Raw genomic sequence first — 57,671 nt, forward strand, 5'->3', positions numbered from 1 at the left:
GTCTGAGATGTTTGCCGGTTTGGAACTAATAAAGTATGATAACTACTTGTCAAAGCCTGAACTTTATTATTGGCAACGAATAGAACGCGGTGCACAGGCAGAAGTAGATTATGTTATCAGCCGTAAGGGTAAGATATATCCGGTAGAAGTAAAAGCCAACAACTCAGGCTCCATGCAAAGTATGTATAAGTTTTTGGAGTTGAAGGGGAGTGAATATGGGATAAGAACGAGTCTGGAACCATTTTCTTCTTACGAAAAGATAAAGGTGGTACCCTTGTATGCACTTTCTAATAAGGTGATTCAAGAGTAGTGTTATGTGTTTTAAAGGATGGTTACGGATGCCATTCTCTCTTTTTTAGTATTACAATCAAAAGTTTCTACATCGTTTTGGGAGAATGCGATTTAAGTAGATTTATTGGATATTTTAAATAAGCTTCTTCATTATTCGGCGATTTCTATTGGAATCCCCTGGTCATAAGACTTTCCAGTTAGAATATGACCGGGAAGTTTTATGACTAAAAATGAGATATGGAAAACTGTGTGGGAAAATACAAAAGGTGACAGCGTAGGTCATTGGAAACATTGTGGCTTTTCCAATGATATGTATTTGTAAACTGAATTATTAAATTATACCCTGCACGCTAAATTCACAGGCAAGGGCAGGAATGCGTACAAGGTAACTATGGTCTAATGCTTTTAAGCTTCTAACGCCATGGGAATTAGTAGTGACAGGTTTTCTGTTTTATCATCTTCTCCAACGGGTTTGATTATAGCTGCTGTTGAACAATCGCCTATTTCGAATGTGACTTCTTTGTTTGTGAAGTTTTCCAGTATCTGTTTAAGTAACTCACCTTTGAAGCCAATTTTCAATTCCTCCCCTGAGTAGGCGCAAAGCAAAGTCTCTTTAGCCGAAGTGGAATAATCGATGTCTTTTCCGGACATTTCAATGCCCTTATCGGAGAAAATCATTTCTATAATGCTATTTGCAACGCTTGAAAACAGTCCTACCCGTCTAATGGATGATAATAAGTAGTTTCTCTCTATAGTTGCCGTATTGTGGTTTCCGTGTGGAATGATAGCGTTATAGTTCGGGCATTTTCCTCTAATAGTCGGTAACGTAAAGTATCATTTTCGAAGATAAACATAGCTTCTCTTCCGTTATGATTGATGGTGACTGGCGTTGTAACCTTGTCTGTCAGGCTTTTTATCAGTTTTGCGGCTTTGGTTGGCAGCACAAAGTTCAGGTTTTTAATCGGAGTTTCCAATTTGTAAGTATTGCGAACTAATTTGTGTCCGTCCGAGGCTGTGCATTGGAATGTTTTCTCTTTTGTAGTAATGTATATTCCGCTCGTGATCGGACGCAACTCGTCATTTCCTACGGCAAACATGGATTGAGCGATGGCGGTATTCAATGTGATTGCTTCGATTAGTACCTCTTCTATGTTGTCTAATGACGATGGAATGGTATATTCATCCGTTGATATCAAATTCAATGTGCTGTTCGGCGAGGCTTTTGAGAGCGTCCAGCAGTCTTTCGACAGGTAAACAGATTTTTCCGTTTCCCTCGGTGTTTGCTATTGTGCTGCATTGGCTACATTCTCCGTCCAAAGCGGTGACCCGTAGGGTTTCCCCGTCCATTTCGAAAAGATAATTGGAAGGATAGGCAGTACGGTTTTCATGTTCATTACTTTTGTTAATGCAGACAATTTATTTGCCAATCTGTTTGCTGATACCTGAAATTTCATAATGTCTAATTTTTTATTTCCCTATCGTCGAGAGCATTTTGCTCTCTATTGTCGGATTGTTATTTTCTGTGCATCCCTTTAAATATTTTGTATATGAAACATTAAAAAATAGGACAACCAAAGGAAGTAATTTTTACAAAGCAATTTCTTGTCAATTTGGCAAAGGAGTACGACTTAAATATTGTAATGTCTGAACGGCTTGGAAACGGGCGTAACATAGAAATTATAGTCAATGATGAGTTGTTAAAGATGTTAATAGAGCTCCAGAATCAGCTTACCAAACTGAAGGAAATGGATAATGATGGATACAAGGGGGGTAGAATTACCTCGCCCTTCTCCGGAAGAATAGTGAGATTGCGAAGTTATTGATTGCAGAAGATGAATGTGAAAATATAACTAATTATATAATATTATATATGAACTATATTATGATGATATATCATTAGTTATATATGATTATTTATAATATTAAAAGCCAAGCTTTTTAAAACTATTTCAGACTCAGAAGCGTGATATTTTTTAGCGACACTTCTCCATAGTTTCACCGCATTGACTACTTCATTCTTTATTTCCTCGGCACGTTTCTCTGAAATGAGGTAATATTTGGCCGTTAGCATTACGAGGTCCATGTCTAATGAATTATCGTCTTCATTGATATTCAATTTTAATCCAATTCCATCTTCATTGGGGTTGATATCAAAGGCAGGAGAGAGCATCCACCCGTTTTCTGTATAGAGAAAACCGTGATTACGTAAATGGTCGTCAGTATTAGAAACGCAAACGGAGAACATTACCCTGCGGAAAAGCTCTTCAAGATCTTCTATCGGCCTAAAGCTGATGCTCTTTATTAGTTCAACAATATCCAGATAACTGCTACCTTCGGAGGCATCGTCTCCGTCAGACCGGTTTAGTAAAGTCATAGCCGAAGAATAGTGAATTCTTTTTCCTGTTTCGGTCCTGTCAAACCGTTTGGATAGATACGTGTGATATTTACTTCTGAACTGTTTGATTTGTGCTTGTGGGACAGTGATACCGGCTTTGATCGCTAAGTCATGCACTATGATTTCCCATAGTCCAATATCGGTTGTATCATTTTTACTGGGGAACTTGGCAATCCACGGATATTGATTTGCGTCGGTTACATCGGCTTTAGGTCTGGCACCACCAAGTGAAGAACCGGGGGCAAACAATTGATTGATCCATTTAAGTGTTTCTTCGTCCAGTTTATCTGCATTCTTTTCATACTGCTCGACTGCATGTTCCAGTTGGCGTAAAGATGCCCATGGTGGAGCAGCGAGAGATTTGTCTTCGCATACAAACTCCCCATCTTTATCGGTTTTATACCGCAGACCACCCATCCGATGCCGGTCATATATTCCCAAAAGGAAATCGATAGCTACTATTCTTTTCAAGGACCTTTTTTCGGCTTTAGCCAGTAAAGCTTCACGTCGTTTGATAAGTTTCATTCCCCACCTGTCAGGTGCAGAATCTTGAAAAACACCAAAGTTATTTGAAGAAGCGGAATAAAGCCTTCCGGAGAATAAAGGTAACTCGGGGTCAATCTCAATTCCCTCTTTCAACCACGTGGCATCGTACTCGAAAGAATAAGTATCTTTTCCTCTTACAGAACTATAGTAGAGGATGCCGATCAGGCGAGGGGAATCATACATTTCCCAGTCTGCATATACGAAGACTTCTGTTTCTGTATTTGAATTTGCCATAATCGTTCTAATTAATTTCCGGTTTAGGAGACGTGCCATCATCGATCACATGCTCTATCGGTGATTTCACTTTCTTCTTTTTAGGGGCTCTTTTGGGTGCAAGCAGCATATTGTCCTGAAGCCTTCTTCCCAAAGGATCTTTATCTGCGATCAACAGAATGTCCTCCGCCAGTTGAAGTACGGATAACACTTGTAAATATGTTCCTATACCTACACCCGGTTCTCCCTTTTCCACATTGCTCATTGTGGAGACTGCGATACCTGCACGTTCTGCTACGGATTTTGAAGATAGTTTTCTACGTAGGCGGGCTAGACGAATATTTTCGCCCAACTGCTCAAGTATCTTTTTCTGCTTTTGAGTATATACAGCTCCTTTTGATTTCATAACTAATGATATTATACTGCAAATATATAAATAATATGTGATATATCATTTGTTATGATACATTATTTATCTAATTAAAATATTGTTTTTCTTATCATCCTTTATGATATTGGCGCTAACCACAGAAGGAATTATCATCAGGTAGTTTTGCTAAAGTACTGATTTTTCCACATATATCAACATGGTTGGAGAATAATGGTTTGGATGTTATTAATGAGTTACATAACAGAGTGGAAATTGAATTGACCCCATTAAAAGGCATTTATGTAAACTATGATATCCTGTCCGATCGCCTGTACCAGCGGGAGAATTGCCTTTCCCCGATACATACAAGAAATATAAAATATTAATAATCAATAAGTTATTGTTTAAACGGTAGAAAATGCAACATGTATATAACTTGCTTGTAATCAGTTGATTATGGTGCAGTAGCAACCGTGAATACTTGATGATTAGGCTAATGTTTGCAATACGTACTAACATTTAACGATTTTATTCATTATTAATATTACAAAGGTAGAAAAAATCTGCATATCTTATGTTATTTTGCCTTTTGTTTCTTTCTCTATTGATCGATACGTGTGTGTGAATACTACGTCAAACTTGCGAGCCTGATGAAATATTGCATCGGATTTTGGGTAATCTATACTGCCGTATAATGTTTTTCTTGACTATTAATGCGTTATTGAACCATTTCCTTTTACATCGTAAGATATATTTTGTGCATCGGGTTTTACATATTCATATCTTATAATATAGAATGATTGCTTTTTTATGCCACAATATCCCATTCAAAGAGTGTGGTAAAATGTATTATTCCTGAAATTCAATGATTTACGTAGAGTGTTTCCATGAAATTTTGTAGAATAAGTACTATATGTATTTTAAAGAGAAAGTATATGAAGTTTATTATGTTACTGAATGTGAGAATTTATATTTAGACTCTTTAAAATGTTTAGTTTGTAGTATTTGCTCTAGATATACTTATCCTAATTGAGAAATAGTAGAAGTGGATAAGTACTTCCTTTGGCGAAAGTGGCAAAGTTGGCGAAATGATCAGAGGAAAAAAATGCGTCGTGAAATTCGGAAACTTTTGCCGAGCAAAAAGCCGACTCGGGCTGGTGGAAAAGAGTCAGGGGAGGCTGCCCGCAGAGGAAAGGACAATCCGGTACATCAGAAATTACAAATCGTTTGGAAGCCAATTCTATGGCTGTTGACAATTTCTCCGGTACATCCGACAAGTACCGTTCATTTTTCATAAACTTATACTCTTAATATTTCAGTCCTTCACTGTTCGCAATGTATAAAACCCCTCGCATAATTCATCATAATAGTAAATATATTATTTATTATTAGTTTTATTTTGATTTAACAGTTAATATATTTACCTTTGTGGCATGGCAACAAATTATATTACCCAGGCAATGGCCAATCCGGAAATCATCACGGAATTGGGCAGAAGATTTAAGGAGTACAGGTTAACCTACAAGCTCACTCAAAAAGAGGCTGCCGATAGAGCCGGCGTAAGCCTTGTCACTTTGCGACAGTTCGAGAACGGGAAAGCCTATAATATCAACATGGGCAACTTTCTTGCGCTGTTGCGAGTAGTGGACTGTCTGGAACAAATGGACAACCTGCTGCCGGAAATACCTGTTTCTGCCTATACAATGGAACAAATAATGAGCCAAAAGCCCAAAAGGATAAGACATGGAAAGTAATATCATAAGTGTTATGCTGTGGGGAGAAGAAGTTGGAAAACTTTATTGGGACGAAAGGAGTAAAAAAGCAGTTTTCAACTATCACCCGAACTTCATCAAGAAAGGACTGGAAATCGCTCCATTGACCGCTTCTGTCAAGGGACCGGCGGCAAAGGGTATGCCCATACTCGGAAACAAAGAGAAGATTTATCAAGGACTCCCGCCGTTTCTGGCAGATTCTTTACCTGACCGATGGGGAAACATGGTCTTTGACCAATGGGCTGCCCAGAACCATATTTCCAAACGCGGGCTTACACCGGTAGATAAACTCTCTTTTATCGGGAAACGAGGTATGGGAGCCTTTGAATTCATTCCGACCACTCCCGGATTAGAATCTTCTTCCACCCTCCAGATAGACAGCTTATACCAACTGGCACGCCGTATCTTCGAGGAACGAGAGGGAATATCCGTACAAGATGATGAAACACTGCATCTGCAAAGTATCTATGAGGTAGGAACGTCAGCCGGAGGACAGCACCCGAAAGCCATCATCGCTATCAATGAAACGAGACATGACATACGTTCCGGCCAAGTTTCATTACCGGAAGGTTATACCTATTACATCCTGAAATTTGCTGAAGGGAATGACTTTCCATTCACACAAATGGAAATGGTATATTATGAGATGGCAAAAGAAGCCGGAATTACGATGATGCCTTCCCGACTTATTCAAATTGAGGGAAAATATCACTTCCTGACGGAACGTTACGATAGGGTAAATGGAGAGAAGATACATACACAGACACTCGCAGCCATGAACCCCGACGCAACAAGCTATGAGGATTTGTTTGAAGTCTGCCGAAAGCTGAACATACCTGCCAATGAACAGTCTGAACTCTACCGACGGACAGTCTTTAATATCATGAGTGGTAATGTAGATGACCATATCAAGAACTTTTCCTTCCTGATGGAGAAAAACGGTACATGGCACATCACTCCTGCCTACGACATGACATTCACCACCAATTTAGACGGTGCAGCCTACGAAAATATACATTCTATGAGCATTTCTGGAAAGAATGACGGAATCACGGAAGTTGATCTGCTGCTATTTGCTAAACTGAACGGTATCAAAAATGCAAAAAAGATAATCGAAGAAGTTAGCCTTGCCGTCAGCCATTTCTATAATTATGCTACCAATTATCAGATAGACGATTATTGGCAAGACCGTATCGAGCAACATCTTTCCGGTCTTGTGCTTCCAAACATAGGGGAAACCATGAAACACTATCTGCCCACCATTGTCGAACCATACGAAGCGGAAGATGGCTTTTTGGTAACAGAAATTGACGTTACTGAAAATATCCGGCATGACTTTCGAATCGAAGCTGTCATTAACGGGAAACGACAGAAATATATTGCCGGACATAAAAGTGATTTAGCTGCTGAAATTATCACCAAAGGGAGAAACAAAATGGCTGCTGAAGATAAAAAAGAGCTTGTACAACGATTATTACTACCTTTGGCCAAGAGAAAATTTACTCCAAGGGGCTCTTAAACTATTGATATATAACATATCAGGAGTGCAGTATGGATAAACCTGTGAGTGTTGCATCGTTGTATTATATTTGAAAAAAAAGAATTACTGGTGAAGAACGATGACATACTCTAATTACCAAAGTTCATCATTCGGAAGCTATAATAGTTTAGTTTGGAACTTGAAGAGATATACAAAGGGACATTTACTGAATATCCCTAATTAGTGGGAATAATATTAATTCAATGGCTGTAGGGTTGAATTACTATTTGAAGTACTACTGTCTGATTACCGTATCGTGGTATGTAGATCAACCTGTAGAAATGTCGGAGGTTTTGCCTCAAATACCTTTTCCGGTGGAAGTGAAAGCAAGAGTAGGGAGACATTTCTGTATCAGTAAATAGTTAAACAATTTACTATCAGATAGTTATATATAAAAGTAACGTAAAATACTGACTAAAAACGACTTAAATATAACAAAATAATGGTTTTAGGAGAGCCATTTTCTCTTGTTATACCTATTTTTCAGCATTTTTGTCCCCAGTTTGTCCCTCAAGCTACATATGGGAGACAAATTTATGTCCCTCAATGAATTTGAAGACTTTTCTCTATAATATCTACCCAATCATAGACAATTATCGTTTTGTATAGCCATTCTTAGTCTATTAACCACGAATATATTCAAGCGCTATAATATTGATATACAAATATATACATATAAATTTGTGCTGAGTAGGAATTACAACAGATGATATTCTGATATAAAAACAAATAACATTCTATAGAATATTAATCTTAGCTTTTCTATAGGTTGGCATCTACCGCTCCAGGTTTAAAGAAGTTAACATTTGATGCAATAACAAAATATTGCGGTATTACTTTATGACTTATTATTTCGTGGTTGAAGGCTATATTTATTCAAGTAAAAACATAGACAATTTTTCTTACAGTTATTCGATATATAGATATGCAAGCATATTATTATTGACATATAAATAAAATTATAATAAATACGATACTGCATAGTTCTTGTGGTGTCTTCTTGCGGTGTTTTCTTGTATGGTTTATGCTAAAGGGAATAGGCAGTCCCAACCTGTTTCCTATGCAACGAAAGATATCTGTCGATGATACTTTTATCCGAGCAAAATAGAACTCCTACTTTTAGAATATCCTACCTTCTTATTTATAAATGCAAAAGATGTTTGATTAAATCCACATGTCTAAATTCATTTTGTCAAATATCGGAATTATACAAATTATCGGCACTATATCAAATTTGTGCCAATAATTTGTATATTACTACTTAGCTTGTAGATTTTCAAATACACTCGCTTAATGAAGTCTTATTCTTTCCTCTGGCTGCCATTCTGTAAGTGAAACAATCGCATGGTATTGCTCCGGAGTCAGAACCGAATTGCCATCACCCAAGCATTCATATTCCCAAGGCAGTTCATAGACAGTACCCTCTTCCTGATAACCCATGTAGTTGTGAAATAAGTCGGGAATCAGCCGCACATAATCCTTTTCGAGCATGATTCTTAGGAGCTTCTCTGCATCGTATATCAGCAACGGTATCCCGACCTTATACAGGGCTGTCGCTACATCAATAGCCAATCCGGCATTGGCCGAATAACTGTTGGAAACAACAATTTTCCACCCCAGCTGCCGGTCGTTTGAGGCAAAGATATTCAGACGCGAAAGCCCCAGTTCACCGTAATGGTCAGTCGCGAACCGCATGAAATCCTCCGGACTGTCAATGTCGTACATTTCCGCTACATCCACGAACTTCTTCCGCTTGTAATAGACTACATCACATAGTTCTTCAGGAACATCCTGCGGATCTGTATAGATACGCCCGCTAAAACCATGTTTCCTGTGGTGAGCTTCATACACCTCGTTGGCAATGCGGTAATAGGTGCAATACCTTCGGATGGTCATGGTTTTTAAAAGAGGGACAGAACACTCGTGTACGGAATCCTCTAATGCCTTGATGGCCGTTTCCCGGTCTTCCACCTCGATTTTGAAATTCGGTACTATGCGATTAAGTTCTCTTTGTGCAATACGTCCCGTACGCTGCTGGTACGGCAGGTTGTGCGCCACGTAATCGTTGAACCCGTCAGGATTCGCAACAATGACATCAATCATCCGTTACAAATAGTCGAAAAGGCAGGTTAGGTTTTCTCTGCGCCACGCATTATTTGGCTCTACATCTGCACACTTGGAGCGATTCGTAATGATAAAACGGAGCCGCTTCCGGTCCGTAACACGAATTGACCGGTAATCCCCGTATCGGCTCGAAGCGACATGGAACCACCTGGTCTCCATCGGGTTGAATGCAAGCCAATCCACTAAAAACACCTTCTGACTGTCATATTCCCCTGAAGCAATCAATTCCTCGGCATCGCCCCACTCTTCCGGCTCGGGTCGCGGTATCTCAATATAGAATCCCCGATACTCATCGTCGCCTATCACCGCCAGCCGCTCGAACCGATGTTGAATCTCAACCAGCCATTCCAGCATATCGCCACCAACGACAATTTCCCATTGACGGCATTCGCCCAACGCCTCCAAATGCAAGGCATTCAGGCCAACCTCCTTCGCCAAATTGGCAAGGAACTTTCTATCTATGATTTTTCTTTCGTTCATTTCTGTATGTTCATTAAATTTCAATAAACTTGCCCGGATCAAATCCGTTCATCAGGTGTTCATCCTCAAATACATATCCTATCTGGTTGCAGATTATGAGGGTACTGCCAATCTCAGCATCAATATTGGTATGCGAATGCCCGTAAATCCAGGTATCGATCCGGCTGCCGACAATCAGGTCTCCGTATTTGCCGGGAATTTAGCATCTCTGATCTCATATAATCAAAAAACACACTGTCCCCTTAGTTTCTCTAACATGTGCAGACACATAAACACATACATCAATATTCAATCTCCTTCAATATAACGTCTACCGATATATAACTAAATGAGAAGGTATTTGTATCTTTTATTAAGCAATCATATCGCGTAACATATAAGCTTGAACAGAACTTCTCTCAACCATAAACGTCAAAATGCAGACTATCTTCTTTCTTAATTCTCTATTCTGCCTAATTACTTGCCTTTTACTACGTACATAACTATTCATAAAACGCTCCAAATAGAAAACGATATTATTTGCATGCCTTCCAAGGTCAATATCTGAATGTGTTGACATAATTTCAAACAACCAATCTATACCTTTTTCAGGATATTTAGCAGCGATATAATTGAGACTCTTTGAGATTGAGAATACAACAGAGGGGTTGTTCCCATAGTTTACTACAGCCTTGTCATAAAGCCAAAAATTGGAATCATTAAAGCTATGCCATTCTTTTGTTTCTGGCATAGATAGTTGATCGGCCAGCAGGTAGGTTATTGTCATTTCATCACAATATTTGTCATTACTCATGACATTGTCAAATAATAGTTCCCATACCTTCCAAAATATATTTGGTCTATTCATTATATTTTCCTCATGTACAAATGCTCTAACGAAATATACTGCATTACTTCCACCATCCAAATATTTAAAACACGGAGAAATAAATTGTTCAACATGATGTATTTCCTGACAGAGGACATAATGAGCAATAGCCTTATAAAGATTCCAATGTCTGTCATACCTAGGATGGTATGCATTATGGTAATCTTCCTGCATTGTAGTTTGGGCAAAATAAGGCATTAATCGTAAAACTATCTTTTGAAATAGTTTGTCCTCTGGTTTATTCTGAATTAACTCAAGCATCACCTCTGCGGACTCAATATCCAACTTTTCTAGTTCTGTAAGCATAGACTCCGAAAGAGGAGAAGCTTTATCAATTAAATAATCCTGCTTTATAGCTGTTCTAAGATAATAGCCAATAACCAAGTTTAATAAATCATTATCTCCTTTCTGTGTTATGGCTTCGATAACATAATCACACACTCTCTTATATGCCCCCAAATCTTGTTGAACACACAAGACTTTCGAAAGTCGTTCTATATACTCGACCTTCTCATCAGGGTACATTCTAATAAGATTCGGAACAGCATGAATGGAAGCCTCTAAACCATCTGACATCTGAGCATAGTAATTTCCACTTATTGCAACACTTATTATATTGTCAATAATCTCTTTACAGAATAAAGCATCTTCCTGATTCAGCATATCATCATAAAAGGAAATCAATACACCTGCAGCATTGTTTGGCGCATATAAATCCATCGGCATAAGTTGCCGACCTGATGCAATCTCCTTTAATATCTCTTTTGAATCAGTAATAGCATTAAGCGGATTATCTTCATATCTTTTATAAACACTTGATTCCGATTTGCCTTCCAATTTCATTTGGCACCATGTAATCAAATAACTATATTTCATAGAGTTATTTATCGTCTGAATAGAATCCTCACTATATTGCTTAAGTTCTTCTGGAAGTTGTGGATTCAATTCAATCATTAATTGATTACCACCAATTTGAGTTACTTTAGGAGAGTGTTTTCGACGATCTATTCGGTGTAGGAGAATTTCAACTATTTTCTTATCTTCACCATACAATAATTTTGCTTTTTCGTAATGATTGTCAAGAACAGAACTTATAGTCTTGACTACCAATTTGAAATCTTCATCAGAATGACCTTTAAGTAGAGAATACTGCATTTCTGTGCATAGCGACTCAAGGCACTTGTGCCTAAACTTTTGTTTTAATGTGGCAAATCGCTCCTTAGCGGCCTCCTTGCTAAGCATTCCGGCCATGCCATAAAACCATGATAACTGATTTTCGTCACTGAGCCTGATAGAATCCCAGTGGAAAAATTCAACAGAACGGAAAAGATCGACTGCATACCTCCAATACTTTTCAGGATGAGAAAAGACAATACTGGATACTATTGCTGTTAGGGATACAGATTTTGAATTCTTCAACAAATAGTTTAAAGTGGAAGAGACAATCTTATCATATTTCTCATCATCTGAAAATTCCAATAGCACTTTCTCTAGTGCCATATGCATAGATTCCAATACATCAGGAAAGGTGATATGAACTGCACCTCTATACAATCCCCATAATGCGTAATTTCCATACTGTATTGTCTGTTCATCTCCCATATATACAGCTACTTCCGTTAATTGTTCATGAGACTCACCATTTTTCAATATATAGTCAATGATTCGATTAGTAAAAGAGACAATATATTCTACAGTTCGCCAATAGTGAAAAAACAACAATGGATAAATTGGAGTCTGAAAAGCATACGCTGGGCCATACCTATATTCAAGTTCTTCGTGGTTTAAACCATAATGATTATTTTTTGAATGCGAATAACTCCTCCATTCGAATTCATCATTAGGATCAACTTTTATATAAGTCCAGAACAAGTCAATAATTGATATTATATCATCTGGTATAACTGCGATTAAATTAAACGAAAACTGTGGCTTAGAAAGAACATAATGGAAAAGTTCATAGTATGGATCTCTATGCGAATTCCATTTGTTGACTATTATTTTTTCGACAATAGCATGAAGTTCCTCTTTAATTTCTTTAGCCGAATTGATAGTGATATTGCATAGAATCTCAATGATTGAATGATCATAATAGTCAAATTCTCCCGTTTCCCCTTTTTGCCACATAACTAAAGCCATCAATCCAGCCTCTCGTGTTGTATTTCCAGTTGGATTGCACTCAGCCCACTCTTTAAGGATCTGATATTTATGTCTTACAGGAACTGCCTCCACTTCATTTTCAAACAATAGGTGGATAATTGCGCTCCAACCAGATCCATAAGGAGTATATATTGGATAATCATATCCTTCACTAGTAAACGTAGTTTTTAATTTTTTACATGCAATTCGAAGAAGAAAGATAATACGATTCAATAATTTTGCGTCATTCGTAAACAACTCTGATTTTACTTTAGATAAAAAATTGCCGGCAAAAGAAGACTGCATTATTCCAACAACAATTTCATCTCGCCATATCTGGCTTATGGAATCGTCTAAAGCATGATTAAGAATATCATGTATGACAGATTCATCACTATCAATTATTGCGGTCAACCACAAACGAAAAGATTTGCGTACGAGGAATGAGGTACCCAAATTCTCAAAAAATGCTAGAATAGATTTTCTCTCTGCCCATCTACGATCAATTATTTTATTTAACCCCCATTCCTCATATATATCGTGCGTTATGAATATTCCATTATCATTTCGTCCCAAAACCTCATCATCCAGTAGGTTTTGAATAGCTTCTGGATCAAAGAATCTATCACTTAAATAAAAACTATCTCTTTCTATTCGTTTTTCAATAAAAGACTCAAACGTATTTGATCTCTTTATTGAAATACCACATTTTATACTTTTTCCACCTATTTTATTTTGCCAAATCAAGTTAGCAAAATTGGAGTAGGAGCCTTTCCGGTCAATCGAATCATATGATTGTAAATATAGGTTTAAGTAAAAAAGAGTGTTGAGACGTTCACAAAACGCGTCATTATCCGGAAGCTCAAAGCCATATTGTTTGGACAAATCAGATAATGACTCTTGAGTAAGAGAATCTATACTGATTAATGATGTCTTTAAAAAATATGTAAACCTTAAATCATCTTGTAGGGTTTGCATGTAACTACTTCGGACAGTAAACACTATTGTCCATTTATGCTTAACAAGTTGAGAAAGTAAGGACTCAAAAACAGAGATGTCCTCTAGTCCTTGAATTCTTTCAGCAGAATCAATTATGAATACTTTATTGTCACAATTATCATATGATTTGAAGAAATTATCTACTCCAGCAACAAACAAGTTATCCAAGTTTGAAGCCTTGATATCTTGAGCTTTTCTAATGCAAACTGGAATTTCATCCTTTATTTCCTGCCAAACAGATTTCATCAATGCAGTCTTACCGCAGCCACCCTCACCATAAATAACCAAATGTGTGTTATTGTTAATAGCATCCTTAATTTTATCTACTTGTATAGAATAGTCTATCCTAATGGTATACTTATCAGATAATATTTCTGTTCTTATTGGAGAAAAAACAGAATCCGCATTTGAATTCTCTCTCTTAATAGTCAACTCCAACTCAGAATCATAGGCAAAGAAATAATCATAAATCCAATCAACTTGCATCACAGAATCTAGAATCATGTTGTCCGTTACCCACTCAATCTTCATACCTAAAGATTTGGCTTTATCTACAACAAGTTGTTGTTTTCTGGTCATTGTTGTTCTACTGGAATTTGTTGAATTTCCAAAAGTTTTATTGCAATAGATTATTTGAACAGTTTGACTAGGATATCTTTCATGAGCAACTTGTAACGAATGATTTATTTGATCCGGATCTATGGCATTTTTGAAATATTTTGCACTAAATCCAATTAGCTCTCCTCCAACAGCAATGGGATCAGTCTCATTACCAGCATGGTTAATACATTGAAATATTCCGTATTTGATTCCATACCTTTCGCAAAAAAGAGCTCTAGATAGATCTTCGAAACGTTCACGCTGTAGTGCTTCTCCCTGATACTTTGCACAAAAAGAATCCCAGGTCGGTTTCATTTTTTTCATATGTATATAATTTCTCTTCATTCAAATTCCAATCTACATTCTTCTTACATTCTAATATTTTCTCTTCATAGTCACCTTTACACAACTTTCCACCTCACAAATCCAGAGTGTTAGTTAGTAGTTGATATTTACTATTCATGTATTAGCATGACAATGAGTTATCTCATGAATCTTTTATAGCATACAACAAGGATTTTGTTATCATCTACATTATAATGTGCTTTACTATGTTTTATTTCCGTCACCATGTTCTCAAAACGCAAGAAGAAGGTTCAAAAAAACTCTTTATATAAAGATCTCCATGTTTTTAACTTTTGACTTGGCATTGAGACAAAGTCTTACCCCAAACTTTCCAAATCTTTCTCTGAATCATGCAAACAACATAATATAATCATATTTCAAAACGTGGATTGCTAACTATGCATTGGCCTTAAGTATTATTTGAATTGCTTTTATATTTCTCCCAATTATACATAAAATTGTAATAGTGGCTCACATAATACTTCATTTACAACTCTATCTCGCATCAATTTTATATCTAAATCTTATCCTACTATAGACACGCTTTTGAAGCATAAGCTGTTTGACATTTTACAAATGTATTGAGAAATATTCAATCCCTGGCATCTATAAGCGACAAAATAGTGATATAGCATAAAAAATTGGCTTATCTCCATACTAGCCCGCATAGAGATAAGCCAAGTCACATAACTACAGACCGGTCAAGCGATGACCATTACCAGTTGTAATATGCAATATCCCTCTCCCCTGCTTTTTCGCAAAGTTGATTCCCTTGTGCGTGTCTGTCTTGCCGGGACACAGAAAATAGCGCATTGTACCATTCAGACAGAACATGGCTGCATAATTTATGTATCAATCCAAATGTCAGTTTAGGATTCTTTTCATAGCCTAAATGGGCATCCATTTCACCTTCTAACATCTTCTCTAATACCTGGGCATGCAACTGCTTCAGAAACTTGCTCACATCGGCTTCTGTCTTGAACTGGCTAAGGAATTCCTTGCTTAACACCTCATCGGGCACTACTTGATTCTTTTCTTTCATAATCTTCTTCATTTTGCAAATGTATAAAATAAACACATAGCGGAATTGCAAATTTGAGCAAAGCGTAGCGAATTAGCTGATAGAGCGTTCGTTACGCTTTGTTTTTCTATTGGGCAGAGCCAACGGAATGCCACCCCGAAGCCAAACGGTGCAGAAGTTCAGTTACCACCTCATTACCCCCGTAACGGGTGCAGATTTATTGCTAAAAGGTTCTTTTACTGCGATTTGCGTAATTCTGCGTAGCTGTCGGTAACTCACTATAAACTAATTTTGTAACCCAAAAAAGGAGTGGGTTATGCGAAGTACATTCAAGGTCTTATTTTACGTGAAGAAAGGCAGCGAGAAGCCGAACGGCAACCTGCCTTTGATGTGCCGCCTTACGGTGGACGGAGAGATTAAACAGTTCAGTTGCAAGATGGACGTTTCCCTGCGGTTGTGGGACGTGAAGAACAACCGTGCTTCGGGCAAGAGCGTCGAAGCGCAGAGAATCAACCTTGCGGTGGATAAAATCCGTGTGGAGGTAAACCGCCGCTATCAAGAACTGATGCAGACGGACGGGTATGTTACCGCCGCCAAGCTCAAAGACGCCTATCTCGGTATCGGCATCAAGCAGGAAACCTTGCTGAAGCTGTTCGAGCAGCACAACGCCGAGTTCGCCAAAAAGGTCGGGCACAGCAGGGCGCAGGGGACATTCCGACGCTATCAGACGGTCTGCAACCACATTCGGGAGTTTCTGCCCCATACCTACAAGCGTGAGGACATTCCGCTAAAGGAACTCAACCTCACATTCATCAACGACTTCGAGTATTTCCTGCGCACGGAGAAGAAATGCCGCACCAATACCGTGTGGGGTTACATGATCGTGCTGAAACACATCGTTTCCATAGCGAGGAACGACGGGCGTCTGCCGTTCAACCCCTTTGCAGGGTACATCAACTCGCCCGAAAGCGTCGATAGGGGCTACCTTACCCAAAAGGAGATACAGACGCTCATGGACGCACCGATGAAGAACACCTGCCATGAACTTGTACGGGACTTGTTCGTCTTTTCCGTGTTCACGGGTTTGGTGTATTCGGATGTGAAGAACCTCACCGCCGACCGCCTGCAAACATTCTTCGACGGCAACCTATGGATAATCACCCGACGGAAGAAAACCAATACCGAATCGAATATCCGTCTGTTGGACGTTCCCAAGCGTATCATCGAGAAATACAAGGGGCTTGCAAGGGACGGTCATGTGTTCCCCGTTCCGAGCAACGGCAGTTGCAACAAGATACTCAAAGAGATAGGCAAACAATGCGGCTTCAAGGTGCGTTTGACCTACCATGTAGCCCGCCACACGAACGCCACGACCGTGCTTCTGTCGCACGGCGTACCCATCGAAACCGTGAGCCGCCTATTGGGGCACACGAACATCAAGACCACGCAGATATACGCCAAAATCACCGCCCAGAAGATAAGCCAAGACATGGAAACCTTGTCGCACAAGCTGGAGGAGATGGAGAAGAACATCTGCCGAGCCATTTAGTCACCTTAAAACAGCATACCGATGAAAGAAGAAAGGAACATCATCACGATAGATGAATACGGCAATATCTCCCTGCCGACCGACATAGGCGCAACCGCCATGACCGAGTGGGAAATCTGCGAACTGTTCGGGGTTATCGCCCCGACGGTTCGGGCAGGGATAAGGGCACTCTGCAAGAGCGGGGTATTGAAAAAGTACGGCATCGAACGCCTTGTCCGTCTATCGGACAGAAGCAGCATAGAGGTTTACGACCTCGAAACGATAGCCGCCCTCGCTTTCCGTATCGAATCGTTCGGGGCGGCGAAAGTCCGCAAAGTGTTGTTGGAGCGGATAACGCACCGGCGAAAAGAGAAAACAACGGTTATCGTGTCTGTCGTTGCCGACACCGAGCCGAGCCGCCGATGGATGGCGTAACGGTCTGTCGGTCGGGGTATCAGTCCGTAATACAGTCATACGGTCATACATTCATACGGTCACACCGTCAAACGGTCACACGGACGGAAAGAGGCTGTTTCCCGACCGCAGGAAAGCGGAGCAGTCATTCCCGTTTACAAAGGCGAAGCAAGCACGGGGCTTTCCGTCGGCTGCAAGGTCGGGCGGCTACGCCGTTAGGGGAACAATCTCCACCCTCATGCTTCGGGTAGTATTCTTCCCCTAAACCTTGCATCCTACCGCCCCGTGCAAAGAAGCCTTTGAAAACGGGAACGACCGCCCCGCCGCCCACCACCGACCGAAAGGGAAAAATAATAAGGTGAGGTTATACGGGTAAGCAGGCGGCAGGGAGAGCCACCACAGAAAGACCGCCGACACGCCGCAGGGTATTTACGAAGAAAATACCGTAGCTTATTAGGGAATTTTCCAAGTCGCATTGCAAGCAACGCTGAAAATTCCCCAATAAGGCAAGGGGCAAGCCCCTCTGCACACCCCGTTGAGGACGGCATTTCGCCGCCCTCAAAGATAGTCAAGTTTATTGTTTCACAAGCTAAAAAAGAAAGGAATATATATGGGTTTCGTAGTATTGCACATGGAAAAGGCGCACGGTTCCGACAGCGGAACGACCGCCCACATAGAGCGTTTCATCATCCCGAAGAACGCAGACCCCACACGGACGCATCTGAACCGAAAACTCGTTGTCTACCCCGACGGGATAAAAGACCGTTCGGCAGCTATTCAAAGAAGATTGGAAGAAGCGGGGCTGACACGCAAAATCGGAAACAACCAAGTACGGGCAATCCGAATCAACGTGTCGGGAACGCACGAGGACATGGAACGCATCGAAAGGGAGGGGCGTTTGGACGAGTGGTGCGCCGACAATATGAAATACTTCGCCGACACGTTCGGAAAGGAGAACATCGTGGCGGCACACCTGCATCGGGACGAGGAAACACCCCACATACACGTCACGCTCGTTCCCATCGTCAAGGGAGGGCGCAAACGCAGGAAAAGGGAAGAGCAGACGAAGAAGCGATACCGCAAGAAGCCGACCGACACCGTAAGGCTGTGCGCCGACGATATTATGACACGGCTAAGGCTGAAATCCTACCAAGACACCTACGCCGTGGCGATGGCGAAATACGGGCTGCAAAGGGGTATAGACGGTTCAAAGGCACGACACAAGTCCACGCAGCAGTATTATCGGGATATACAGAAACTCGCCGACAATCTCAAAGCGGAAGTCGTGGATTTGCAACAGCAAAAAGAAACGGCGCAGGAGGAACTCAAACGGGCGAAAAAAGAGATACAGACCGAGAAGCTGAAAGGGGCGGCGACCACCGCAGCCGCCAACATCGCCGAGAGTGTCGGTTCTCTTTTCGGCAGCAACAAGGTCAAGACGCTGGAGAGGGAGAACGCCGCCCTGTATAGGGAGGTAGCCACCCACGGGGAAGCCATCGAAGCCCTGCAAGATAGAATACAGACCATGCAGGCAGACCACAGCCGACAAATGGCGGAGGTAGAGCAGAAGCACCGCAGGGAGATAGCGGACAAGGAAGCGAAGCACAAGCAGGAAATATCGTTTCTGAAAACGGTAATCGCACGGGCGGCGGCATGGTTTCCCTATTTCCGTGAAATGCTCCGTATCGAAAACCTCTGCCGCCTTGTCGGGTTCAGCGACGGGCAGACGGCAACGCTCGTCAAGGGAAAGCCGTTGGAATATGAAGGGGAACTCTATTCGGAGGAACACAAGCGGAAGTTCAAAACCGAAAAGGCTGGAGTTCAAGTGATGAAAGACCCCACGGACGGGACGAAATTAGTTCTTGCCATCGACCGAAAGCCCATTGCCGAGTGGTTCAAAGAACAATTCGACAAGCTAAGGCAGAGCATACACCGACCCATACAGCCGCAAAAGAAAGGCAGGGGAATGAAGATATAACCGTTTTATCTCGCTGGAAAATAATAAAAAAAGTGCTGTTCATAATTTCCCTTATGAATGGCACTTTTTGTACTTTTGTATATTAAATTAAAGCTACCATAACTCTATTCCTTCTGTATTAGAACATTCCAACTCCAATAATCCTTTTTTGGCATCGAGGCCGCCTCCGTATCCCGTGAGTTTATGATTGCTGCCGATTACCCGGTGGCAGGGTACGAAGATAGAGATAGGATTGGTGGCATTGGCCGATGCAACTGCACGCACAGCCTTCGGGTTATGAATGCGGCGGGCAAGTTCGCCATAAGATATGGTCGTTCCATAGGGTATTTTCATCAGTTCTTCCCATACAGTACATTGAAATTCCGAGCCGGTAAAGACAACGGGGATGTCGAATATCTTACGGTGTCCGGTAAAATATTCTTCGAGTTCCCCAATGGCCCGTTCGATGACGTCGGAAGTTCCTTCTTCGTACTTCGCACTCAGATGTCGCTGTATGCGGCGGTCTATCGTACTTCGCCGTTTCTCCACCGCCCAATCGCAAATACACAGCTTGTCGCCGTAAGAACCGACAAGCATATCACCCACGGGCGATTGATGCCGTGTAATCTTTATAGTTTCCATATTGTTCCTTTTATTGTTGTGAAATTCTTTCATAAATATTTTACATGGTCTGTATCCGGCTTGTAATGCTTCCTCAAGCGTATCATAAAACATGATGTTCTTTTCCAGAGGCTTCGCCGGACAATCCGGTGTACAAACAATTTTCGTTGTCCTGACGGCAACGAAAAATTTACCACGATAGCTTGCGTCTCTATTTCTTACCGCTTTTATCTTTTCTTCTGTTTTCATCATACTTGTTGTTGGTCGGTGCATAATCTTTCATTCCCTCTATTGCGCCTCCGGCCACAGCCCAAAAGTAAAGACTTGCGACGGAAGCATAAGGAGAGAACCGTTTCTTATATCGGTCGAACAGTTGCCTGTTTATTACTTTATGGTGATAGACCATACGCATACCCCGCACAAGAGCGAGGTCGCCGAAACTCAATATGTTGCGACGCTGCATGGAAAACAGCATAAGCATTTCGGCTGTCCAGATTCCTATACCGTCGAGTTCTACGAGTTTGGCACAGACCTCTTCGTCCGACATTGCCCTAAGGGATTCGATGTCGAGTTCTCCCGATAAAACCTTTTGTGCTGCCGATTTGATGTAAGCCGCTTTTTTGAATGTAATGCCGAATTGCTGTAACTCTTCGTCGCTTAAACTGTCGATGACCTGCGGTGTTATCTCGCCGAGGACGGTTACCATCTTTTTCCAAATTGTCTTGTGAGCCTTTGTCGAAATCTGTTGCCCTATAATCGAATTGACCAAAGCGGCAAACAAGTCGGGAATAACTTCCCGCTCTATCGGCCCAACCTTTTCCAGTACCTCGGCAAGTTTTTTATCTCGCTTTTTCAAATAGGACACCTCTGTCTCGCCATAGATAAAAATATTACGGTCGGTCATCAGCTTGCTTGTTGTGGAAATATTCATTAGAGTCCGCCGGAGCCTCATTCCGATTGGAATCGCCATATTTCCTTATGACGGAAGCGACGGTGATTCGGTAATTTTCAAAAAGCCTTTCACGTCCTTCCGATTGGCTCGTACGGTGGTGAAGTTCATTACGCCACTTTTCAACGGCTCCTTCGTTCTCCCATACATTCAGCGACAACAGTTTTCCTTCTTCATTCAGACTACTGAACCGTTCGGAACGAATAAAACCTTTTGCATCCGAAAGCAATAGTTTTAATTGGGCGGCAAGTTCGAGATAGCGCACTTTACCCTCTGCCGTTGGCGTTACTTCAAAAAGAACGACCACTTTTCCGTTGCTGTTTTCTGTATTCTTTATCATTTGATTGTCATATTTCTAGTTATTTTTCGTCCTATGGCTCTTCTACAATCCGTGTTGCCATCTTCCGGGCGTTCTTCAAATCGCCTGCAATGATGTATCTTAACAACTTCTCGTGAGAAGATTGTGAATTTATGAAGCAATCCGTACCATCGTAAATACGATTGAACTCCGAAAGCAAATGCAGGGAAGCGGAACGGTAAATGTCTGCCAATATTCGATTGTGGGTCGCATCGGCAATTGCAATATGGAAATTCATGTCGGCTTCGATACATTCTTTCAACAAACCGTCTTTCGCATTTGCCTTTCTTGCTTCAAGGGAGGACTGCATTCGCTCTATATCTTTTTCTGTTCTTCTTGCCACGGCTTTCTCCACGATTGCAATATCCAATATTTTCCTCACCTCATCGAGTTCCGTCCGGTCGGCGATACTCATATTTATACTGCCTCCGTTCGCATCGGATGCTTCGGCGACAAATGTTCCCGCCCCTTGCCGGACTTGGACAACACCCATATTTACCAATAATTTTACCGCTTCACGGATACTCGACCTTCCGACTTTGAAAGTTTTCATCAACTCCGGTTCGGTCGGAAGTTTATCCCCGATTGTATAAACTCCTTCCGCAATCTGTTGTCTTAACTGCTCGGCTACCATATCTGCCAAAGATTTCTTCTGTATAATCATACTATTTATTTCTACTTTCATTCATCATATCATCAGATGATTTACAAAAGTATGTATTTTTGTCTGACAGATAAAATATTTGGTGATAATATTTTGAGATATTGATGTTTTATACCGCAAGAGAGTAGAGACGGATGAAAATCTGTTTTCTTTTCGTCTCTACATAAGCGCAACATTTATTCTCCCAATAAGCCACAAAGGAAGAGCTGAGGAATGATACTATAAATCTGAATAATGGAGTGAAAGACTGTTTTGTTCTTTAAACAATCTTTCACATCCTATTTTGGTAATAATCCACTAAAGAAATAATATCATCATTTATTATTCAATGGAATAACAAGAGCCAGCCGGAACCCGATACTTTCATCGGTCACTTCCTCATAGTAGGCGTAGCGATAAGTGCAGGTGTAACGAAAAGCATCGTCGTACCAAAATGAGCCGCCACGTTTGATAACCTGCCGTGACGAATTGATATTGGTGAGGTTGCACGGATCGGTCTGCGGCTCGGTGGTATAAGGTGCGAAATAGTCCGCTACCCATTCATACACATTGCCCGACATATCGTAGATACCCAACTCGTTCGGTCGTTTCTGCTTTACGGGATGGCTTTCCCTGCCGTCGTTCAAGTTCCAGCCGACCTCGCTCAACGTATTGCTTCCGGCGTATGTATAACCTTTGCTTTTGTTACCGCCTTTTGCGGCAAACTCCCATTGTGCTTCGGTGGGCATCCTGAACTCCCATGCTTGTGGCATTCCTGCCTTGTGCATTAGGACTGTAAGCCGTTCTACAAATTCATGGCAGATTTTCCAAGTCACGTTCTCCACGGGATAGCTGTCGCCACGATTGCTTCGGCTCGGATTGTTGCCCATTACAGCTTGCCATAGCGGTTGCGTTACTTCGGTTTCGCCTATCCAAAAGGTGGATAATGTTACTTGGTGTTCCAGTTTCTCGTTCGGCTGGCGGTTGTTATGTCCCATCGTAAACGAGCCACCTTCAACCGTTACCATTTTGAACTCCACACCGTTCAACGTGAAACGGATACCATCGGTTTCCTCGATATAGCCGCCTGATGTATTATCCGAGTTTTGGTCTTGATGTTGATTTTTATTTTCTTCCATTTGCTCCAAATCGTTATTATGATTATCACTACAAGAGGTACAAGCCATAGCAGTGAACGGCGTAAGTACTGAAAGGTACAAGTACAAAGCCCATTTTGTTATTCTGTTCATATATGCTGACTTTATATTTATTCGTTGAAAAAATCTCTCGGCGCACAGTTCCCCTCTTTGTCCATCTTACCCCCATATACGGGAAAGAGGCTTGCATCACCGTAATTTTTGATACGTTCCGCATTTTTCAGTGTTTCCATATCTTGTGCGGAAATCTCGAAATTCACATCCGCATTTGATTCCATGTGTTTGGGATTCGCAGTTTTAGGCAAAGGAAGCATATTCAGTTGCAGGCAGTACCGGATGCAAAGTTGGGTGACACTTACACCATATTGTTTTGCCATATCCTGCACAAGTGTATTCTTCATCATCTCACCGTGTCCCATAGGCGAATAGGCTTCTACGAGAATATCGTGCTTGTGACAGTAGTCGATAAGGGGAAAGGGTGTATTGCTGACGTGTGCCAAAATCTGGTTCACCATAGGTTTCACATCACCGTTTTGCATCAGGTTCTCTATATCGACCTGCTGGAAATTGCTTACACCGATAGCCCGCAACCGACCTGCCTTGTATGCTTTTTCCATTGCGCACCATGCGGCGAGATTGCCTTCAAAATAGTGGTCGTCCTCACGGAAATTCGTCCACGGCTGCGGTGCATGGATAATCATCAGGTCGATGTAGTCGAGCCCCAACCGTTCGAGCGAGCCTTCGATAGCGGCTTGTGTACCGTCGTAATCTTTGATAAACGCATCGAGTTTGGTCGTAACGAAAATCTCTTCCCGTTTCAGTCCGCAGGTACGGATGCCCTCGCCCACGCCACGCTCATTGCCGTAGCCTTGCGCCGTGTCAAGGTGGCGGTAACCGATTTCTACAGCTTTCCTTACGGCTTCTGCCGCCTTGTTATCGTCAATCATCCATGTCCCAAGTCCGAGTTTGGGTATTTTCACCCCGTTGGAGAGCATAAAGTTCTCCGATAAAATTTTGTTGTCCATATTCTATATCATTTTTTCATTGTACTCATGTCTATTACATAGCGGAATTTCACCTTTCCGTCAAGCACATTCCTATATGCCTCGTCTATGGCGGTAGCATCGGCGGGAATAATTTCTACTTCGGGGTAGATATCATGTGCTACGGAGTAATCGAGCATTTCCTGCGTCTCTTTTATGCCGCCGATAAGCGAACCGTAAACCTTACGTTGGGCAGCACCCGATAGAATCAAATCAACCGTTTTGACGGTGGTGTTGGTGGGCAACCCGACAATAGCCATCTCACCCTTTCCGTATTTCAACATGCGGATATACTCTATCGGCTGATAATCCACCGGAACGGTGCTTATGATAAAATCGAAAGTATTGGACAGACCTTTCATTTCGTCCGGTTTGTTCACGTTTACATACCGCTTTGCTCCCATACGCAATGCGTCGGTACGCTTGTCATCGGTTATGTCGAACACGGTCACGTCTGCGCCAAGGTCGTTGAGATACTGCACCGCCATGTGTCCGAGTCCGCCGAAACCCACAACCGCCGTATGGTCGCCGCGCTGCACATTGCTTAATTTTATGGGTGACCATGTCGTAACCCCTGCGCAAAGCAACGGAGCGACACGCTTCATGTCGGCGTTCTTGGGAATGGAAATGGCGAAACGCTCGCTCACCACGATATTGTCGGAGTAACCGCCTTGTGAAAGTTCTCCATCGTGATATGTATCGGGACAATTATAGGTAAACGTGGTGGCATTCTCGCAAAACTGTTCTTTATCCATATCGCAGAACGTGCAATGCCCGCATGAATTGACCATGCACCCGACACCGGCATAATCACCCACCTTGAATTTAGTCACGTTCTTACCGACTGCGATAACTTCTCCCGCCATCTCATGACCGAGCACACACGGCTCGCTACCGAGCGTCTTGATATCGTCAGCCGTATGCAGGTCGCTATGGCATATTCCGGCATACATAATCTTAATTTGGACATCATTGTCACCGATGGGGTGGCGGGAAAACGCATAATCGTGGAAATGCCCGTCCTCTGCATGAAAGGCAAACCCTTTTGCCAGAATACGGTCACTCTGTTGTGCCCGACTTGTTATTGCCAACAACAGTCCGGCAACCAATAATAGATTTCTTCTTGTATTCATAATCATTCCGTTTTTAATTTCTGTTGCAAAATTAGGGAGGTTGCTTCTTACGACTTATACCCGAATAAGGGCAGATATTACCATTTTCACTTTTTAGTTCTACAAATGCAAGAAAATAGAAATCAGCTTTATATAGAATTGCTACATTTGCAATGAAACTCTGATTTGAATGCTTATGGATATAATAAAATTAGATACGATTGAAACGTATTGCAAGACTTTTGACTTTCGGCTTACTCATCCGTTGGTTGCTGTGGTGGAGTGTAATGAACCGGAGAAACTAAAACCTTATATGATGAACTGGGGCTTCTATGCCCTATTTCTAAAAGATATGGCAAGTTGTACCATCACGTATGGCAAGACGCATTATGACCACGGAGACAAAAGCATTATAGCTTTTGCTCCGGGGCAGGTTTGTGCTTTTGAGGCGATTCCGGGTAAAGACCCGAAATTCGTAGGTGTGCTGTTTCATCCCGATTTCATTCACGGAACATCTTTGGGACAAAAGATTATGAATTATTCGTTTTTTGCTTATTCGTCAAATGAAGCACTACACTTGTCTCCATCGGAATTTCAAGTAATCAAACACTTGATAGCTATTATACAAACAGAGCTTTCCACTGAAATAGACAGCTATACTCACAATCTTCTATGTGACAATATCCAGTTGTTATTGGACTATTGCGTGCGGTTTTATGACCGTCAGTTTACGGAACGAAAAGAATTGAACAAAGATATACTTATTCGTTTTGAGAACTTGTTGAATGACTATCTGATAAATGGTAAGGCTGAAAAGCAAGGGATACCGACAGTGAACTATTTTGCCGACCAAATATGTTTATCTCCTAATTATTTCGGTGACCTTGTAAAACGGGAAACGGGTAAATCCGTAAAGGAGTATTTGCAACAGAAGCTTTTAGATGTTGCGAAGGAACAACTTTTAGACCCACAGAAAAGTATTACACAAGTAAGTAATCTGCTCGGCTATCAATATCCACAGCATTTTATCCGGTTCTTCAAACGTATGACGGGGAACACACCCAATGAATTTCGATTGGGTATCTAAGTGTCTCTAATAAGATTAGTCTTTACATATTCTTTATTTAGAATCGAGAAGTCACCTATTACGTTAATGACATAGTCCGTGAATGGGGACGAATGATTTTCTTTTTTTCGCGAGCAGCCTTTGTAAAATAGCCGCCGATAGTTCGTACTTTCGGAAAAAGATATTATATTTGCCCTTGAAAGAGTTATTTGACAGTATAGCAACGCAAAATGCTGAAATTCGCACGGTTGCTAAATCGTTACCTCTATTTCTCAAATAATCCGCTAAAAGTTTATTCTTCAATCGGTTAAGTCAAACCGATAAAAATCTAAAATAAAAAATACGAGACTCTAACTTGAATCCCGTATTTCCATTTACACAAAATATTTTATAGTGCCTAAAAGTTCTGAAATGATTTCGGTGGATTTTCTGATGGGAGGCCGCAAACTTTATGAGGAATGTGATATTCTCTCTTAATTTACGCTTCCTGCTTGTCACGAATTTGAAGCTACTTTACTGTAATTCAGCAAGCATCATTTCTATCTTATCACTCATATCTTCCTTATCTCTAATCGAGAGATAACGTGATAACTTATCCACATGTTTCTTTAATCTGGCCAAGTCCATAGGATTGTATTTCCAAATCTCAATTTTAAATCGACCAGTGTCAGAAACTGTGATATCTTTCAAATCGTCTTTGCATAGAGCATAACTGTTTACTTCTATAGGTTCAACTTCACTACCATCAGATATGACAGTTGACAAAGCTTTTGATGGAATAGTATTAGTATAGACGACCTTTTCTACCGGTGTTGTCAGATATATTATGCTGGCTTCCCATAAGTCACGGCCTTGTTTTGCAAACTGCAATCTCTTCTTTTTACCTTTCGAAGGTACCGTCAGGTTCTTACTTTGCAGCCATCGAATGGCTCTGTTGGCTGTAGAGTAGGAGACATTGAAAATATCAATAATTTCATTTATAGTATGACAAAGTATTTCAACTTCTATATTGTATAGAATCAGACACTGTGCGAGCGGCGGAATATCTTCCTTGATATCTTTGTTTGGCTTAGGCATCTTTCTCAAATCGAGCAACAATGACGGAGCAAACATCTGTTTACCTATGATGATGAAATTAATCCGCTGAATAATCAGCCTTTGGATATTATAGGATGGCATATCATCTAACACTACAATACTGGGCATTCCCAATTTGCTGGCAAAGAGCTGCATATGGCTCTGTAGCTTTGCTGGTGTTAACGAATCAGTCTCTTTGGGAAAACAAAGCACGACATTAACACCGAAAAGTGTTGTTGCCGTGCATTCGTATTTAGCCATTAAAATAGCTGGAATCTGTTTGTATGATGCCGAAGACAACTTGGAACAGCTGATTTTCTCATTTAGGAACGATGAAATGTACTTTTTGAGGGTCTGTATTTTTGATTGTAACATAACTTCAGTTTTTACTTAAGATTGTTTGCAAAAGTAATGGCAATTTGTTGAAATACAGACAGTGGATTCATCTAATGCTCCTTCTTTAACGATATTTGACTGGTTTAGCTTAACAATTCGCTATTTTAATAACTGAATGGCCTCGTTAACCTGTTGGTTGGTGACTTTCGCGTAAATTTGTGTGCTGGATACTTGCTTGTGAGCCAACAGTTTCGAAATGGTATAGATTTCGACACCTTTTTCCTGAAGCAACATGGCGAATGTGTGCCTGAAACAATGGAAAGTAATATGCTTGGTGATTCCTGCCGAGTCCAGCCATTTTTGTACATGCAGATTCAGTATGCTTATCGTCAAAGATTGAAATACTATCCCTTCTTCTTTTCTTTTACCCAGAACATCCAATGCCGGTTTTGATAAAGGTAATTGGATTAAAACACCTGTCTTACTACACTGTATCTCTATGAATGTCTTGTGCGACCTCTTTACAATGTTTTCCCATCGTAAGGCAAGAATGTCACTCCGCCGCAATCCTGTAAAGATGCTGAAAAGGCAAGCTTTAGGTAGTTCCGGATATGGCGAATAAGGTGTCTGGCGGAGAATATTTACTTCATCATTGGATAAATACTCTTTGAGGGTATCATGATTCCACACAATGGGTTTTATTATTTCAGTATAATCATGGCTGATTATTTTGTCTTCATAGGCCAATCTTACCATTTTCAGGAATACGTTGAAGTATGCACTTGCAGTATTGTGTGATATCTTTTTTGAGCTGGTTAGGTGCTTGTCTCTAAGGATATACGTCCTGTACTTTTCGCAAAGGCTGACACTAAGGTCTCTGAAAGAGCACTTCTTCTCACAGAACTCTTCAAAATGGAGTCGTGCACAAATATATTTCTGACTGTGATAGTCTCCGTTTTCATGAAAATACTCAAGAAAGTCTCCATCCAGATTGTCTTTTGCCAGAAAACTGAAATCCCTTCGTACCAACTGAATGTAACGTTCGCACTTGATGTTTTCTGCTACTTCTTCAACCGTTTGGTTGTATTTCTTTTGGGCAGTATTGGCAGGATTAACATAAAGATCCAAATTCAGAAATTCATATTTGATTTCTTTCCCCCTTACATCTTTGATGGGTGGATTGAACTGAAGATAAATGGACTTTTTCTTGCCGTCTGTCTTTATTTTATAACGTAATGTAACCCTATACATGGCTTTCCCTCCATCTGATTTCTTGTTCAACATCCTTCTTGCAATAATAGTCGGTATAGGCTATGCATCTCACCCTAACCAGATGTTTGGCAACAAGTGTCAGCAGTTCCTTGGCATCAATGTTGAGGTGAGTTGTAATTTCATCAACAGTTAGCCATTGGGCATACTTGATCCGTTCGATCTCCCAAGCTGTTTTACAATCGATTTCATCAAACCTTCTATTTAGTCCTAAATAGAAGGTTTGGATTTGATAACGTTCGGCGAAATTTAGAATCCAAGAACGGCTCATTCCTGTATAGGCCATCAATCCTTTGAGAGAATACGAACTTCGGCCAATTGGAGAGTGGGGTATTAACGGCAGAGACGAATACCACTTGATGAAATCCTTATTGGTAATCACTAGGTTATTCAAACACCGTTCACTTTTTATCTTGCCTGTTTGAACTAGTTTGTGGATATACTGGCGCGTATATCCTGACAATGTAGCTGCTTCGCTAATACTTAGGAAGCCTCTTGAAACTACATCTTTCCATTCTTCCTCTTTCAACCGGATGAATGGATCATAATAATGCTTTGAAAAATTATAATTCATATTATATATATGGCTACTTTAGTGTAGCTCCTATATAATATAAGGTTGTCAACAACCCCTGATTTGAGTATCAAATAGCAGCAAATCTGTTTCTTATTTGTCTTTGTTTTACGGTGATTATTTGCAAAATGTATCGTAAGTGGTTGATGTATAGCGAGTTGTGGTTTTAAGCTTATTTTTTTTGGTTATTTTGTAACATATTGATTATCAGTGAGTTATCTCGGTTTATTTGCCGATGCAGAAATGTTGAAATATATTTTGTAGCACCATATCATTCGTCACCTCCCCCGCGATGTCGCTCAAATGGAAGATGCACTCCCTGATGTCCTGGGCCACGAAGTCCCCTGAAAGATTGTTTGCCAATCCCTGTTGTACGCGTCCGATGGCTTCTAAAGCATGCGTAAGGGCTTCGTAATGGCGGGCATTGGTCACTATCACGTCGTTCTGGGTTATCGTAGGCAGATTGGCGGCGGCTATAAGTTTCTTCTGAAGCACATCCGTATTTTGCCTTTTCTTGGCGGAAATAAAAATACATTCGGCGTCAGGAATGATGGAAGAGGCCGCAGACAGCACCTCATCAGAATGAGCCGTGCCCAACAAGTCCGCTTTGTTGAATACCAATATCAAATGCTTTCTTTCCAGACGCGGAAGTATCTGTCCCGATAGCTGATTCATTTGCGACGTTGCGTCCGTTGCATCAATCATCCAAAGCACGATCTCCGCTTGTTCCAGTTTTTGGAACGTGCGCTCTATGCCCAGACTCTCAATCGTATCATTGGTTTCGCGGATACCTGCCGTGTCAATGAAACGGAAAGTAATGCCGCCGATATTGGTCGTATCTTCAATCACGTCGCGTGTAGTGCCGTGAATATCGCTCACGATAGCCTTGTCCTCGTTCAGCAATACATTGAGAAGCGTTGATTTCCCGGCATTCGTTTCGCCGATGATGGCTACCGGTACGCCGTTTTTGATCGCATTTCCTACACTGAACGAATGTACCAGTCGGGAAATAACTCCTTCAATGTGATCCGCCAATCGGCAAAGCTCCGTTCTGTCCGCAAACTCCAACTCTTCATGGTCGCTGAAATCCAGTTCCAGCTCAATCAGTGAAGTGAAGTGTAGCAACTGGTTGCGTAGCTCCGTAAGCTCCTTGCTGAATCCGCCACGCATCTGGCTCATGGCAAGGCGGTGGGTGGCGGCAGATGAAGAAGCAATCAGGTCCGCCACGGCTTCGGCCTGGCTCAAATCCATCTTGCCATTGAGAAAGGCGCGTTGCGTGTATTCCCCCGGTCTCGCCAGGCGGCAACCGTGCTTGATGAGCAATTGCAAAACCTGTTGCAAGATATAGCTCGAACCGTGGCAGGTGATCTCCGTACTATCTTCGCCCGTGTAAGAGTGCGGGGCGCGAAACAGGCTGACAAGAACCTCGTCGATGATTTCCTCTCCATCGTGTATCTTCCCGAAAGTCAGTGTATAAGGTTTGCAATCCGCCAGCGTTTTACCGGATTTTGCCGGGGTGAAAATGTGGCTGGTGATACGAATGGCGTCCGCTCCTGAGACGCGAATGCTTCCGATTGCTCCTCCTTGGGCCGTGGCAATGGCACAGATGGTATCCTGATTCATCATAAAAATTGTTATTTGAGTTGCAAAGATAGCCTTTTGGGGTAAAAAAAAGAACGCGATTGTATATTACTTACTCTTTTTTATTACATTTGCTCAATTTTCGTAGCCTTTACATGATACACTTTGTTATTATGGCGCAAGACAAAATAAAAATGCATGATTCCGCTTCTCATACTACCGAGAAAGACGAGAACACGGAACTACTGAAAGAGAAATTATTGAAGGTCAACTCCGTTCTGGCTGCCCATCAAATTGCTCTCTGGGAGATAAATATCAATACCTTGGAGTGCACTTTCACTCAGGAATATTTCGAAAGTTTAGGCTTGGATAAAGTCGGCATCCGTTATCAGAATTTGGAAGAGTTCTGTAGCTTTGTGCATCCCGATGATAAGCATTTGGTGTCGTTGGATGGCTTTCAAAAGAAATTGGATGGCTTTGAAGAGTCCAAAGTCTTACGCGTGCGTTGCGTAGGCGCGCATGGCGAAATAGTCTGGTTGGAGGACCACCTCTTATCTGTAGAGAAAGATAAAAGTGGAAATCCGGAAAGCCTCTTATGCTATACCGTGAACGTCACTGGGCAGTGCGAACGCGAAACACGCATATCGCGCGTGGAAGAGCGAAACCGGAAGATAATACAGGCATTGCCTGAATTCATCTTCATCTTTGATGAAAATTTCTTCCTCACCGACGTGTTAATGTCTTCTGACACCATTTTGCTCCATCCCGTTGAACAACTACGGGGAGCGGACGGGCGCACTATCTATTCTCCCGAAGTCAGCGACCTGTTTCTACGGAATATACGTCAATGCCTCGAAGACGGTGAGTTGAAGGAGATAGAGTATCCCCTGGATGTGGATAATTGCGAAAGGCATTATTTCCAGGCACGCATCGCGCCGTTCGAAGATAATAAAGTGATGGCATTGATACACGATATCGGTGACAGGGTGCAACGCTCCAATGAACTCATCGAGGCGAAGCAACGGGCAGAAGAGGCCGACCGCATGAAATCGGTGTTCCTGGCCAATATGAGCCACGAGATCCGCACTCCTTTGAATGCTATCGTGGGATTCTCTGAAATCATAGCTTTGACGGAAGATGAAGTGGAGAAAGCCGAATACCTGAACATCATTCAAAAGAATAGCAACCTGTTGTTGCAACTCATAAATGACATTCTGGACCTTTCCCGCATCGAGTCGGGGAAATCGGAAATGAACTTCCAGTTGGTCGAAATGACCGGACTGATTGACGAAGTGGAGAAAGTGCATCGCCTGAAAATGAAAACGGGCATCCGACTGAATGTGATGCGTCCCGATGAGGAAATCTGGATTATGGTGGACCGGAACAGGATTACGCAAGTGCTGTTCAACTTCCTCTCCAATGCCATTAAGAATACCCATGAAGGGGCCATCACCCTGGGGCTGGAGGTCTGCGGAGAATGGTTGAAGGTTTATGTAACGGATACCGGTTGTGGCATTGCGAAGGAGAAATTGCCCTTGATTTTCAACCGTTTCGAAAAGCTGAACGATTTTGTTCAGGGCACGGGTCTGGGGCTTCCCATCTGCCAGAGCATCGTGGAGAGATTGGGAGGAAAGATTTCCGTAGAGTCCGAAGTAGGAGTGGGGAGCACTTTCGTGATGACCCTTCCTTACCGCCAGTTTGTATTGGGAGCGGATGGTGAACCTGTTGAAGTCAATGCCCACGTAGAGCGAAGATCAGACGGCAGGAAGAAAATTCTGATAGCCGAAGATACGGAGTCTAACTTTATGCAGATAAACATTTTGCTGAAGAAAGACTACACCATTTCGTGGGTTACCAATGGCGAAGAGGCCATAAATAGTTTCTTGCGCGAGCGTCCCGACCTGATATTGATGGACATCCGCATGCCGGTGATGAACGGTATTCAGGCTACGGAAAAGATACGTACCATCGACATCGATCTGCCTATCGTTGCGGTGACGGCCAATGCTTTCCTGATAGAACAACAACAAGCATTAGCCGCCGGATGCAATGATATAATTGCCAAACCATATACTTACGAAAGATTGAAGGAAACAATCATCAAGTATATTTGAGTGGGTGTTTCTTAAATTCTGTCCAGTACGGTTTTTATCAAAGTGTCAATCGTATTCTTGTAGCCCGTATTGGCTTCTTTAATCAACCGGTTGGCTATGACCATGCATACCGTGGTCGCCTTATGTCCCATCAGGCGGCTCAAACCGGCCAGTGCGGAGCTTTCCATCTCGAAGTTCGTAATGCGATAGCCATTGTATTCAAAGTTCTCGATCTTTTCATTTTGCTTCGGGTCGGCCAGCGGAATGCGTAGTTCGCGTCCTTGCGGGCCAAAGAAACCACCGGCGGCAATCGTTACACCGCGTACCATATCGTCTCCGGCAATGCGCTCTATCAGTTCGGCATTGGCGTCGATCACGTACGGAGCAGGTGCGCACATATTCCCCGACCATCCCATGTGGTTCAGGAATGCACGTTCAAATGGCAGGTCACACACTTCATTGCGCCCTGAATAGAAGTTCAGCAGGCCATCGAAACCAATGGACTTTTGCGAGCAGATAAATGTACCTACGGGCGTATTCGGTTGCAAACCGCCACAAGTACCGATGCGTACCAGTTCTAACTGGCGAAGTTGGGGCTTTTCTTCACGTGTGTTGAAGTCGATGTTGGCCAAGGCGTCCAGTTCGTTCATCACAATATCGATGTTGTCGCAACCAATACCCGTAGAAACCACCGTGATGCGTTTGCCCTTGTAGGTACCTGTAATGGTTTTGAACTCGCGGCTTTCCACTTCACATTCTTTATTCTCAAGGTGTGAGCCTACCAGTGCCACTCTGCCCGGGTCGCCCACCAGGATTACTTTGTCTGCCAGCCACTCAGGCTTTACGTGCAGATGAAAAACTGAACCGTCATCATTGATAATAAGTTCGGAAGATGCAAAATACTTTTTCATATTCTGGATTTTTTGGTTGATACGTTTATAAATAGAAAACGCCGGAACGGGATTACTGTTCACCGGTTCCGACGTTTTTCTGGGGCAATAATTCTACCGGTTATTTACTCAACGGCTGGTTTGAGTTGTTTCCCGATGGTTTGGCTATGGTTTCGCGCATGGAAGTATCGGCTTCGATGTTCTTCATCCGATAATAATCCATGATGCCCAGGTTGCCGTTACGGAATGCTTCTGCCATGGCCTTAGGTACTTCGGCTTCCGCCTCGATCACCTTGGCGCGTGCTTCCTGAGCTTTCGCCTTCATTTCCTGTTCGCTGGCCACGGCCATTGCACGGCGTTCCTCAGCTTTGGCTTGGGCGATATTCTTATCGGCATTTGCCTGGTCTATCTGCAAAGCCGCACCGATGTTCTTACCTATATCGATATCAGCGATATCAATGGACAGGATTTCGAAAGCCGTACCGGCATCCAGACCTTTGCGGAGCACAAGTTTGGAGATTGAATCTGGGTTTTCCAATACTGACTTGTGGTTTTCGGACGAACCGATGGAAGATACGATACCTTCGCCTACACGGGCCAGGATAGTGTCTTCACCGGCACCACCCACCAACTGGCGGATATTGGCGCGTACCGTTACACGGGCTTTGGCTATCAACTGGATACCATCTTTTGCTACGGCGGTCACCGGAGGAGTATCGATCACCTTCGGGTTTACCGACATCTGAACGGCTTCGAACACATCACGTCCGGCAAGGTCGATTGCGGTAGCCATCTGGAAGGATAATTCAATATTAGCTTTAGAGGCGGATACCAAGGCGTGTACCACTCTTTCTACGTGTCCACCGGCCAGGTAGTGAGCTTCCAGCTCGTCGCGGGTAATGTTGCTCAATCCGGCTTTGTGTGCTTCAATCATACCCGGTACAATGATGTAGGGAGGTACGTTACGGATACGCATTAAAAACAATTGCACCAATGAAATCCTGACTCCCGAAACTTTGGCGGACAACCATAGGAAGAAAGGAACATAGTGGAAGAACAGTACGATGAAGATAATGCCTCCTATCACAAGAAAGGCAGTTAGGTACATAGTGTCTACGTTCATGATTTATAAGATATTAAGTGTGAATATTAGTCTTTTTTCTTTTCTACCATGATAACGCCGTCCGTAATACGGTTTACAATGATAGGGGTTTTTTCATTCAGGAATCCGTCCATGGATTTCACTTCCACGATGTTGCCGTCTATTTCGGCATTGCCGATCAGTGCCAGGCGTGTAATGGCCACACCCGTATCGCCTACTTTTACTTGATCTGCGGCCGTACGGTCCACCTTCGATGTGATATTCTTCTTCAACGCCACTTTATCCAAGGTCTTGGAGCGCATGAAGAGTATCAATGAGCCAATGCAGGCTATTGCCGATACACCGAGCGTGATGAAACCAGCCGTTGTACCCAGATAGGCAAAGGCATAGTAGTTGGCATAGATCATGCAAGCTCCGGCCAGGATTCCGGCTATGCTGATGCCCGGGATGACGAACAGTTCTACCAAGAACAGGATAACCGCCGCAACAATGAGTACAATGATGATAAGTATGTCCATAGTTTTCTATTTAAAGGATTGTTTTTCTGTATTACGCACTTCAATGGCGGCCTTCTCCAATTCACCTGATAGTTGTTGTATCTGCTTTTCCAGGTCGAGTATGGCGGGAGCCAGTTTGGCTTTATCGCTTTCCTTGGCGCGGGAGTACAAGGAACGTTGCTCTTCCAATTTGTTTTGCTGCTCTTTGAAAGCCTTTTCTAATTGGAGGTATTTGCCGAACAGGTTTTTGGCCTGAGGAGATTTGAAATCACTTTGTTGATAATAAGTATTCTGATCATCGATTACAAACTCAAACTCATGACTTTTCGTGGTTTGTGGCTTTTCATCGAATGCGGCTTGTAGTCGATGTTTGGCATCGGCTACGGCATCCTGATCCGTCCACGTATCTTTCAGAGAATGAATCCGGGCAAGTCCGATTGCTTTTTTCGGGTCCATTGCTTCATAATTATATACCCTTTTGGAAGAATTTGGAATGAATACATAGATGCAAACTTTTCCTTCCGGCTGGTAACGGTCGGAGGCAAACCATCCGAGATTATTATATTCGTCGATAACAAACATATAGTCATTATAGGGAGAGTTGAACGGCATACCCACATTTTCTGGAGTGAGGTAGGTGTTCGTATTGGTATTGTAACGGGTGACGAATATGTCGTAACCACCTATCGAATTTTCACCATCAGCGGCATAATAGATGGTGATGCCATCTGTCAATACATACGGATAGTTGGCATTGATGGAATCATTTATACTACCGGGTAGCAGGCTACCTTTGCTCCATTCGCCCTGCATTTTGTTACGCGAGAGGATGCTGAGTTTACCGTCCGGTTGGCGCTCACCATAATAAATCTTATTGCCGAGTTCTGTTTCATATACGGTAGCTTCAACCTCTGTCTCATTCTGGAAGAAATCGTTGTACATGAATAGTTTACCGGATTCAGGACTGATTTTATAAGCTTCCAGAAAACGACCTTTGTCTATTACGATGCTATCGATAATGCAAACTTCTTCAACCCCTTTCAACATGCGGAAGTTGGCTTTACTTTTCTCCAATAGCTTTTCGGCTTCTGCGGTCGGCCTTTTCCGTTTGGCCAGGTCACTGATGTAGTCTTCGTAGCATTTGATGGCATCTTCAAAGCGATACAGGTCATTGTAATTTCGCGCCAGATAGAGTTGTCCGCTGGGCACCCGTCTTTTTACGGCGGTTTCCAGATATTTCAAGGCTACTTCAGGCTCTCCTGTTTCCAGACAACATACGCCGTACCATAAGTTATAATTTCCATTTGCCGGTTGTGTCTTTACGAGTTTCTGGAAAATTGGTTTGGCTTTCTCGTATTGCCCTTGGTTGTAGAAAGCTCTGGCTTCCTCCAACGTCTGTGCCGATACACCGACTAATGTGAGACAAAATAGAAGGAGTAAAATATATCTCTTTTTCATGCTAGTTATCCAACTTACAAATTCGAATGTTCAAAAATACAAATTAATCGGGAATAATGCTGATTTCCGTTATTCTATTATGTTAATTCTTCTTTAAATCATTCTTTTCTCTTACTTTTGCAACCGCAAATCTTATGTAGTATTATGGCTCAATTCACCGAAGAAGAGAAAACCGTCCGCCGCATTGAAAAGCGGTTTACTAAGGGGCTGGTAGAATATGGTCTGATAGAGGATGGGGATAAGATCCTTATCGGACTCTCGGGCGGCAAAGATTCTTTGGCGTTAGTGGAGCTATTGGCAAGACGCGCCCGAATTTTTAAGCCTAGGTTTGCGGTGGTTGCCGTCCATGTAGTGATGAAGAATATTCCGTATCAGAGTGACCTGGCATATCTTCGTGAGTATGTAGAGTCATGGGGAATCCCTTTTGTATTGTATGAAACGGAATTTGATGCAAGTACAGATACACGCAAATCACCTTGTTTCCTTTGTTCATGGAATAGGCGCAAGGCCTTGTTCACGGTAGCTAAGGAGCAGGGATGCAACAAGATAGCATTGGGACATCATATGGATGATATTCTGGAAACGCTATTGATGAATATCACTTTTCAGGGGGCATTCAGTTCCATGCCGCCCCGTCTGGTAATGAAGAAATTTGATATGACGATTATTCGGCCGATGTGTTTGGTACATGAGGCTGATTTGCTGGAACTGGCCCAAATAAGAGGGTATCGTAAGCAGGTGAAGAATTGTCCTTATGAGGCGCAATCTCACCGTAGTAATATGAAAGATATTCTACATCAGTTGGAAGCTATGAACCCGGAAGCTCGCTATAGTCTTTGGGGAAGTATGGCAAATGTTCAGGAGGAACTTCTTCCTCAAAAAAATGATAATTTAGATTAATCACCCCTTAAATATTCGTCACTAAAATGAAAGGTCTTTATACGATTCTGCTTTTAATAGTGTCTAATGTCTTTATGACTTTTGCATGGTATGGTCATCTGAAGTTGCAAGATATGAAAGTGATCACTAATTGGCCGCTTTATGCCATAATCTTATTTTCATGGAGCATCGCTCTTGCGGAATATTTTTGTTTGGTTCCGGCCAATCGTATCGGCTTTATTGGTAATGGTGGTCCTTTCTCGCTGATACAATTAAAGATTATTCAGGAAGTGATTACACTCATCATTTTCACGGTATTTACTACGGTTCTTTTCAAGGGCGAAAGTCTGCATTGGAATCATTTTGCGGCATTCATTTGTCTGGTACTTGCGGTGTATTTTGTATTCTATAAATAGGTACGTAGTGATTAGTGTTTAGTGATAAGTGATTAGCACCATGCGGAATGTTGCGCAACCCGCTAATCACTTATCACTAAACACTAATCACTTGTTATAAATCGTTCCATCCCTTTCGTATAGTATGTTTGAAGTTCTCCCTTCTCATCCGTGTAGATAAAGCAGGCATCAATATCTGGGTGGGCATCGGCAAACCGTTCGGCTTCTTCCAATCCCATCACCATGAAAGCGGTGGCATAAGCATCAGCACTCATGCAATCTTTGGCTATTACCGTGGCGGATAAGATGTTGTGTTGCACCGGATATCCCGTTCTTGGGTCTATGGTATGCGCATATTTCTTTCCATCCTTATAATAGAAATTACGGTAATTGCCTGAAGTAGCAATGCCCACACCCGTTACATTCAGTACCGTTTGTAATTCCTGATTGATAGATAGCGAATCATCTACCGGCTTATTGATACCGATGCGCCACAAATCTTTCTTTGGATTTTCTCCCTGGGCTACAATTTCTCCACCTATATCTACCATGAAATTCTTAATGCCTTTCTTTGCGAGAAATTGTGCTATTACATCTACGGCATACCCTTTAGCAACGGCACTACATGATAGCATCATGCGTTCATCCTGCTTCACAACCTTTCCTTCATTGGATAGGGCTACTTTGGTATATCCCGTAATGTCCAGCAGACTATCTATCATGGCCGAATCAGGAAATGCACCTTTCTTGAAACCAAATCCCCAGGCATTGGCCAATGGGGCAACCGTAATGTCGAATGCACCATCCGTTTCTTTGGAAATTTCCATACTACGACGGAATACATTCGTGAAAAAAGTGTCCGGTACAATATCCTCGTTGCGGTTGATTCGCGTAATTGTGGCCGTATCATTAAAGGGGGATAGAGAGCCGTCAAACCTCTTCAATTCTTCGTCAATTTCAACTTTCAAGTCACCATCATACTGATAGGTTATATTATAAACCGTGCCGAATATCAATCCGTTTATTGTATAATAAGGTTGCGTACGGTTGTGACGTGCAAGTATCCAGATTGTTCCCAATACAAGCAGGGCAATCCATAAGAAATTTCTCTGTGCCTTCTTTTCCATAAATGAAGTTTAACTAAAGAACAAGTGTTCTATTAATATTTTGGTTCCGATGATAATCAGGATAATACCTCCCCAGAGTTCTGCCCGTAGTCTTCGTGCAATGCCACATCCAAAGCGGATACCGAATAGTAATCCTATAAGAGACATGGCGAAAGATACAAAGCCAATGATAGAAATGGGAGGGAGTATTTCTGAGAAATCACGCATACCCAGAAATGCAAATGAGACTCCAATAGCCAATGCATCGATGCTGGTTGCAACGGCTAATGCGAGCACTACTTTCAAGCTTTTCGGGTCGTATTCTTTTTTGCAATCTTCGTCCTTGAAAGACTCTCTGACCATGCGTCCGCCCAGAAAAGCAAGAATGGCGAAAGCGATCCAATGATCCAGACTCTCTATCAGATGGCTGAATGTGCTGGCGCCTATCCACCCGAGGAGTGGCATGATGGCTTGAAATAATCCAAAGAAAAAAGCCATGGTCAGCATAGGCTGCCATAGCGTACGTTTCAGAAGAATGCCACTGGCTATGGAGACGGCGAAACAATCCATCGCGAGTCCCACGGCAAGAAGCCAAATCTCTAATCCGGTCATAGTTTTAGAATGGTAGTTTATAAGTGATTGTATAAGTTACGCCCATTGTGTTGGAGCCATATTTGCCGAATCCGGGTACATACCAGGGATCTCCGTACTCTCCTGTAGATGAACTTGTGCGGAATTTGAAGCGCAATCCCCAGCCCATATAGAGTTCTTTCCATATATGTGCACGGATGCCGACACAAAATTCAAACCATTGCATGGATCCTTTCATTCCTTTGTGATTGAAGGGTAAGCTTCCACCCCAGATGTCATCTACCTGGTTCGGATTACCAATGCCTCCGCCATAGATAGGATCATCTACCGAGAGGGTTGCTATATCATACTTGAAACTACTCATGGCGTAACGTAGTCCCACAAACAGGTAATTCTTGAATTTCTTTTTGAAAAGAGCGTTGTAGTTCATTCCGATACGGAAATAAGGCGCATTGCTCTTGTAGTGGGTACCATTATCATTCCATGCATCGGTGCCGCCATATCCAAGTTCTACTATCGGGAAGAAACGGTTTTTGAGGTTAACGTCCACCGCTACTTCCGAACTTAAAAAATCACTTCCGAAAGCTTTGCTTCCGATACCCCATAAATCAACACTGACGGTCACGCCATTGTATAGCGGGAAAGCTTCCTCATCAACTTCTTTCTTTTGCTCTTTCGGCGGATTAGAGGCAGGAGGACGGTTGCTGTTTTGTGCTTGTACCGGAAATCCGGCCAACAAACAAAGCACCAGATTAATTACGATAAAAGAGCTTAAGATTTTCCGTTCCATAAATGCTTACTTCTGCTGTTTGAATATATATGGAGTCAAGTATATGACGGCTATATGATCTGCCTGTGATGTTTTGCTTCATCTGGTAGCCGCAATCCATTGAAAGGAAATATGGCGTATTCTTCTGGCGGATGACAATCGTATCTTTTTTAATCTTAACGTCTTTGCTATAATGGAATACCAGTACGGTAGAGTCTGCCGTATAGCGTAGTGGTAATGATAATCCGTGTACTCTCTTCTGGTTATTGAGGATGATAGAATCTGTGCCGAATGCGGTGATGGTGAGCGAGTCAAGAGTATCATTCACAACCCTTTCTGTCTCTCCGTCTATTTTATAAAGATAGCATTGCATCATCGGACGTGCATTCATAGAGCAGTCTTCTTCTTCCGAACAGGAAGAAACGATACTGATAATAGGATAAGCAATCAGACAAAGCAATATCAGTTTTACTAATTTTCTCATAGTCTTATATTGTTTTTTCTATTTGATATTTATTTCGTTCAGGAGCATTGCGTGAAATCAGTTCGCCAAGGAAGCCGGCAAGGAACAATTGTGTTCCGATAATCATGGCGGTCAGCGATAAGTAGAAGTAGGGGGAGTCGGTAACCAAACGGTAAGGCATCCCGCTATGCATATGGTATAGTTTTGTAGCGCCTACGATGACTACTGCAATAAAGCCGAAGATGAACATAAGTGAACCGAGAAGTCCGAAAAAGTGCATCGGTTTTACTCCGAAAGCTGACAGGAACCAAAGTGAGATCAAGTCCAGGTATCCATTAAAGAAACGATTCAAACCGCCGAACTTCGTCTTGCCGAATTTGCGTGCCTGGTGTTGAACAATCTTTTCTCCGATCTTTTTGAAACCGGCATTCTTGGCAAGGTAGGGGATGTAACGATGCATTTCGCCATACACTTCAATGTTCTTCACCACATCTCTCTTGTAGGCTTTCAGGCCGCAATTAAAGTCGTGCAGGTTTTTGATACCGGATACTTTGCGTGCCGTTGCATTGAATATTTTTGTAGGAATGGTTTTTGAAAGCGGATCGTAACGTTTTCTTTTCCAGCCGGATACCAGGTCGTAATCATCCTCTGTAATCATCCGGTATAGTTCGGGTATTTCGTCCGGGCTATCCTGTAAATCTGCATCCATTGTAATGACAACATCTCCTTGTGCCTTTTCGAAGCCACAATATAATGCCGGAGATTTGCCATAATTACGGCGGAACTTAATGCCATGTACTGCATCTGATTCTCGACTCAGTTCTTCGATAATTTGCCAGGAGCGGTCGGTACTTCCGTCATTCACGAAAATTACTTCGTATGAAAAGCCGTGGGCTTTCATCACCCGTTCAATCCATGCGTACAGTTCCGGAAGTGATTCTTCTTCATTATACAAAGGAACGACAACTGAAATATCCATCTTTCTATATTACGATTAAACTGTTTTCTATATACACTATTTCTTTATCCTTTATTTTATCTTCCTCCGATATAATCTGCCGGTGGGCGCTTCATAACGAACAAAGCGATGGGAATGGCAAGTAATGATCCCGTAAAAACATTCATCGACATCATTTGCATCGTGATTTTTATCGGAGTCAGTAAACGCACCTGGCTTAAGCCTTCCCTTAATTGTTCAATATATGCGTCAATGCCGGGCACTGCTTTATATGTAATTTCCCAGGAGTTCAACATCGTTTCATAGGAATTCAATATAAACCCTTGGTCAATAAAGCGGATATATATATAATGTGCCACGGCTGTAAGCAATGCGGCAAACATATACATAAATAAGGTGAAAATCCATGCATGAAGAAAACTTATTGTCCCGCCACATACCATGTTCCGGTACATGCGCACGTAATAATACGCCATAAAGGGTACACATAAAGTTAGTCCTATAAAAATGGAAAAGAGAAATGGTACGGTAATACCCAGAGGGAACAGTATGAATTTCAAAATCCAAAAACCGCCCAAGTAAGTGCCGAACAACATGGCATATCGTTGCAAGTAACCTTTGTTTTCTGTCATCTTTCATTAGGAATAATGGCGCAAAGGTATAAATAATATTGTTTGTAGCCCGTGTATTCTTGTTAAAGTTGAAAAAAGTTTGGGCAAAGTATTGCATGTTTCATAAAAATGCCTACCTTTGCACCCGCAAACAAGAAAAACGGGTAAGTCCTATACGGCCAGCTCCCTTCGAATCCTCCAGGGCTTGATCGCAGCAAAGGTAGTTGGTTGTAGCGGCGCGATATAGTAAGCTTGCCCACCCGCCTCTTTAGCTCAGCTGGCCAGAGCACGTGATTTGTAATCTCGGGGTCGTTGGTTCGAATCCGACAAGAGGCTCAAAAGAAAAGAGATACGTTCTACGAAGAATGTATCTCTTTTTTTTATTTGTTTTTTGTAAAAAAAGTGATAGCTTTGCTTTGTAAAACCTAATATTATGATGCGGATATCCTCTTATTTCCTATATGTAACTCTTATTTTTCTTCTTTTACTCCCTTTTGGCAAGGCAGTTGCCGGTTGGAATAGCTTCATTGTTAATTTCGATAAAAACCTTTATGGTAAAGGTGCTCAGACTTGGAAAATAGCTCCTTATGATGATCATTGGGTGTACTTTGCAAATAAGAACGGTATGGTGCAGTTTGATGGAAACGTCTGGACGGTATTTCCGATGAATAACTTTTCTGATGTACGTTCTGTATTGGCATCGACTACCCAAAAGCGTATCTATGCAGGTGGTATTAATGAGTTCGGGTATTATGAACCGTCGGAAGATGGAGAGTTGGTCTATCATTGCATGTCCGATACGCTGGAAAGAGATTGCCGTTTTGTTGGTAATGTCTGGGGAATCCACGAAGCTGATAATATTCTTTATATACAAGGCGACGATCGTGTAGTGAAATATCTGAATGGTAAATACACCGCTATTGAAATGAATGCTAAAATAGATTGTTCCAATATGGTGAATGGCATTCTTTATATAGGTACTGATCATGGCGTGTGGGTATTGGTTGGAAATACTTTTTTCCCTTTACAGGGGGCTGATATTCTGGCTTCCAATCGTATCCGTGGAATTATTCCTCATAAAGGTGGGGGTGTTATTGTGGTTACTGCTTACAATGGCTTGTTTTATTGCAACGGGCGTACCACAGTACCTTTTATCACTGGTGCCGAAGACTTTATGCGTGAAAATGAAGTTTTCTGTGTGGCTGCTCAGGATGATAAAATCGCTCTGGGAACTATTCATAAAGGTCTGTTATTGATAGATTGCTCCACGATGGACGTAAAATACTTCAATGAGAATAACGGATTACGTAATAATACAGTGCTTTCTGTAGCCTTTGATAGCCGGGGTAACTTGTGGGCAGGGCTAGATAGCGGTGTGGACTATGTTTCTTTAAGTTCCTCTTTCACCAATCTATATTCGTATCCTTATTCTTATGGTACAGGTTATACGGCTGCTATGGAAGACGGCTATTTGTATCTGGGAACTAATCGTGGTCTTTATTATACCTCTTATCCGGTGAGGTTGAACGGTAATTTGCCGGATATCCACCCCATTCCCCAATCCAGTGGTCAGGTCTGGAATCTTTGTAAGATTGGAGATGATCTCTTTTGTCTGCACGACCGGGGCATTTTTCAAATAAAAGGTACGAACATGTACCGAATCACAGATATCACGGGCGCCTGGTATTGCCAGGAAGTAATGGGATATCCTGATCGTATGTATGTCGGTGTTTATAACGGCCTTTATCTTTTGGAGAAACAATCGGGAGAGTGGCGTGTACTTTGCAAGATAGATGGCTTTCAGGACTCGTGCCGTCTGTTTGAACAAGAATCAGCAAAAGTATTGTGGGTATATAATTCCGGTAGCATTACCCGTGTTGAATTAAGTGAAGACCTAACCCGCCAAATCAGCGTGAAATCTTATGGTGTGGAAGAAGGGTTTCCGGTGGAACGTCAGATTTACGTTGCTAAAATAGAAGGGCGTGTTTATTTTACTACTCCTCACGGCATCTATAAATATAATGTCCATAAGGATATGATGGAACCATGTAGTGACCTGAATAATTTATTAAATGGTGCTGTTCCCTATACCCGATTGCTGGAGTATCACGAACGTCTTATCAGTCTGAGTCCCCATGAAATCTGTATAGCCAATCTGGGAACTTATAAAAGAGGAGCCAATACCAGTATCAACCCTATCCGCCAGTCTTTTCTTGAACTGGGACAGGATTATGAGGCAATCATTCCTTTGTCCGATTCGCTCATGGTAATTCCCAATGAAGAAGGTTTTGCTTTGTTTACGGTTCCCGAAGTGAGGCATAGGCAAGATCTGACCCATTCTGTATATATAAGGAATATGTATCTTACTTATCCTAAGGATTCACTGGTGTATACAGCTAATTTTTTAGGAAAAAAGCCTTCCCTTCTGGTTGACTACACATCAAATTCCGTTCGTTTTGAATATGGACTTGCCTTTTTTGATTTGGATGGTGATGATATTCGTTTTCAGTATCGCTTAAATAAGGGAGTCTGGTCCGACTATACTACTGTGCGTATTAAAGAGTATAGTAATCTTTCTGAAGGTGACTATACTTTTGAGGTGAAGGTTATTTATCCGGATGGCACTACCTCGTCGGATGAACTCTCTTTCCGTATCCTCCCGCCGTGGTATCGTAGTGTAGCTGCTTATGTCTGTTATATTATTCTTGCATTCTTAGGCTTGTGGTATATCTACCGTTGGGATGATATCCGTGTGAAGCGTAAAAAAGAGCAGGCTGTTGTAGAAAAAGATAAGGAACTGCATGAAATGGAAAAGGAGTTTGAAGCTGATAAAGCTCGCCGTGAAAAGCAGATCGTACAATTGGAAAAAGAAAAGTTGGAATATGACCTTCAGCATAAAAGCCAGGAGATGGCCAACCTGATGATAAACTTTGTTCGCAAAAATGAGATGCTGACCGAGATTAAATCGGAGATCATCAAAGTGGCTTCTTCGTTGAGAGGAGAAGGGGCTCGCGAAGGCAAACAACTCCTTTTAGTCATCAATAGCAAGATAGATTCTAATATCCAGAGTGATGAAGTTTTGAAGCGTATCGAAGATCAATTCGATTTGATTCATAATAATTTCATGAAGCGTCTTCATGCCCGTCATCCCGATCTCTCTAATAATGAACGCATGATGTGTGCCTATTTGAAGATGAATCTCTCCACTAAGGAAATTGCTCCTTTACTGAACATCTCCGTTCGTGGTGTCGAAACCATTCGCTACCGCCTGCGTAAGAAGTTTGGTTTGGAGCGTGAAGATAGCTTGACGGATTATTTGAGTAATCAACTGTAGAGTTTGAAAAAGAAGTTCTATCTTTGTCAGTGCTTTTTGATGTGCGTTTTAGATGCATAGAGCTTTCTTTGAATAATGTTTTTATTATAATAGAATATGAAACCCGATTTTGACTACAGCGAGGTGCCTTATGCCTTCGCTCATTGCTTTAACACAAAATGTCCACGCGCCGCCAAATGTTTGCGTTACTTGGTAACCTCCTACATTCCTTTGCAGCTCACCGTTGTTTGTGTTGTGAATCCTGCCCTCACAGCTTCTCAGGAAGTTGAACCCTGCTCTTTTTTTATACCTGATCGTATGAAACGCTATGCCTCAGGTATCACTCATCTGCTAGATAAGATTCCGCATGCCGAAGCTCTTGTCATTAAACGCGAGATTTATAATTTCCTTGGCAGAAATATGTATTATCGCATCAAAAACCATGAACGTCTTGCTACTCCTGCCCAGCAGGAGCACATTCGTCAGATTTTCCTTAATCATGGAATCAAGGAAGAACCTGTGTATGACACGTATGTGGAGAAGTATGATTGGGAATAAGATCCTTGCTACTATATTAGGTGGTAACAGTTCTGCTTTTTCTCAGCTATTCTCACCGTATTGAGAATATTTTCTCAATACGGTGAGAGTCTTTACTCAAAGCGATGAGTATTTCTTCTCAATGCGGTGAGAATATATTCTTTCTATAGCGAGAAAAAGTCGTTTATGTAGTTCCCTGATATTAGTTGACTACTTTAAATCTTATCCCTAAACTTGATTGGCTAAGAAAATTACTTGCTCTGAATAAAGAAGAATTTCAATTAGATTAATTTTTTTGAGACTTGGCGAATTGTGATAATGAAAATATCCTTAACTTTGGCCGGATATTTTTATAAAACACGAAAATAGCACTTTTTTAAGATTCGCATTATGGTTGGAGATAACGACGAAAAACTAGTATGCCAAAGTTTTCATTTGACGGGGATTGATGGAAATCCGCTGGTGAGTGCATCAATTCATATTAGATACGTTGAAAGAAGACGTGAAGGGATTAATATAACCACTGATATTATTACTGATAAAAAAGGAGTAGCGGAAGTTGCTTTACCTGTAAATGGAACTGGGAGTTTTATAATCTCTCATGGGCATTACCATTGTAGGGGCCTGATAAATTTGGATGAAACGGATGTTTCTACAAAAATCAGTTTTAAAGGGTTTAAACTCGTTACTGTATCAATAACCTGTCCTGATATTCCGAAAAATGTAAAGGTCGATTTCCGGGTTTCACCTCAGGTTGTTGCTTCTGCAGGGCAACTTAGCCATTTGCTGACTTATACTTCACCGCTTGTCAAGAATAAAATCGGTATTTGGAAAACTAGGATTTATGTTCCCAAAGGAGCTTCTTACTGGTGTTTTGGTGGAGATTCTGTGTACGCAATAGCTGATACCTTTGAGGTGAGAGAGAATGTAGAGGTAAAGGTTATATTACCTTCGTTCACTCGGATAACTTTGGGAATGAAGAATGCCCCCAGAAGGATAAAGTATAATATACAGCTTAATCAAAATGGATTGAAAATAGGTTCCTATGCACCTGGCTCTAAGGTGTATTTGCCTGATGGTGAGTATACTTGTACGATAGATTCTATGTACAAAGAAACTTCTTTTCAGAAATTTGATGTAAAGGGAGAACCGAAAACGGTTTATTTTGATTACGCCGTTCACTCTGAATGTGCACCGGTCAGGGTGACAGGCAAGGCGCCGGATATGAAGATGTGGATTCCTCTTCTGGATTTTATTCCATTGAATGCGGGTGGTTCCTGGGATAACCGTTACAGGTTGAGGATGCGTGCTTCAGGTATGCTGCCGGTGGGCACTTACGAATATCGTTCAGTTGATTCTCATTATCAGGTCAGAGGTGTGTTTACTGTAGAGAAGGATAAAGAGAATCTGCTTGTTTGTGATGCGTCCAAACTTCAGCAAATCATATTTGAGAAAGAAAATAAGGAGGATGCCGGTGGGCAGGTAGAACTGATTGATGAAACGATGTCATTAGTCGCATATACCGCAGGTGTGTCCGGTTCTTTCTGGGCATCTCCCGGTACGTATATTCTTCGTGGATTGAAAATAAAGACAGTGAAAGTGGTTTTAGGAAAGGATGCTCCGGCAAAAGTAGTGCTTGAACCCTGTAATGTTATAGGGAAAACGGCTCTCTGTACTATTAAACCACCCTGTGGAATTGCTTTAAGGGATGCTGTTGTAGAAATAGATGGAGAACCTTTTGTTTATTTAGGACCGGAATCTTATGCATTACATACATTTCCGGGTGAGCATACTTGTAGTGTCAAGAGGCCCGGATTTAAAACTTTCAAAGGAAAGGTGCTGCTGCCGGAATCGGCAGGTGCTTATAAAATTGAAATCGCTTTAATGTCTGATAGCAGGCCGAAATAAGTATTACTAAAAGGAGGGATATGGGATTTTGAACATATCCCTCGCTATCATTTTTAGGGTTTAAGATCTTTCACTGTTTTCTCTAACCTTTCGAGAGGTATTTCTCCTGATTGTCTCCAAAGCTGTTCACCTTTCCTTATTAATATAAATGTAGGAACTGTTTCGATAGTATACAAATCAGCAAGCGCACTTTCCTGATCGATATCAATTTGAACCACTTCAAGGATTCCTTTCACTGATTTCTTAAATTCCTCTACAATGGGTTGCATTCGTTTGCAATGCGGACACCAGGTTGCATAAAATTCTGCCATAACCCAATCTGCATTTGCCAACTTCTCTTTATTTCTTTCTTCACGTACTTCTTTCTTTTCTTCCATAATAATATGTTTTGAATGATTGATTGTTAATTCAACAATATCGGAAGAAAAAAAGTTTGTGGCATAACAATTATTTATGCTATAAAAATTGCTACTTTTGTCAGCAGAAACACGAAAGGACAAATAATATGTCACATTTAGCTACTTTGATAAATGATTTAGCGTTGATACTGATTTGTGCAGGAGTCATGACGCTATTGTTCAAGAAACTGAAACAACCATTGGTCTTGGGGTATGTAGTGGCAGGTTTCCTGGCGAGTCCTCATATGCCATATACCCCTTCTGTGATGGATACGGCGAATATTCAGACTTGGGCAGATATTGGTGTAATCTTTCTTTTATTTGCATTGGGACTGGAGTTTAGCTTCAAGAAAATTGTGAAAGTGGGCGGCGCAGCTATCATTGCTGCCTGTACCATTATATTTTGTATGATCCTTTTGGGGATTACTGTAGGTACAGGCTTTGGTTGGCAACGTATGGATAGCATCTTCCTGGGTGGTATGATTGCGATGTCTTCTACAACTATTATTTATAAGGCATTTGATGATCTGGGAATGCGTAAGAAACAATTCACGGGGTTAGTGCTCAGTGTGCTGATACTGGAAGATATTCTTGCCATTGTGCTGATGGTAATGCTGTCTACCATGGCAGTGAGGCATAATTTCGAAGGATCGGAAATGCTGGAAAGTATTGGAAAACTTCTCTTTTTCCTGATACTTTGGTTTGTGGTAGGCATCTATCTGATACCGGAATTACTGAAACGTTGTCGCAAATTAATGAGTGAAGAAACATTGCTTATCGTTTCGCTGGGCCTCTGTTTTGGAATGGTGGTAATGGCTGCCCGTACAGGGTTTTCCGCAGCTTTCGGTGCCTTTATTATGGGTTCTATTTTGGCTGAAACGGTAGAGGCGGAGAGTATTGAACGACTGGTAAAGCCGGTGAAGGATCTTTTTGGAGCTGTATTCTTTGTGTCGGTAGGTATGATGGTTGATCCTGCCATGATTGTGGAGTATGCGCTTCCGATTATAGTGATCACCTTGGCAGTAATTTTTGGGCAATCCTTATTCGGTACATTGGGAGTTCTGCTGGCAGGGCAACCTTTGAAAACGGCTATGCAGTGTGGTTTCAGTCTGACTCAGATTGGTGAGTTTGCTTTTATTATAGCATCTTTGGGTGTATCCCTCCATGTGACGAGTGATTTTTTATATCCCATTGTAGTAGCGGTTTCGGTTATTACTACTTTCCTCACCCCTTATATGATTCGTTTTGCCGAACCGGCCTCTAATTTCGTTGATACGCATTTGCCAGCCAAATGGAAAAACTTTTTGTTGCATTATTCTTCCGGTTCTCAAACCATGAATCATGAGAGTTTATGGAAGAAACTTATTCTGGCTTTGACGCGAATCACGATTGTCTATTCCATAGTCAGCATTGCAGTAGTTGCTTTGGCTTTCCGCTTTCTTGTTCCGTTGTTTCTGGAACATATACCCGGCATTTGGGGAAGATTGCTTGCAGCGGTGGTGATCATCTTGTTTATTTCACCTTTCTTGCGGGCTATTATGATTAAAAAGAATCATTCTGCTGAGTTTGTTACTTTATGGAATGATAGCCGGGGGAATCGTGCACCACTGGTGGCAACTATTGTTATCCGTATACTGATAGCTGTTTCATTTGTAATGTTTGTGATAGCCGGTTTGTTTAAAGTTTCTGTTGGCCTGTTGCTGGGTGTAGCGGTTTTACTGGTTACGATGATGATATTATCCCGTCAACTGAAGAAGCAGTCTATCATGATAGAACGGAAGTTTTTTCAGAATCTTCGTTATCGCGATATGCGTGCTGAATATATGGGCGAGAAAAAGCCGGAGTATGCCGGGCGTCTGCTATCCCGTGATCTCCACTTGACGGATTTTGAAGTACCTGGTGAGTCGGCATGGGCAGGGAAAACACTTGCAGAACTCAATTTCGGAAAGAAATATGGCATACATGTAGTCTCTATTCTCCGTGGAAGGAAGAGAATTAATATACCGGGAGCTTCCGTGCGTCTTTTCCCGGAAGATAAAATACAGGTTATAGGTACGGATGAAGAGCTGAACCAGTTTAGTTCGGAGATGGAGAAAGCAGCAATCTTAGAAACGGATGTAGTTGAAAAGAGTGAGATGATTTTGCGTCAGTTCCGTGTAGATGCCCACTCTATATTTTTAGGTAAGACGATGCGTGAATCCGGTATTCGTGAGCAGTATCATTGTCTTATTGTAGGCGTGGAGAGGGGAGAGGAAACTTTGCACGCGCCCGACCCGCATGAACCATTTATGGAAGATGATGTGGTCTGGATAGTAGGAGAAAATGCAGATGTGTATAAATTAGTGGGACAAAAGAATGAGAATGTCGACATGGAATAAGGATAGAAAGTTTATCTTTGCTCCGTAAACATAAATAATAAATCAAGAATATCATGAAAAGTGATCCGAAAGAATGTTTGTATTGTCAGAATAATGAGACTCTGCACAATCTGATGATTGAGTTTGCTGAATTGAGTGTATCCCGCGTATTTTTGTTTAAAGAGCAAACCTACAGAGGACGTTGTCTTGTATCTTATAAAGACCACGTCAATGATTTGAATGAATTGAGTGATGAAGACCGTAATGCTTTTATGGAAGATGTTACTCGTGTAACCCGTGCTATGCAGAAAGCTTTTAATCCTGAAAAGATCAATTACGGTGCATATTCCGATAAATTATCACACTTGCATTTCCATCTTGCACCGAAGTATGTAGATGGCCCTGATTATGGTGGTACATTTCAGATGAATCCGGGAAAGGTATACTTGACGGATACTGAATATAATGAGTTGATTGAAGCAGTGAAGAAGGAGCTTTGATAGTGATTAGGGGTGAGTGATTAGTGATTAACACCATGCGGTTATAGCGTAGCTACTAATCACTAATCACTCACCCCTAATCACTAATTAAAGTTTATTAAGTATCTTGTCCATTACCCAGTTTGTTAGCGTTGCGTTTGCTCCGTCGCAGGTACAAATGGACTTGCCTAAAAGATGATCGACAACGGCTTGAATAAGTGGCTGTTGTACATGTTCGGGGTTTGCAACCGGAATTTCTTCTCTTCCTTTTTCCGTATGCAGGGCGATGGGATCGTAAGTAAATACGGAGAAACAAATCATTCCCTTATCTCCGATAACTTCAATGCGGTCTTCACGTGCAGAGTCGTGTGCTACAAAACACCAGGAGCCACTGCCTACTAATCCACTGTCGAACTGGAAACATGCACTTAAAGTATCTTCGGCCGGATAGAGTCCGCCACGATTACTTTTGTATCCATTAGCTTCTAGGATGCAGCCGAACATATCTTGTAATAAGTCAATCTGGTGGGGAGCTAAATCATAAAAATAGCCACCTCCGGCAATGTCCGGTTGTACTCGCCACGGAAGATTTTCTTTGTTATAATCCAGGTCCCGGGGAGGTTGGGCAAAGCGGATTTGTATATTGATAATATTACCTATCGTGTCATTCTCTACTAATTCCTTTACTTTCAAAAAATAGGGAAGATAACGGCGGTAATAAGCTACAAAGCAAGGAACTCCCGTTTCGTTTGAGATACGGTTGATACGGCAGCATTCCTCGTATGTTACCGCCATAGGTTTTTCTATATAAACAGGTTTACCAGCTTTCATTGCCATGATGGCATAGGTGGCGTGTGAAGAAGGTGGAGTGGCGATATAGATGGCATTCACATCCTCGTCATCAATCAGTTCCTGAGCATCATTATACCACTTTGGAATACCTCTTTCCTGAGCATAAGCTTTGGCTTTAGCTCCATCGCGACTCATTACGGCAATCACTTCTGAACCTTCTACCTTTTGAAAGGCGGGACCACTTTTATGTTTGGTTACTTCTCCGCAACCAATAAATCCCCATTTTATCTTCTTTTCGCTCATAATATATTAATGTGTCTCTTTTACTCTTCTTCAAAATCAAAGTCAAAATCAAAGTCATCCATAAATTCGGGAGTAGTGAACTCCTCCAGATTTCGTCGATCTTTTTTTGTAGGGCGTCCGGCGCCTTTAGCACGGTCTACGAATCCGCTGACGCGGCTCATTTCCAATAATTCATACTGGTCGGGAGTCGTTACATTCTCCATCATCTCTGCGACGAGTTTTGCCCCGACACGTTTCTCTATGGCTTGCAGTACTTTGAAAGAGTAGGTAACAGGTGGTTTACGTACTTGTATAACATCGCCTGGTTTCACTGTACGAGCGGCCTTTGCCAATGCTCCATTGATGCTGATTCGGCCTTTCTTACATGCCTCGGCAGCGATGGTGCGTGTTTTGAAAATGCGCACGGCCCACATCCATTTATCTATTCTTGCTTCACTCATAATTGTTTTTGGAGAAAGTTAGTTATTAACTGCCAACTACTTTTTATTAAATTGATTCATTGTAATATCAATTCCTGCCAGGCAGAAACTCTTGATGATCTCTCCTGCTGTTTTCAGGCGTTCATCCATCGTTTTCTGATCTTCTTCAGTAAAATGTCCCAGCACATAGTCCACTTGGCCGCCTCGTGGAAATTCGTTACCGATACCGAAACGAAGTCGGGCATAATCCTGTGTACCCAGAATAGCAGCAATATGTTTTAAACCGTTGTGTCCGGCATCACTGCCTTTTCCTTTTAGGCGCAAAGTTCCGAAAGGTAAGGCAAGGTCATCTACTATTATTAACACATTTTCCAATGGAATGTTTTCTTTCTGCATCCAGTAGCGCACGGCATTTCCGCTGAGGTTCATGAATGTAGAAGGTTTTAGTAATAACAGTTGGCGTCCTTTGACGGATAGGGTAGTGGTAAAGCCGTAACGTCCGTCGTTGAAAGTTGCACCTGCTTCTTTTGCCAATGCATCTACTACCATAAAGCCTATGTTATGGCGGGTTTCGTGATATTCGGGACCTATATTTCCTAATCCAACAATTAAATATTTCATGTTTCTGAATAATGTTTTTAGAAAACTATAAGCTATAAATAGTTATAATAGTAAACGAGGAACGCGGATTATCGCAGCGTTCGCGGATTAATGTAATCTGCGTCTTCTGCGTTAACCCGCGTTCCGGAATATGTCTTCTTACGAAAGAGCTGATTAGTTGCCTGCAGCAGCAGCAGCACCTCTTGCAGCACGAGTCAGCTTAACAGCGCATACAACAGCTTCTTTAGCGTTCATCAATTCCAGACCTTCGAAGCTTAACTCACCAACTTTAACAGTCTTACCCAGACCCAAGTGAGCAACATTTATAGTCAGTTTCTCAGGAATAACGTTATATAAAGCTTTTACTTTCAGTTTACGCATCTGCAATACCAGCTTACCACCGGCCTTAACACCTTCTGCCAAACCTTCCATCTGTACCGGAACTTCCATAACGATGGGTTTAGATTCGTCAATCTGATAGAAGTCAACGTGCAGGATAGTATCTTTTACCGGGTGGAATTGAATATCCTTCATGATAGCGTTTATTTTCTTGCCATCGATTACGAGGTCAACTACGTAGATGTGCGGAGTATAAACTAAGTTGCGCAGACCATCAGCGGGTACAGTGAAGTGAATGTTTTCACCTGCTCCGTAGAGTACGCAGGGTACACCGTTGTCTTTACGAATAGCTTTCAAAGCTCTTGCTTGTTCCGAAGAACGTTCTGCAATAGTTCTTGCAGTACCTTTTACTTCAATTGATTTCATTTCTTTAATTTTTTGTGTTACTCTAAATTAAGTTGTTTTGTTGCTTAATTCACCATCGCACGATGTGGGGTTACCACACAATGTTGCAAAAAAGCGGTGCAAAAGTACAGCTTCTTTTTGAATTATCAAAGAGTTGGCTCTTCAAAATCTATATCAATCTTGATTTCTCCGTCCAATTCCATACCTTTTTCATTCATTTCAGCTATAGCCTCCAATGCTGCTTCTATATTTGCATCTGCATCTATAACATTCTCCGCATCTGCTTTTGCATTCATATCGCCTATAACTTCCAGCATTTCTTTCTGATTAATGAAATTAATAGCTTCATTCAGACCGTTCATGAACTTTTCAAAATCTTCCCTATATAAGAAAATCTTGTGTTTCTCAAAACTTACCTGAGCATCTTCGCCTTCACCAGTCACCACTTTCTTGCTTTCAGTGATTGCGAGAAACATTTCATCTTTTCTGTTCTTTTTTACATCCAGATAGTAGATTCGTTTACCTGCTTTAATGGATTTGGAGAATACAATCTCCTTATCGTTCATGTCCGCTCCTTTTTTCTTTAAGTCTTCCATATTTTAGGTTTCTTGTTGTAATTGGCTTCAAAAATGACGATTTTTTTTAAACTGTCAAAAGAAAAAGCCCGGATAATGAATATCTGCATTAAAAATGTGATTTATTTGCGTAAACTCATTAAAAATGTCTACTTTTGCAACTCGTTAACAACAGTATTGATTAATAGATTTATGATTAACAGAGTTCTTATTCGTCTTAAGATTATACAGATTGTATATGCTTATTATCAGAATGGCAGTAAAAATTTAGACTCAGCGGAGAAAGAATTATTCTTTAGTCTTTCGAAAGCGTATGACCTTTATAATTATTTGCTGATGCTGATGGTGGCTCTGACGACTTACGCACAAAAACGCATTGATGCGGCAAAAGCCAAGTTAGCTCCAACCGCAGAGGAGTTGTATCCCAACATGAAATTCGTAGAAAACAAGTTCGTTTCTCAACTGGAAGTGAATAAGCAGTTGCTTGACTTTGCTGCCAACCAAAAACGGTCGTGGACAAATGACGAAGACTTTATCAAGGGGTTGTATGAGAAGATTATAGCTTCTGATATATATAAGGAATATATGGCTTCGCCTGATAAGTCTTATGAAATAGACCGTGAATTATGGAGAAAACTCTATAAAGCATTTATATTTAATAACGAAGCATTGGATACTTTGTTGGAAGACCAGAGTCTTTATTGGAATGATGACAAAGAAATCGTAGATACTTTTGTTCTGAAGACAATCAAACGCTTTGAGGAAAAGAATGGTGCCAATCAGACTTTGCTGCCTGAGTTCAAAGATGAGGAGGACCAGGAGTTTGCTCGTCGTTTGTTCCGTCGTGCCATCTTGAATTGTGATTACTATCGTCATCTGATCAGTGAAAATACTCGTAATTGGGATTTGGATCGTGTAGCCTTTATGGATGTGATAATAATGCAATGTGCATTAGCAGAAATTCTAAGTTTTCCGAACATTCCTGTGAGTGTTTCGTTAAATGAATATGTAGAGATTGCTAAAGTCTATAGTACGATAAAGAGCGGAAGTTTCGTAAATGGTACATTAGATGGAATAGTTAATCAATTAAAAAAAGAAGGTAAGTTGGCTAAAAACTGATACCTTTGTTGAGTATTAAAAACTAAAAACGAATAATTTATGAATTTAATGACCGTATTCTTGCAAGCTCCTGCCGCAGCCCCTGGTGGTGGTAGCATGATGTGGATTCTGCTGATTGCCATGTTTGCCATCATGTATTTTTTCATGATTCGTCCACAAAACAAAAAGCAAAAAGAAATTGCAAACTTCCGCAAATCGCTTCAGGTAAACCAAAAGGTGATTACTGCCGGTGGTATTCATGGTGTTATCAAAGAGATTAATGATAATGATATAGTACTTGAAATCGCTTCTAATGTTAAGATTAGAATTGATAAGAATTCTATATTTGCAGCAGCTGCAGATGCTAACAGCAATCAGGCTGCTAAATAAATTTGAATAGTGAGCCTATGATTGATCGTAGGAACATAAAACGCATATATTTAAAAACAGCGAGAAAAATTAAGGACTTTCTGCTCAGTGATAAGAGCAGGGAGTTCTTAATTTTTTTATTTTTCTTCTTCATTGCCAGTGGTTTCTGGCTGCTTCAGACATTAAATAATGATTATGAAACGGAATTCTCCATTCCGGTACGTTTGAAAGGAGTTCCTAATAATATTGTTATAACTTCTGAACCTCCTTCCGAACTGCATATCCGGGTGAAAGATAAAGGTACGGTGTTACTCAACTATATGCTTGGAAAGAGCTTTTTCCCTATTACTTTGGATTTTTCTGACTATAAAGGGAAGGATAACCATGTACGTATTTATTCTTCGCAGTTTGAGAAAAGATTGCTCAACCAGTTGAACGTATCTACAAAATTGCTTTCCGTGAAACCCGATACGTTAGAGTATATCTATTCTACCGGAGATTCCAAATTAGTTCCGGTGAAGTTGCAGGGAACAGTGAGTGCCGGACGTCAGTATTATATTTCCGATACAATTTGTACGC

53 protein-coding genes, 1 tRNA gene and 4 pseudogenes (2 of these 58 only partly in view) are annotated in these 57,671 nt (G+C 41.6%); 20 read left to right on the forward strand and 38 right to left on the reverse strand.

What is annotated here, in order from left to right:
* A protein-coding gene (locus DWW10_RS04150) for an ATP-binding protein (protein ID WP_118420902.1) crosses the window boundary here: on the forward strand, positions 1-310 show its end. The gene continues 1,019 nt to the left of window position 1, outside the view; 310 of the gene's 1,329 nt are visible here — the last part of the coding sequence; its start codon lies off the left edge, out of view; it ends in the stop codon at positions 308-310.
* A 386-nt stretch (positions 311-696) separates the two neighbouring features.
* Here DWW10_RS04150 and DWW10_RS04155 read toward each other — a convergent pair whose 3' ends face one another.
* From DWW10_RS04155 to DWW10_RS25885, 6 genes are all read right to left on the reverse strand, one after another.
* A complete protein-coding gene (locus DWW10_RS04155; RefSeq protein ID WP_118420903.1) occupies positions 697-1,107 on the reverse strand; it encodes a DNA polymerase III subunit beta in 411 nt (136 codons plus the stop codon).
* The gene (locus DWW10_RS04160) at positions 1,041-1,493 is read right to left on the reverse strand and encodes a DNA polymerase III subunit beta family protein (protein ID WP_182021346.1); all 453 of its coding nucleotides are present in this window, start codon (positions 1,491-1,493) and stop codon (positions 1,041-1,043) included. Before DWW10_RS04160 ends, DWW10_RS04155 begins: the two co-directional genes overlap by 67 nt.
* A complete protein-coding gene (locus DWW10_RS26650; RefSeq protein WP_409012347.1) occupies positions 1,471-1,608 on the reverse strand; it encodes a hypothetical protein in 138 nt (45 codons plus the stop codon). The genes DWW10_RS04160 and DWW10_RS26650 overlap by 23 nt, the downstream gene beginning before the upstream one ends.
* A 583-nt stretch (positions 1,609-2,191) precedes the next feature.
* A complete protein-coding gene (locus DWW10_RS04175; protein WP_118420907.1) occupies positions 2,192-3,466 on the reverse strand; it encodes a type II toxin-antitoxin system HipA family toxin in 1,275 nt (424 codons plus the stop codon).
* 7 nt (positions 3,467-3,473) lie between these two features.
* Positions 3,474-3,851: a helix-turn-helix domain-containing protein gene (locus DWW10_RS04180; protein WP_118420908.1), complete on the reverse strand. Its 378-nt coding sequence runs from the start codon at positions 3,849-3,851 to the stop codon at positions 3,474-3,476.
* A gap of 989 nt (positions 3,852-4,840) precedes the next feature.
* On the reverse strand, positions 4,841-5,110 hold the full coding sequence (locus DWW10_RS25885) for a hypothetical protein (protein ID WP_118420909.1): 270 nt from the start codon (positions 5,108-5,110) through the stop codon (positions 4,841-4,843).
* A 138-nt stretch (positions 5,111-5,248) separates the two neighbouring features.
* Between DWW10_RS25885 and DWW10_RS04185 the strand changes: the two genes are divergently transcribed.
* The 3 genes from DWW10_RS04185 (at position 5,249) to DWW10_RS04195 (ending at position 7,489) form a co-directional block, all read left to right on the forward strand.
* The gene (locus DWW10_RS04185; protein WP_118420910.1) at positions 5,249-5,569 is read left to right on the forward strand and encodes a helix-turn-helix domain-containing protein; all 321 of its coding nucleotides are present in this window, start codon (positions 5,249-5,251) and stop codon (positions 5,567-5,569) included.
* Positions 5,559-7,106, forward strand: coding sequence for a type II toxin-antitoxin system HipA family toxin (locus tag DWW10_RS04190; RefSeq protein WP_118420911.1), 1,548 nt, complete (start codon positions 5,559-5,561; stop codon positions 7,104-7,106). Before DWW10_RS04185 ends, DWW10_RS04190 begins: the two co-directional genes overlap by 11 nt.
* 200 nt (positions 7,107-7,306) lie before the next feature.
* Positions 7,307-7,489, forward strand: a complete 183-nt coding sequence (locus DWW10_RS04195; RefSeq protein ID WP_409012348.1) for an alpha-N-acetylglucosaminidase N-terminal domain-containing protein — start codon at positions 7,307-7,309, stop codon at positions 7,487-7,489.
* A gap of 928 nt (positions 7,490-8,417) precedes the next feature.
* Here DWW10_RS04195 and DWW10_RS04200 read toward each other — a convergent pair.
* From DWW10_RS04200 to DWW10_RS26580, 4 genes and pseudogenes are all read right to left on the reverse strand, one after another.
* Positions 8,418-9,731: pseudogene (locus tag DWW10_RS04200) on the reverse strand (hypothetical protein).
* Positions 9,732-9,744: 13 nt separating this feature from the next.
* Positions 9,745-9,921 (reverse strand): annotated as a pseudogene (locus DWW10_RS26325) (metallophosphoesterase); the annotation flags it as partial.
* 162 nt (positions 9,922-10,083) lie between these two features.
* Entirely contained in the window at positions 10,084-14,661 is a 4,578-nt protein-coding gene (locus DWW10_RS04210; RefSeq protein ID WP_182021347.1) for an AAA family ATPase, read from the reverse strand.
* Positions 14,662-15,556: 895 nt separating this feature from the next.
* Positions 15,557-15,724, reverse strand: a pseudogene (locus DWW10_RS26580) (IS256 family transposase); the annotation flags it as partial.
* 295 nt (positions 15,725-16,019) lie between these two features.
* On the opposite strand from DWW10_RS26580, the gene DWW10_RS04220 reads away from it, so the two are divergent.
* The 3 genes from DWW10_RS04220 (at position 16,020) to mobV (ending at position 19,623) form a co-directional block, all read left to right on the forward strand.
* On the forward strand, positions 16,020-17,252 hold the full coding sequence (locus tag DWW10_RS04220; protein ID WP_118420914.1) for a site-specific integrase: 1,233 nt from the start codon (positions 16,020-16,022) through the stop codon (positions 17,250-17,252).
* Between the two features lie 21 nt (positions 17,253-17,273).
* Positions 17,274-17,666 (forward strand): hypothetical protein, encoded by a 393-nt coding sequence (locus DWW10_RS04225; RefSeq protein ID WP_118420915.1) that lies wholly within the window; start codon positions 17,274-17,276, stop codon positions 17,664-17,666.
* A 589-nt stretch (positions 17,667-18,255) separates the two neighbouring features.
* Positions 18,256-19,623, forward strand: coding sequence for a MobV family relaxase (gene mobV / locus DWW10_RS04240; RefSeq protein WP_118420916.1), 1,368 nt, complete (start codon positions 18,256-18,258; stop codon positions 19,621-19,623).
* 93 nt (positions 19,624-19,716) lie between these two features.
* Here the strand turns inward: mobV and DWW10_RS04245 are convergent, their stop codons facing one another.
* From DWW10_RS04245 to DWW10_RS04275, 8 genes and pseudogenes are all read right to left on the reverse strand, one after another.
* On the reverse strand, positions 19,717-20,244 hold the full coding sequence (locus DWW10_RS04245; protein WP_259320413.1) for a methylated-DNA--[protein]-cysteine S-methyltransferase: 528 nt from the start codon (positions 20,242-20,244) through the stop codon (positions 19,717-19,719).
* Positions 20,245-20,343: 99 nt separating this feature from the next.
* Positions 20,344-20,496 (reverse strand): annotated as a pseudogene (locus DWW10_RS26335) (Ada metal-binding domain-containing protein); the annotation flags it as partial.
* On the reverse strand, positions 20,435-21,127 hold the full coding sequence (locus DWW10_RS04250; RefSeq protein WP_118420917.1) for a DNA-3-methyladenine glycosylase family protein: 693 nt from the start codon (positions 21,125-21,127) through the stop codon (positions 20,435-20,437). The pseudogene DWW10_RS26335 and the gene DWW10_RS04250, both read right to left, overlap by 62 nt.
* Entirely contained in the window at positions 21,114-21,512 is a 399-nt protein-coding gene (locus tag DWW10_RS04255) for an antibiotic biosynthesis monooxygenase family protein (protein ID WP_118420918.1), read from the reverse strand. Before DWW10_RS04255 ends, DWW10_RS04250 begins: the two co-directional genes overlap by 14 nt.
* A gap of 31 nt (positions 21,513-21,543) precedes the next feature.
* Positions 21,544-22,215, reverse strand: coding sequence for a FadR/GntR family transcriptional regulator (locus DWW10_RS04260; RefSeq protein WP_118420919.1), 672 nt, complete (start codon positions 22,213-22,215; stop codon positions 21,544-21,546).
* A gap of 293 nt (positions 22,216-22,508) precedes the next feature.
* Positions 22,509-23,423, reverse strand: coding sequence for a formylglycine-generating enzyme family protein (locus tag DWW10_RS04265; RefSeq protein ID WP_118420920.1), 915 nt, complete (start codon positions 23,421-23,423; stop codon positions 22,509-22,511).
* Positions 23,424-23,440: 17 nt separating this feature from the next.
* On the reverse strand, positions 23,441-24,355 hold the full coding sequence (locus tag DWW10_RS04270; RefSeq protein WP_118420921.1) for an aldo/keto reductase: 915 nt from the start codon (positions 24,353-24,355) through the stop codon (positions 23,441-23,443).
* Between the two features lie 8 nt (positions 24,356-24,363).
* A complete protein-coding gene (locus DWW10_RS04275; protein WP_118421016.1) occupies positions 24,364-25,506 on the reverse strand; it encodes an NAD(P)-dependent alcohol dehydrogenase in 1,143 nt (380 codons plus the stop codon).
* 175 nt (positions 25,507-25,681) lie between these two features.
* On the opposite strand from DWW10_RS04275, the gene DWW10_RS04280 reads away from it, so the two are divergent.
* Entirely contained in the window at positions 25,682-26,572 is an 891-nt protein-coding gene (locus DWW10_RS04280; protein WP_118421017.1) for a helix-turn-helix domain-containing protein, read from the forward strand.
* Between the two features lie 492 nt (positions 26,573-27,064).
* Here the strand turns inward: DWW10_RS04280 and DWW10_RS04290 are convergent, their stop codons facing one another.
* The 4 genes from DWW10_RS04290 to mnmE form a co-directional block, all read right to left on the reverse strand.
* Positions 27,065-28,003, reverse strand: coding sequence for a MarR family transcriptional regulator (locus DWW10_RS04290; RefSeq protein WP_022392394.1), 939 nt, complete (start codon positions 28,001-28,003; stop codon positions 27,065-27,067).
* 120 nt (positions 28,004-28,123) lie between these two features.
* Entirely contained in the window at positions 28,124-29,248 is a 1,125-nt protein-coding gene (locus DWW10_RS04295) for a tyrosine-type recombinase/integrase (protein WP_022392395.1), read from the reverse strand.
* Complete coding sequence (locus tag DWW10_RS04300) at positions 29,208-29,627, reverse strand: hypothetical protein (RefSeq protein ID WP_147350457.1); 420 nt, start codon at positions 29,625-29,627, stop codon at positions 29,208-29,210. The genes DWW10_RS04295 and DWW10_RS04300 overlap by 41 nt, the downstream gene beginning before the upstream one ends.
* 405 nt (positions 29,628-30,032) lie before the next feature.
* A complete protein-coding gene (mnmE, locus tag DWW10_RS04305) occupies positions 30,033-31,430 on the reverse strand; it encodes a tRNA uridine-5-carboxymethylaminomethyl(34) synthesis GTPase MnmE (RefSeq protein WP_022392397.1) in 1,398 nt (465 codons plus the stop codon).
* Between the two features lie 131 nt (positions 31,431-31,561).
* On the opposite strand from mnmE, the gene DWW10_RS04310 reads away from it, so the two are divergent.
* A complete protein-coding gene (locus tag DWW10_RS04310) occupies positions 31,562-33,502 on the forward strand; it encodes a PAS domain-containing hybrid sensor histidine kinase/response regulator (protein WP_259320408.1) in 1,941 nt (646 codons plus the stop codon).
* Between the two features lie 11 nt (positions 33,503-33,513).
* On the opposite strand, the gene DWW10_RS04315 is transcribed toward DWW10_RS04310, so the two are convergent.
* The 4 genes from DWW10_RS04315 to DWW10_RS04330 form a co-directional block, all read right to left on the reverse strand.
* A complete protein-coding gene (locus DWW10_RS04315; RefSeq protein ID WP_007215880.1) occupies positions 33,514-34,392 on the reverse strand; it encodes a nucleoside phosphorylase in 879 nt (292 codons plus the stop codon).
* Between the two features lie 100 nt (positions 34,393-34,492).
* On the reverse strand, positions 34,493-35,494 hold the full coding sequence (gene floA / locus DWW10_RS04320; RefSeq protein WP_007213154.1) for a flotillin-like protein FloA: 1,002 nt from the start codon (positions 35,492-35,494) through the stop codon (positions 34,493-34,495).
* A gap of 26 nt (positions 35,495-35,520) precedes the next feature.
* On the reverse strand, positions 35,521-35,991 hold the full coding sequence (locus DWW10_RS04325; protein WP_007215881.1) for an NfeD family protein: 471 nt from the start codon (positions 35,989-35,991) through the stop codon (positions 35,521-35,523).
* A 6-nt stretch (positions 35,992-35,997) separates the two neighbouring features.
* A complete protein-coding gene (locus DWW10_RS04330; protein WP_022392400.1) occupies positions 35,998-37,428 on the reverse strand; it encodes a tetratricopeptide repeat protein in 1,431 nt (476 codons plus the stop codon).
* Positions 37,429-37,572: 144 nt separating this feature from the next.
* Here DWW10_RS04330 and DWW10_RS04335 point away from each other — a divergent pair, with 144 nt between their 5' ends.
* Positions 37,573-38,328, forward strand: coding sequence for a PP-loop family protein (locus DWW10_RS04335; protein WP_022392401.1), 756 nt, complete (start codon positions 37,573-37,575; stop codon positions 38,326-38,328).
* Positions 38,329-38,354: 26 nt separating this feature from the next.
* Positions 38,355-38,723 carry a DMT family protein gene (locus DWW10_RS04340; protein WP_022392402.1) on the forward strand — a complete coding sequence of 123 codons (369 nt, stop codon included), beginning with the start codon at positions 38,355-38,357 and terminating at the stop codon, positions 38,721-38,723.
* Positions 38,724-38,806: 83 nt separating this feature from the next.
* Here DWW10_RS04340 and DWW10_RS04345 read toward each other — a convergent pair whose 3' ends face one another.
* Genes DWW10_RS04345 through DWW10_RS04370 form a run of 6 tightly spaced genes read right to left on the reverse strand, consistent with a single transcriptional unit; the run spans position 38,807 to position 43,221 of the window.
* Complete coding sequence (locus tag DWW10_RS04345; protein ID WP_022392403.1) at positions 38,807-39,829, reverse strand: FAD:protein FMN transferase; 1,023 nt, start codon at positions 39,827-39,829, stop codon at positions 38,807-38,809.
* A 9-nt stretch (positions 39,830-39,838) separates the two neighbouring features.
* Positions 39,839-40,420: a manganese efflux pump MntP gene (locus DWW10_RS04350; RefSeq protein ID WP_022392404.1), complete on the reverse strand. Its 582-nt coding sequence runs from the start codon at positions 40,418-40,420 to the stop codon at positions 39,839-39,841.
* A 4-nt stretch (positions 40,421-40,424) separates the two neighbouring features.
* Positions 40,425-41,189 carry a DUF6048 family protein gene (locus DWW10_RS04355; protein WP_007665703.1) on the reverse strand — a complete coding sequence of 255 codons (765 nt, stop codon included), beginning with the start codon at positions 41,187-41,189 and terminating at the stop codon, positions 40,425-40,427.
* Positions 41,152-41,652, reverse strand: coding sequence for a DUF6452 family protein (locus tag DWW10_RS04360; protein WP_022392405.1), 501 nt, complete (start codon positions 41,650-41,652; stop codon positions 41,152-41,154). The genes DWW10_RS04355 and DWW10_RS04360 overlap by 38 nt, the downstream gene beginning before the upstream one ends.
* A 4-nt stretch (positions 41,653-41,656) precedes the next feature.
* A complete protein-coding gene (locus DWW10_RS04365) occupies positions 41,657-42,610 on the reverse strand; it encodes a glycosyltransferase family 2 protein (RefSeq protein ID WP_022392406.1) in 954 nt (317 codons plus the stop codon).
* Between the two features lie 56 nt (positions 42,611-42,666).
* Positions 42,667-43,221, reverse strand: a complete 555-nt coding sequence (locus tag DWW10_RS04370) for a DUF4199 domain-containing protein (protein ID WP_022392407.1) — start codon at positions 43,219-43,221, stop codon at positions 42,667-42,669.
* A gap of 241 nt (positions 43,222-43,462) precedes the next feature.
* Between DWW10_RS04370 and DWW10_RS04375 the strand changes: the two genes are divergently transcribed.
* The 4 genes from DWW10_RS04375 to DWW10_RS04390 all read left to right on the forward strand — a co-directional run bounded on the left by DWW10_RS04375 (position 43,463) and on the right by DWW10_RS04390 (position 48,958).
* Positions 43,463-43,536, forward strand: a tRNA-Thr gene (locus tag DWW10_RS04375).
* A gap of 97 nt (positions 43,537-43,633) precedes the next feature.
* Positions 43,634-46,534 carry a triple tyrosine motif-containing protein gene (locus tag DWW10_RS04380; protein ID WP_118420923.1) on the forward strand — a complete coding sequence of 967 codons (2,901 nt, stop codon included), beginning with the start codon at positions 43,634-43,636 and terminating at the stop codon, positions 46,532-46,534.
* A 96-nt stretch (positions 46,535-46,630) separates the two neighbouring features.
* Entirely contained in the window at positions 46,631-47,071 is a 441-nt protein-coding gene (locus DWW10_RS04385) for a DUF6078 family protein (protein WP_007665698.1), read from the forward strand.
* Between the two features lie 369 nt (positions 47,072-47,440).
* Positions 47,441-48,958: a hypothetical protein gene (locus tag DWW10_RS04390; RefSeq protein WP_022391524.1), complete on the forward strand. Its 1,518-nt coding sequence runs from the start codon at positions 47,441-47,443 to the stop codon at positions 48,956-48,958.
* 53 nt (positions 48,959-49,011) lie between these two features.
* Here DWW10_RS04390 and DWW10_RS04395 read toward each other — a convergent pair whose 3' ends face one another.
* On the reverse strand, positions 49,012-49,335 hold the full coding sequence (locus DWW10_RS04395) for a thioredoxin family protein (protein WP_022391525.1): 324 nt from the start codon (positions 49,333-49,335) through the stop codon (positions 49,012-49,014).
* A gap of 128 nt (positions 49,336-49,463) precedes the next feature.
* Between DWW10_RS04395 and DWW10_RS04400 the strand changes: the two genes are divergently transcribed.
* Together DWW10_RS04400 and DWW10_RS04405 are read left to right on the forward strand one after the other, a co-directional pair.
* Positions 49,464-51,734 carry a monovalent cation:proton antiporter family protein gene (locus DWW10_RS04400; protein WP_022391526.1) on the forward strand — a complete coding sequence of 757 codons (2,271 nt, stop codon included), beginning with the start codon at positions 49,464-49,466 and terminating at the stop codon, positions 51,732-51,734.
* Between the two features lie 53 nt (positions 51,735-51,787).
* Positions 51,788-52,213 (forward strand): HIT family protein, encoded by a 426-nt coding sequence (locus tag DWW10_RS04405; protein WP_022391527.1) that lies wholly within the window; start codon positions 51,788-51,790, stop codon positions 52,211-52,213.
* Positions 52,214-52,300: 87 nt separating this feature from the next.
* Here DWW10_RS04405 and DWW10_RS04410 read toward each other — a convergent pair whose 3' ends face one another.
* The 5 genes from DWW10_RS04410 to DWW10_RS04430 all read right to left on the reverse strand — a co-directional run bounded on the left by DWW10_RS04410 (position 52,301) and on the right by DWW10_RS04430 (position 55,646).
* Positions 52,301-53,287, reverse strand: a complete 987-nt coding sequence (locus tag DWW10_RS04410) for a Gfo/Idh/MocA family protein (protein WP_022391528.1) — start codon at positions 53,285-53,287, stop codon at positions 52,301-52,303.
* Positions 53,288-53,307: 20 nt separating this feature from the next.
* Positions 53,308-53,727: an RNA-binding S4 domain-containing protein gene (locus DWW10_RS04415; protein WP_022391529.1), complete on the reverse strand. Its 420-nt coding sequence runs from the start codon at positions 53,725-53,727 to the stop codon at positions 53,308-53,310.
* 36 nt (positions 53,728-53,763) lie between these two features.
* Positions 53,764-54,327 (reverse strand): aminoacyl-tRNA hydrolase, encoded by a 564-nt coding sequence (gene pth, locus DWW10_RS04420; RefSeq protein ID WP_022391530.1) that lies wholly within the window; start codon positions 54,325-54,327, stop codon positions 53,764-53,766.
* Between the two features lie 153 nt (positions 54,328-54,480).
* The gene (locus DWW10_RS04425) at positions 54,481-55,071 is read right to left on the reverse strand and encodes a 50S ribosomal protein L25/general stress protein Ctc (RefSeq protein WP_007665683.1); all 591 of its coding nucleotides are present in this window, start codon (positions 55,069-55,071) and stop codon (positions 54,481-54,483) included.
* Between the two features lie 125 nt (positions 55,072-55,196).
* A complete protein-coding gene (locus DWW10_RS04430; RefSeq protein ID WP_022391531.1) occupies positions 55,197-55,646 on the reverse strand; it encodes a PUR family DNA/RNA-binding protein in 450 nt (149 codons plus the stop codon).
* Between the two features lie 171 nt (positions 55,647-55,817).
* Between DWW10_RS04430 and nusB the strand changes: the two genes are divergently transcribed.
* The 3 genes in view from nusB to DWW10_RS04445 are tightly spaced (at most 39 nt apart) and all read left to right on the forward strand, a layout consistent with a single transcriptional unit that may run on beyond the window.
* Positions 55,818-56,744 (forward strand): transcription antitermination factor NusB, encoded by a 927-nt coding sequence (nusB, locus tag DWW10_RS04435; RefSeq protein WP_118420924.1) that lies wholly within the window; start codon positions 55,818-55,820, stop codon positions 56,742-56,744.
* Between the two features lie 39 nt (positions 56,745-56,783).
* Positions 56,784-57,113 carry a preprotein translocase subunit YajC gene (yajC, locus tag DWW10_RS04440; protein ID WP_007213184.1) on the forward strand — a complete coding sequence of 110 codons (330 nt, stop codon included), beginning with the start codon at positions 56,784-56,786 and terminating at the stop codon, positions 57,111-57,113.
* A gap of 17 nt (positions 57,114-57,130) precedes the next feature.
* Positions 57,131-57,671, forward strand: partial view of a CdaR family protein gene (locus DWW10_RS04445; protein WP_022391533.1) — the 5' portion only. Its footprint extends 476 nt past the window's final position; only the first 541 of its 1,017 coding nucleotides appear in the window; its start codon is at positions 57,131-57,133; its stop codon lies off the right edge, out of view.

The sequence above is a fragment of the Bacteroides intestinalis genome (genome assembly GCF_003464595.1).
Classification (GTDB): Bacteria; Bacteroidota; Bacteroidia; order Bacteroidales; family Bacteroidaceae; genus Bacteroides; species Bacteroides intestinalis_A.

Bases quoted from the DNA above. Each gene is read 5' to 3' on its own strand.
- DWW10_RS04175 (WP_118420907.1), bottom strand. From the start codon at position 3,466: ATGGCAAATTCAAATACAGAAACAGAAGTCTTCGTATATGCAGACTGG.
- DWW10_RS04180 (WP_118420908.1), bottom strand. From the start codon at position 3,851: ATGAAATCAAAAGGAGCTGTATATACTCAAAAGCAGAAAAAGATACTT.
- DWW10_RS25885 (WP_118420909.1), bottom strand. From the start codon at position 5,110: ATGAAAAATGAACGGTACTTGTCGGATGTACCGGAGAAATTGTCAACA.
- DWW10_RS04185 (WP_118420910.1), top strand. From the start codon at position 5,249: ATGGCAACAAATTATATTACCCAGGCAATGGCCAATCCGGAAATCATC.
- DWW10_RS04190 (WP_118420911.1), top strand. From the start codon at position 5,559: ATGGAAAGTAATATCATAAGTGTTATGCTGTGGGGAGAAGAAGTTGGA.
- DWW10_RS04210 (WP_182021347.1), bottom strand. From the start codon at position 14,661: ATGAAAAAAATGAAACCGACCTGGGATTCTTTTTGTGCAAAGTATCAG.
- DWW10_RS04220 (WP_118420914.1), top strand. From the start codon at position 16,020: ATGCGAAGTACATTCAAGGTCTTATTTTACGTGAAGAAAGGCAGCGAG.
- DWW10_RS04225 (WP_118420915.1), top strand. From the start codon at position 17,274: ATGAAAGAAGAAAGGAACATCATCACGATAGATGAATACGGCAATATC.
- mobV (WP_118420916.1), top strand. From the start codon at position 18,256: ATGGGTTTCGTAGTATTGCACATGGAAAAGGCGCACGGTTCCGACAGC.
- DWW10_RS04245 (WP_259320413.1), bottom strand. From the start codon at position 20,244: ATGGAAACTATAAAGATTACACGGCATCAATCGCCCGTGGGTGATATG.
- DWW10_RS04250 (WP_118420917.1), bottom strand. From the start codon at position 21,127: ATGACCGACCGTAATATTTTTATCTATGGCGAGACAGAGGTGTCCTAT.
- DWW10_RS04255 (WP_118420918.1), bottom strand. From the start codon at position 21,512: ATGATAAAGAATACAGAAAACAGCAACGGAAAAGTGGTCGTTCTTTTT.
- DWW10_RS04260 (WP_118420919.1), bottom strand. From the start codon at position 22,215: ATGAAAGTAGAAATAAATAGTATGATTATACAGAAGAAATCTTTGGCA.
- DWW10_RS04265 (WP_118420920.1), bottom strand. From the start codon at position 23,423: ATGAACAGAATAACAAAATGGGCTTTGTACTTGTACCTTTCAGTACTT.
- DWW10_RS04270 (WP_118420921.1), bottom strand. From the start codon at position 24,355: ATGGACAACAAAATTTTATCGGAGAACTTTATGCTCTCCAACGGGGTG.
- DWW10_RS04275 (WP_118421016.1), bottom strand. From the start codon at position 25,506: ATGAATACAAGAAGAAATCTATTATTGGTTGCCGGACTGTTGTTGGCA.
- DWW10_RS04280 (WP_118421017.1), top strand. From the start codon at position 25,682: ATGGATATAATAAAATTAGATACGATTGAAACGTATTGCAAGACTTTT.
- DWW10_RS04290 (WP_022392394.1), bottom strand. From the start codon at position 28,003: ATGTTACAATCAAAAATACAGACCCTCAAAAAGTACATTTCATCGTTC.
- DWW10_RS04295 (WP_022392395.1), bottom strand. From the start codon at position 29,248: ATGTTGAACAAGAAATCAGATGGAGGGAAAGCCATGTATAGGGTTACA.
- mnmE (WP_022392397.1), bottom strand. From the start codon at position 31,430: ATGAATCAGGATACCATCTGTGCCATTGCCACGGCCCAAGGAGGAGCA.
- DWW10_RS04310 (WP_259320408.1), top strand. From the start codon at position 31,562: ATGGCGCAAGACAAAATAAAAATGCATGATTCCGCTTCTCATACTACC.
- DWW10_RS04315 (WP_007215880.1), bottom strand. From the start codon at position 34,392: ATGAAAAAGTATTTTGCATCTTCCGAACTTATTATCAATGATGACGGT.
- floA (WP_007213154.1), bottom strand. From the start codon at position 35,494: ATGAACGTAGACACTATGTACCTAACTGCCTTTCTTGTGATAGGAGGC.
- DWW10_RS04325 (WP_007215881.1), bottom strand. From the start codon at position 35,991: ATGGACATACTTATCATCATTGTACTCATTGTTGCGGCGGTTATCCTG.
- DWW10_RS04330 (WP_022392400.1), bottom strand. From the start codon at position 37,428: ATGAAAAAGAGATATATTTTACTCCTTCTATTTTGTCTCACATTAGTC.
- DWW10_RS04335 (WP_022392401.1), top strand. From the start codon at position 37,573: ATGGCTCAATTCACCGAAGAAGAGAAAACCGTCCGCCGCATTGAAAAG.
- DWW10_RS04340 (WP_022392402.1), top strand. From the start codon at position 38,355: ATGAAAGGTCTTTATACGATTCTGCTTTTAATAGTGTCTAATGTCTTT.
- DWW10_RS04345 (WP_022392403.1), bottom strand. From the start codon at position 39,829: ATGGAAAAGAAGGCACAGAGAAATTTCTTATGGATTGCCCTGCTTGTA.
- DWW10_RS04350 (WP_022392404.1), bottom strand. From the start codon at position 40,420: ATGACCGGATTAGAGATTTGGCTTCTTGCCGTGGGACTCGCGATGGAT.
- DWW10_RS04355 (WP_007665703.1), bottom strand. From the start codon at position 41,189: ATGGAACGGAAAATCTTAAGCTCTTTTATCGTAATTAATCTGGTGCTT.
- DWW10_RS04360 (WP_022392405.1), bottom strand. From the start codon at position 41,652: ATGAGAAAATTAGTAAAACTGATATTGCTTTGTCTGATTGCTTATCCT.
- DWW10_RS04365 (WP_022392406.1), bottom strand. From the start codon at position 42,610: ATGGATATTTCAGTTGTCGTTCCTTTGTATAATGAAGAAGAATCACTT.
- DWW10_RS04370 (WP_022392407.1), bottom strand. From the start codon at position 43,221: ATGACAGAAAACAAAGGTTACTTGCAACGATATGCCATGTTGTTCGGC.
- DWW10_RS04380 (WP_118420923.1), top strand. From the start codon at position 43,634: ATGATGCGGATATCCTCTTATTTCCTATATGTAACTCTTATTTTTCTT.
- DWW10_RS04385 (WP_007665698.1), top strand. From the start codon at position 46,631: ATGAAACCCGATTTTGACTACAGCGAGGTGCCTTATGCCTTCGCTCAT.
- DWW10_RS04390 (WP_022391524.1), top strand. From the start codon at position 47,441: ATGGTTGGAGATAACGACGAAAAACTAGTATGCCAAAGTTTTCATTTG.
- DWW10_RS04395 (WP_022391525.1), bottom strand. From the start codon at position 49,335: ATGGAAGAAAAGAAAGAAGTACGTGAAGAAAGAAATAAAGAGAAGTTG.
- DWW10_RS04400 (WP_022391526.1), top strand. From the start codon at position 49,464: ATGTCACATTTAGCTACTTTGATAAATGATTTAGCGTTGATACTGATT.
- DWW10_RS04405 (WP_022391527.1), top strand. From the start codon at position 51,788: ATGAAAAGTGATCCGAAAGAATGTTTGTATTGTCAGAATAATGAGACT.
- DWW10_RS04410 (WP_022391528.1), bottom strand. From the start codon at position 53,287: ATGAGCGAAAAGAAGATAAAATGGGGATTTATTGGTTGCGGAGAAGTA.
- DWW10_RS04415 (WP_022391529.1), bottom strand. From the start codon at position 53,727: ATGAGTGAAGCAAGAATAGATAAATGGATGTGGGCCGTGCGCATTTTC.
- pth (WP_022391530.1), bottom strand. From the start codon at position 54,327: ATGAAATATTTAATTGTTGGATTAGGAAATATAGGTCCCGAATATCAC.
- DWW10_RS04425 (WP_007665683.1), bottom strand. From the start codon at position 55,071: ATGAAATCAATTGAAGTAAAAGGTACTGCAAGAACTATTGCAGAACGT.
- DWW10_RS04430 (WP_022391531.1), bottom strand. From the start codon at position 55,646: ATGGAAGACTTAAAGAAAAAAGGAGCGGACATGAACGATAAGGAGATT.
- nusB (WP_118420924.1), top strand. From the start codon at position 55,818: ATGATTAACAGAGTTCTTATTCGTCTTAAGATTATACAGATTGTATAT.
- yajC (WP_007213184.1), top strand. From the start codon at position 56,784: ATGAATTTAATGACCGTATTCTTGCAAGCTCCTGCCGCAGCCCCTGGT.